Below are 55588 nucleotides of genomic sequence, written 5' to 3'. Positions count from 1 at the left end.
CGAACCGGACAAGAAGGGCAAAGGCCCCAAGGCGGTCAACCTGGTGATTTCAGCGTGAGCTGACGCTTACGCTCGGAAGCAGACGAGTTCTTGCCGGCGAAAATTCGGCCGGGCGCGGCGGCGTCTCCGGGATCGTGGAGGCGTGCACCGCAGGCACCACAAGGCGGTGGCCGCCGGCCAAAAAAATCCCGGCGGCTTGCGGCCGCCGGGAGGTTGTCACGAATGGTTTTCTTGTTCTCAGAAGTGATAGTTCACGCCGGCTCGTATCAATCCGAACCGGTAGCCGTTTGACGCACCTGTAACGACGAAATTGCTGTTGTTCAGATCGACATAAAGATATTCGACCTTGGCGCTCCAGTTCGGCGCAAAGCCCATTTCTGCGCCGACGCCGAGCGTCCAGCCCGCATTGGTATTGGATTCCGACAGCCCGAAGGTGGTAGCGCGCAGTTCGCCGAACGCCAGACCGCCGGTACCGTAGAACAACACGTTGTTGAGGGCATAGCCGGCCCGGCCGCGCAGCGTGCCGAACCAGGGATTGGAGAATTTCCACGGCGCAAAGGTCTGCTCGGCGCCGCTCGCCTGGATGTCGCCTTCGACGCCGAACACCCAGGGACCGTTCTGCCAGTTGTAGCCGGCCTGAACGCCGCCCGCAAAACCCGACGGCTTGGTCGGATTGTTGTCGACCGAGCCCCAGGCATAGCCGAGGTTGCCGCCGAGATAGGGACCGGCCCAGCTATAGGCATTGAGCGGCTGATTGACGGTATAGGGCGCGCGTCCGTAGTTGAGATCGGCCGCCTGCGCCGACATGGTCCAGCCGGCTGCGATCAACACCAGCGCCCGCAAAACAGACTTGTTCATCACGCAACTCCACGCAACTGCCGCGACCGCCGGTTCAACACGCCGGCTTGGTTACGGAATTCCAATTTTTTCCCGTAAGATTTATCGAGAGTTTTAAGTTAAAGGGTTGTTAAGCTGGGTTACCGCCCGCTCATCATTCTTAAGAATGCGTTACCAGCGCCGTTTCCCTTGGCCCCGCCGCGCGCCCAGGCCCGCTTGCCATCTGCTTGTTCGGGCGTGATCTTTCGGCAAGTTCGGCTTCCGCTTTTCCGGATGCTGGCGCTGGCGATGCGGCCTTCCAGCGCTTAATTTAGGCCCATGGATCACGATTCTGCCGACCATCCGAAGGTCCCGCGCAAGCCGCGCCGGGGCTCGCAAGCCGATTTGCCGCCCGAGGGCCTTGTCTCTGCCGACGTCGATCCCGCGACGTCAGCCGCCGAGGAAGACGACGAAGCGCGCCTGCCGGAAGCCGCGGAGGAAACCTTAGATCCTGTGGCCGAAGGCACGCTGGCGGTCGGCCATGCCGCGATCGAAAACGCGGTGCGGCTGGCGCCGACCTCGCCCGGCGTCTACCGCATGCTCAATGCCGGAAACGACGTGCTGTACGTCGGCAAGGCCAAGAACGTCCGCAAGCGGCTGTCGTCCTACGCCCGCGTCAATGCACCGCTGCCGGCGCGCATCCTGCGCATGATCGCAGCGACCGTCACGGTCGAGATCATCTCCACCACGACCGAGACCGAAGCGCTGCTGCTGGAAGCCAACCTGATCAAGCAGTTGCGGCCGCGCTTCAACGTGCAACTGCGCGACGACAAGTCGTTTCCCTATATCCTGATCACTGGCGACCATTGGGCGCCGCAGATCCTCAAGCATCGCGGCGCGCAATCGCGTCCCGGCCGCTATTTCGGGCCGTTCGCCAACGCCGGCGCCGTCAACCGCACCATCACGGCGCTGCAGCGCGCGTTCCTGATCCGCTCCTGCACCGACGGCTTCTTCGAAAGCCGCACCCGGCCCTGCCTGCTCTATCAAATCCGCCGCTGCTCCGGCCCCTGTACCGGCGAGATCGATTTTCCCGGCTATACCGAACTGGTGCGCGAGGCCGGCGACTTCCTGTCGGGCCGCAGCCATGACGTCAAGAAGCAGCTCGCCGGCGAGATGGAGAAGGCCTCGGGCGAACTCGAATTCGAGACCGCCGCGCTCTACCGCGACCGCCTCGCAGCCCTTTCGGCGATCACGTCGCAGCAGGGCATCAATCCGCGCACCGTGGAAGAGGCCGACGTGTTCGCCATCCATCAGGAGGGCGGCTATTCCTGCGTCGAGGTGTTCTTCTTCCGCACCGGCCAGAACTGGGGCAACCGCGCCTATTTTCCGCGCGCGGAAAAATCATTCACCCCGGAGGAAGTGCTGGCCTCGTTCCTGGCGCAATTCTACGACGACAAGCCGCCGCCGAAACTGATCCTGCTGTCGCACGAGATCGAGGAGAGCGAATTGCTGGCCGACGCGCTCGCGGTCAAGGCCGGCAACAAGGTCGAAGTCTCGACGCCGAAGCGCGGCGAAAAGAAAGAGCTGATCGCGCATGCCTTGACCAATGCGCGTGAGGCCCTCGGCCGCAAGCTCAGCGATACCGCCACCCAAGGCCGGCTGTTGCAGGGCATGGCCACCACGCTGCAGTTGCCGGTGCCGCCGAAGCGCATCGAGGTCTACGACAACAGCCACATCCAGGGCACCAACGCGGTCGGCGCGATGATCGTGGCGGGACCGGACGGTTTTATCAAAAACCAGTACCGCAAGTTCAACATCAAGTCCGAAGGCCTGACGCCGGGCGACGACTACGCAATGATGCGCGAGGTGCTGGAACGGCGTTTCAAGCGGCTGTTGAAGCCGCCGGAGGGCGATGCCGCCCAAGGAAAATCTGGTGCCAAGGCCGACGACGATTCGTTTCCGCAATGGCCCGACCTCGTCATCATCGACGGCGGCCGCGGCCAGCTCAATGCGGTCAGGGAAATCTTCGAGGGGCTCGGGCTGACCCAGGTCTCGCTGATGGCGGTGGCCAAGGGCCCCGACCGCGATGCCGGCCGCGAGACCCTGTTCATGCCCGGCCGGGAGGCGATCAAGCTCGAGCCCCGCGACCCCGTGCTGTATTTCATCCAGCGGCTGCGCGACGAGGCCCATCGTTTCGTGATCGGATCGCACCGCAAACTGCGCAAAAAGGACATCAGGGAGGCCGGCCTGCAGGAAATCCCGGGCATCGGCCCGTCACGCAAACGTGCCTTGCTGCATCACTTTGGAACGCTGAAGGAAATCGAGCGGGCCTCGATCGCGGACCTTGGCAAGGTTCCAGGCGTTAGCGCCGAAAGCGCCCGCAAGATTTTCGAGTTTTTCCATGCCCAACCGGGTTAAACCGGGGGCGATTCACATGAACGTCGCCTGTGGCATCTTATGTCCGCATGGTTGACCTTCAGGCTCGAGCGGTATTGGTAAGACGGATGAACATCGCGACCACCACCAAAGGGCAGGCCAAACAGCCAAAAAGCCTGTCCCTGCCGAATATCCTGACCTACGCCCGCATCGCCGCGATCCCGGTGGTGGTCGGCTGCGTCTATGGCCAATCCATCATGGACGGCCCGCTGTGGCTGCGCTGGGTTGCGCTGGCGGTGTTCATCGCCGCCGGGGTGACCGACTATCTGGATGGCTACTATGCGCGAATCTGGGACCAGCAGTCCGCCTTCGGCCGGATGCTGGATCCGATCGCCGACAAGCTCTTGGTGGCTTCCTGCCTGCTGATCCTGGCGGCCGACAACTCAATCCACGGCTGGACGCTGTGGGCAGGCATCGTGATCCTGTGCCGAGAGATCCTGGTCTCCGGCCTGCGCGAATATCTCGCCGCCTTGCGGGTCAGCGTACCCGTGACCAAGCTGGCGAAATGGAAGACCACGGTACAGCTGGTCGCGATCGGCTTTTTGATCGCCGGCGAAGCCGGCGAGCAGATCCTGCCCGCGACCACCCTGATCGGCATCGTGCTGCTGTGGATGTCGGCGATCTTCACGATCTACACCGGCTGGGATTATTTCCGCGCCGGCATTCATCACCTCATCAAGGAGGATGAGGAATGAAGGTCAAATATTTCGCCTGGGTACGCGAGCGAATCGGCGTCGCCGAGGAAATCGTCGAGCCGCCCGCCAGCGTGCGCACGGTTGATGATCTGATCGGCTGGCTGTCTGCGCGCGGCGACACTTACGCCTACGCCTTCGAGACGCCGAGGGTGATCCGCGCCGCGATCGACCAGGCCCATGTCAGGCCGGACGCGGCTATCGCCGGCGCCCGGGAGATTGCGTTCTTCCCGCCGATGACCGGCGGCTAACAAAGCGTTTTCAAGCGACGTGGACCCCGGTTCGCGTCAAGAAAACGCGTCAAATCAAAGATGTTCCCATGAGCGCCGTCACCATCCGTATCCAGGAAGCCGATTTCGACATCGGCCACGAGATCGCGGCGCTGACCAAAAGCCGGACCGATGTCGGTGCGGTCGTCACCTTCAGCGGCATCTGCCGCGGCAGCGAGAACGGCGAGCCGATCGCGGCGTTGACGCTGGAGCATTACCCCGGCATGGCCGAGGCCGAGATCCAACGGCATGCCGACGAGGCGATGGCGCGCTGGCCGCTGACGGGATTGACCGTCATTCATCGCGTCGGCCGCATCACCCCCGGCGAGAATATCGTCGTGGTGCTGACGGCGTCCCAGCACCGCCAGGCGGCATTTCAGGCGGCGGAGTTTTTGATGGATTATCTGAAAGCCAACGCGCCGTTCTGGAAACGCGAGGAAAGCCAGAAAGGCACCAGCTGGATCGAGGCACGCGGCCACGATGAAACCGCCGCGGCGCGCTGGACCAAATCGTGATGGCGAAGCGCACAAAGCCGGCGGCCAAACGTAGCCCAGCCGCAGCGAAATTTCCCAAAGTCGGCCCGGGCGAATTGCTGACACTGCTCGATTTCGTCCGCTTTGCCGTCAGCCGCTTCATCGAGGCCAAACTGGTATTCGCGCACGGCACCACCGATCCGCTCGCCGAGGCCGCCTTCCTGATCTGCGAGGCGCTGCATCTTCACCCCGACCAGCTCGAGACGTTCGCGACCGCGCGCGTTACCGTGACCGAAGGCAAAAAGATCCTCGACCTGATCGAGCGCCGCGTCACCACCCGAAAGCCTGCCGCCTATCTCGTCAACAAGATCTACATGCGCGGCCTGCCGTTCTATGTCGACGAACGCACCATCGTGCCGCGTTCCTTCATCGGCGAGTTGCTGGAGTCCCATTTCGGCGGTGACGGCAACGAGGAAGGCGGCTCGCTGATTTCGGATCCCCCTTCGGTCGAAAGCGTGCTCGACCTCTGCACCGGCTCCGGCTGCCTGGCCATTCTGGCGGCGCAGCATTTTCCCAACGCCGAAATCGACGCGGTGGATATTTCAAAGGATGCGCTCGAGGTTGCCGCGCGCAATGTCGGGGATTACCGGCTCGAAGGCCGCCTCACGCTTCACCGCGGCGACCTGTTCAAGCCGCTTCGCGACAAGCGCTACGACCTCATCATCTCCAATCCGCCCTATGTCGACGCCGAAGGCATGGCCGACCTGCCGCGCGAATGCCGCGCCGAGCCGAAACTCGCCTTTGACGGCGGCGCCGACGGGCTCGACATCGTCAGGCGCATCCTCGACGAGGCGCACGCGCATCTGACGCCGCGGGGCGGGCTGCTGTGCGAGATCGGCCGCTGCCGCCCGCAACTGGAAGACGCCTACCCGGAACTGCCGCTGCTTTGGCTCGATACCGAGGATTCCGAGGGCGAGGTGTTCTGGATCGCCGCGGCCGATCTCTAGCGCTGCCGAACGTTACGGCATAACCGCCCCTTCTTCTCATCGGCCTGCCCCTCGCCCCGCAGCGCGAGAAAGCAGGCGCAGTTCCGACCGTGTCAAAAGAACACTAGCCCCGCGAATCAACATTGATGCTAAGGTTGCAGCGCTTGGGGGAGCGCAGACATGGACCATGCCTGAAGACTTCCGTGTTTTCCCGGGTGGGCGCAGTTCGGACTTGAGGGCGTAGCGCGCGACATGATTCGCATTTCGACGATTTTCATCGCCATCTGCATGGTGCTGGTCGCAGCCTCGCTTGGCCTGGTGCTGCATTCGATGGCCGGCATCAGCGGATCGGAATCCGCGATCGTGGCGCTCACCGCGCTGACGTTCCTGATCCTCTACAACGCCGTATCGATGCGGCTGCGCGACCGCTCGGATGTCGGCAGCCAGATCGCCGACCTGTCACGCGGCACCGCCGACCTCGCCCGCCAGGTCGCCGAATTCGGCCGGCGGCTCGCCGCCGTCGAGGGCCGGGTGGTGTCGGCGAATTCGGCCGGCGCCGACCGTATCCAGGCCGTGGTCGGCGAGATCAACGAACTCGGCGTGCTGGTCAAGCAACTCGCCGCCTCGGTTGCCGGTCATGACGATCTGCTGGCCGCCGGCGCCGTTGCTCCCCCAACCGCCGACAAGCCTGATTCCGAAGGGCAAGACGAACTGCCGTTGGTGGAAGCCAAAACACTGGAGACAGCCCCGGCGATCGCCCCATCGGCCCCGGTTGGCACCCCAGCGCCGGCCGCTGCCAAACCGGCAGCGGCAGCATCGGTCGTCGCAGCGCCTGCGCGCGGCCAGCCGCAGCTCCTCGCCGCCGTCAAGCACGCCATCGAGGAAAACCGGCTCGACATCTACCTGCAGCCGATGGTGACGCTGCCGCAGCGCAAGGTGCGCTTCTACGAGGCGGTGACGCGGCTGCGCGACGACAAGGACGAGGTGCTGGCCGCCGACGATTTCATCGCCATCGCCGAAGCCGGCGGACTGATCGGGCGTATCGATCACATGGTGATGCTGCGCTGTGTGCAGGTGCTGCGCCGCCTGATGGTGCGCAACAAGGAAGTCGGCGTGTTCTGCAACGTCTCCGCGGCCACGCTCGGCAACCCGGCGAATTTCGCCCAGTGCCTCGATTTCCTCGAGGCCAACCGCGCGCTGGCGCCGTCCTTCGTGCTGGAATTCAAGCAGGCGACATTCCGCAATCTGGGGCCTACCGAGACCGAGCATCTCGCCGCTTTGTCGCAGCGCGGTTACCGGTTCTCGATCGACCATGTCAGCGATCTCCGGATCGAGCCCCGGGAACTCGCCGACCGCGGCGTCCGTTTCATCAAGGTGCCGGCCGCGCTGCTGCTCGATCCCCGGCAGAGCACGAACTCGGACATCCATCCCTCCGATCTGTCGGATCTGCTCGGCCGCTTTGGAATTGATTTGATCGCCGAAAAGATCGAGGGCGAGCGCGCCGTGGTGGACCTGCTCGATTACGACGTCCGCTTCGGACAAGGGTTCCTGTTTGCGCCACCCCGGCCGTTGCGGCCCGAGGGGGCATCTGCTACCGGCGGGGCCACCCCGAACAAGGCAGAATCCAACGGTTCCAATGGCTCCAATGCTCCCGAAGGCCCCGGCCACCCCGCTCCCATCGCCGGTCCGGCCACCGAGCCTCCGCCGCGGACGACCGGCAACGCCGCGCTGGCGCGCCGCGTCGGCGGACCGGGCTAACCGGCACCCGATATCATGACCTCATTGCGGTTCGTCGAACGGCTGCGCGACCTCGTCGATGGCGTCGAGGTGGTGCTGTCAGATATCTGGGGCGTGGTGCATAACGGGCTGGAAGCCTTTCCCGAGGCCTGCGAGGCGCTGCACACCTACCGTGAACGCGGCGGCACCGTCATTCTCATCACCAACGCGCCGCGGCCGGCCGATTCGGTGCAGCGGCAGTTGCGCAAGCTCGGCATCGCCGACGAAACCTATGACGCAATCGTCTCTTCCGGCGACCTGACCCGGCATTTCGTCGCCGACCACCCCGGCAAGAAGATGTTCTGGGTCGGTCCGGAACGCGACAATTCGATCTATCGCGGGCTCGATCCCGTCATCGGCCCGCTGGAGCAGGCCGACTACATCGTCTGCACCGGCCTGTTCGACGACGAAACCGAAACGCCGGAAGACTATCGTGCGATGATGCTGCAGGCGCTCGAACGCAAGCTGCCGTTCGTCTGCGCCAACCCCGACATCGTCGTCGAGCGCGGCGACCGCCTGATCTATTGCGCCGGCGCCATCGCCGAACTCTACCGCGAGCTCGGCGGCGAGGTGATCTTCTACGGCAAGCCGCACCGGCCGATCTATGAGCGCGCAATGCAACTCGCCGCCGAGCGCCGCGGCCATGCGCCGTCGCTCGACCGCGTGCTCGCGATCGGGGATTCCGTGCGCACCGATCTCACCGGCGCGCTCGGCTTCGGGATCGATTGCCTGTTCGTGACCCGCGGCATCCACTCCGAAGAATTCGAGGGCATCGACCAGCTCGACCCGGCTTCGGTAAAGGAGCTGTTCGGCCACCCGCCCCGCGCCCTGACGCGGGAATTGCGCTGGTAACGCAAAATGCCCGGCGCGAGGCCGGGCATCACTAACTCGATATCAGTCAGCCAGATTGCGGCTTACGCCGTCGCCATATCCGGGAAGACCGCTTCGATCTTGGTCTTCAGCGTCGCCGCGTTGAACGGCTTGACGATGTAATTGTTGACGCCGGCCTTCTTGGCCGCGATCACGTTCTCGGTCTTGGATTCCGCCGTGATCATGATGAAGGGCGTGGTGGCCAGGTTGGGATCGGCACGGACTTCCTTGAGCAGGTCGTAACCGGTCATCGGCTCCATGTTCCAGTCGGAAATCACGAGCCCGTATTTCTTGCCGCGCATCTTGTCCAGCGCCGCCGAACCGTCGCTGGCATCATCGATATTCTCAAAGCCGAGCTGCTTCAAAAGATTTCGGATGATACGGATCATGGTGTTGTAATCGTCGACCACCAGAACCGACATCGATAGATCAACCGCCATCTTTTCCCCCACTCGACGCTTACGCCACAAACCACCGGCAGGCCTGCGCGACCCGCAGTCCTCCCCCCACCTGTAGCATCAGGCGTTAAACAGCCCGTTAACCCGAAACAGCCGGATTGCATTGGTTTTGAGACAGCCGTTTTCAGGACTGCCCTGCCCGCTTGACTTCGAAGCGGCCGCCGCGTCACGGTCCGGCCGCGAAAGACCCAATTCCCAGAGCATCCCCGCCAAGAAACCTGCCAAGAAACCTGCCAAGAACCCCTGCCAAGAAATCCTGCAATGACACCTGGTTTTACCGTTATCCGAGACTCTACCCCCGACGCGGCGATCCCGCGGGGGGCCGTCGTCGCCATGGGCAATTTCGATGGCGTCCATCTCGGCCACCGCGCGGTCATCACGGCTGCCCTGCAGATGGGCCGGGCCCACGGAAGTCAGGCTTTTGCCGTCACTTTCGAGCCGCATCCGCGTAGTTTCTTCAGCCCGAACAGCCCGCAATTCCGCCTCTCCGACGAGGCCAGCAAGCTGCGGCTTTTGGCCGGGACCGGGCTCGACGGCTGTGTGGTGATGACATTCGACAAGGGCCGCGCCGGAACTAGCGCGCAAGATTTCATTCACCATGACCTGATCCGGCGGCTCGGCATCTCAGGAATTGCGGTCGGCTACGACTTCCATTTCGGCAAGGGCCGCGTCGGCTCGCCCAGCCTGTTGGTCAGCGAGGCGCCGCGGCTCGGGATCGAGGTCGATGTCCAGGCCCATGTCGACATCGCAGAGCGGCCGGTTTCCTCCAGCGCAATCCGCATGGCGCTGGCGGAAGGCCAGATCGCCGACGCCACCGAGATGTTGGGCGGGCCATGGTTCGTCACCGGCGAGGTGATCCACGGCGAGAAACGCGGCCGCGACCTCGGCTATCCCACCGCCAATATCCGCCTCGACAAGACCTGCGGGCTCAAGCACGGCATCTATGCGGTCCGGGTCGGCCGCGGCGCCGAACGTTTCGACGCCGTGGCGAGCTACGGCCGCCGCCCGACTTTCGACAATGGCGCGCCGCTACTGGAAGTGTTCCTGTTCGACTTCAGGGGCGACCTCTATGGCTGCAAACTCGACGTCGCCTTCATCGGTTTCATCCGCGACGAGCTGAAATTCGACAACATCGACGTCCTGATCCGGCAGATGGACGACGACAGCACCCGGGCCCGCGCGGCCCTGGCCGCCGCGCCCGATGCGTTTCCGAAGCTCGGAGAAGTCGGCTGAGCAAGACCGAAAAACAGAAGATGCTGGCGGGCGAACTGTACCATCCGGACGCCGAACTCGGCGCCGATCAGGCCGCGACCAAAGCCTGGCTGGTTCGCTACAATGCGGCGCTGGCGCTGCCGGTATCGCAGCGTCACGCGCTTTTGCGCGAACGTCTCGCTCACGTCGGCAAGGATGCCGTGATCCGGCCGCCGTTCTTCTGCGACTATGGCTATAACATCCGTCTCGGCGACAATGTGTTCCTGAACTTCAACTGCGTCATCCTCGACGTCGTCGAAGTGACGATCGGCGACCGCACCCAGATCGGGCCGGCGGTGCAGATCTATGCCGCCGATCATCCGCGCGACGCGGAAACGCGGCGCTCCGGCGTCGAATTCGGCCGCCCGGTACGGATCGGCAGCGATGTATGGATCGGCGGCGGCGCCATACTCCTGCCCGGCGTCACCGTCGGCGACGGCGCGGTGATCGGGGCCGGCAGCGTGGTCGCAAGGGACGTCGGCGCGGGCCAGACCGTGACCGGCAATCCAGCCCGGCCTCGCCAGCGATAGGCCGGCCCTGCATGCCCGCTGGGCTTTGCGATTTCCCCGGCCGGCTGCTATGGAGTGGCCCCATGTTCGCGCGGCGCACCATACGCATTAGCGGCCCGGCTTCCGCCTGAGCTTCGGCTCGGCGCAAGACCGGGATGCCCCTGCTTCATCCGCGTTTTCGCGCCGTCTACGAGCCAAATCAGAGCATTCATGTCCGAAAATCCGCAAAAGTCCGACGTTGCCGACTATTCCAAAACCCTGTTCCTGCCGCAGACGGAATTCCCGATGCGCGCCGGCCTGCCCAGGCTCGAGCCGGAAATCCTGAAATACTGGAACGAGATCGACCTCTACGGCAAGCTGCGCGAGGGGGCACGCGGCCGCGCCAAATTCGTGCTGCATGACGGTCCACCCTACGCCAACGGCAACATCCATATCGGCCACTCCCTGAACAAGATCCTCAAGGACGTGGTGACCAAGAGCCAGCAGATGCTCGGCTTCGATTCCAACTACGTGCCGGGCTGGGACTGCCACGGCCTGCCGATCGAATGGAAGATCGAGGAAGAGAACTATCGTTCCAAGGGCAAGCAGAAGCCCGACTTCCGCGACTCGGCGGCAATGGTGGCGTTCCGCAAGGAATGCCGCGCGTACGCGACGCACTGGCTCAACGTGCAGCGCGACGAGTTCAAGCGGCTCGGCATCATCGGCGACTGGGACCATCCCTACGCCACCATGAGCTATCCGGCCGAAGCCCAGATCGCGCGCGAGCTGATGAAGTTCGCCGCCAACGGCACGCTCTATCGCGGCTCCAAGCCGGTGATGTGGAGCGTGGTGGAAAAGACCGCGCTGGCCGAGGCGGAGGTCGAATATGAGGATTACACCTCCGATACGGTGTGGGTGAAATTTCCGGTCACCTCGCCGGCGCATGGCGCACTCGCCAACGCCTCCGTCGTGATCTGGACCACCACGCCGTGGACGTTGCCCGGCAACCGCGCCATCTCGTTCTCGCCGAAGATCGCCTACGGCCTCTATGAGGTCACCGACGCGCCATCAGACAATTGGGCCAGGAACGGCGACCTGCTGATCCTCGCCGATGCGCTGGCCGAAGGCGTGTTCAAGCAGGCGCGCGTCACGGCCTACAAGAAGGTGCGCGACCTGCCGGCCGACACGCTCGACGCCGTGGAATGCGCCCACCCGCTGAAGGGCGTCGGCGGCGGCTACGAGTTCACCGTGCCATTGCTGCCCGGCGACCACGTCACCGACGATACCGGCACCGGCTTCGTGCACACCGCGCCCGGCCACGGCCGCGAGGACTTCGACGTCTGGATGGCGAACGCGCGCGAGCTGGAAGCGCGCGGCATCAACACCACGATCCCCTACACCGTCGACGAGAACGGCGCCTTCACCGACCATGCGCCGGGCTTCACCGGCAAGCGGGTGATCAACGACAAGGGCGAAAAGGGCGACGCCAACGAGGCCGTGATCAAGGCCTTGATCGAGGCCGGCAAGTTGCTCGCGCGCGGCCGGCTCAAGCATCAATACCCGCACTCCTGGCGTTCGAAGAAGCCGGTGATCTTCCGCAACACGCCGCAATGGTTCATCGCGATGGATAAACCTATTGTGGACGCCCCGGGCAAGCCCGCGGCTATGGACATCGCCGATAGCGGCACGGCCAAGCCTGGCGATACGCTGCGGGCCCGCGCGCTGCACGCGATCTCGGTGACGCAATGGGTGCCGCAGTCAGGCCAGAACCGCATCAACGGCATGATCAACAGCAAGCCCGACTGGGTGATCTCGCGCCAGCGCGCCTGGGGCGTGCCGATCGCGGTGTTCGTGCGCGAGAAGGGCGACGGCTCGGCCGAAATCCTGCAGGACGAAGCCGTCAACAAGCGCATCGCGGATGCCTTCGAGCAGGAAGGCGCCGACGCCTGGTACATGGACGGCGCCCGCGAACGCTTCCTCGGGACCCTCTCCAATGAAGAATGGAAGAAGGTCGACGATATCTGCGACGTCTGGTTCGATTCCGGCTCGACGCACGCCTTCGTGCTGGAAGACCCCGTGCACTTCCCCGGGTTGGCCGGCGTCAAGCGCAAGGTCGACGGCGGCCGGGATACCGTGATGTATCTGGAAGGCTCCGATCAGCATCGCGGCTGGTTCCAGTCGTCGCTGCTGGAAAGCTGCGGCACCCGCGGCCGCGCGCCGTTTGATGTCGTCCTCACCCACGGCTTCACGCTCGACGAGAACGGCCGCAAGATGTCGAAGTCGGTCGGCAACACCGTCGAGCCGCAGAAGGTGATGAAGGACTCCGGCGCCGATATCCTCCGGCTCTGGGTCTGCGCCACCGATTATGCCGACGACCAGCGCATCGGGCCGGAAATCCTCAAGAACACCATCGAGACCTATCGCAAGCTGCGCAACTCGATCCGCTGGATGCTCGGCTCGCTGCATCACTTCAAGAAGAGCGATGCGGTGGCCTTTGCCGACATGCCCGAGCTGGAGCGGCTGATGCTGCACGAGCTCGCCGGCCGCGCCGCGATCGTGCGCCAAGCCTATGCCGAGTTCGACTACAAGACGGTGGTGGCGAGCCTGTCGGCGTTCATGAACACCGAATTGTCGGCGTTCTATTTCGACATCCGCAAGGACGCGCTGTATTGCGACGCGCCGTCGTCGCTGGCGCGCAAGGCCGCACTGACCACGATCGACATCATCTGCGACGCGATCCTGCGCTGGCTGGCGCCGGTGTTGAGCTTCACCTGCGACGAGGCCTGGCGGATGTACCGGCCGGACGCCGAGCCGTCGGTGCACCTGACGCTGTTCCCGGAAGGGTTCGAGAAATTCAGCGACGAGGCGCTCGCCGCCAAGTGGGAAACCATCCGCGATGTCAGACGCGTCGTCACCGGCGCGCTCGAACTCGAACGCGCCGCCAAGAACATCGGTTCCTCGCTGGAGGCCTCGCCGCTGGTTTATGTCTCCGACAAGAACATCTTCAACACGCTGTTCAACGTCGATCTCGCCGAAGTCTGCATCACCTCGAACGCGATGGTGACCAATGACACAGCACCAGCCGGCGCCTTTACGCTCGGCGACGTGCAGGGCGTCGCGGTGGTGGTCGAAAAGGCGGTCGGCATCAAATGCGCGCGGTCGTGGAAGATCCTGCCGACCGTGGGCGAAGACGCCGAATACCCCGATGTCTCGCCGCGCGATGCGCAGGCATTGCGGGAGTGGAAGGCGCTGGGAGTGGCGGTGTGACCCCTCACCTCCGCGCCGGCGTCATCGCCGCGATTGCAGCCCTGGTCGCCGACCAGGCCTCGAAACTCTGGCTGCTCAACGTGCTCGACATCGCCCATCGCGGTGCGATCAAGGTCGCTCCGTTTTTCGATCTGGAGCTGGCCTGGAATGTCGGAATCAGCTTCGGCTGGCTGCAGTCCGACAGCCCTATCGCCCAGGTGGGCCTGATGGCGGTCAAGGTGGTGGCCGTGATCGTGCTGGCAGTCTGGATGGCCCGGTCCCGCACCTATCTGGCGACCGTCGCGCTCGGCCTGATCATCGGCGGTGCTGTCGGTAACGGCATCGACCGGTTCCTGCACGGCGCGGTGGTCGATTTCGCCCATTTCCATCTCGAAATCAGTGGAATCAGGTACAGCTGGTACGTGTTTAACCTTGCGGATGTGGCCATTGTTGCCGGGGTAGCGGCCCTATTGTATGACTCCTTCCTGGGGATACCCGCCGCAAAAGCGCCCTGATCCCGGCCGATACGGACCTTGGGGATTGCTCCCTAAGCCGGCCCCCACCGTTTGCGGAAACTTGAATGGGAACAGCGCGATGCGCCAAACCGAAGCCAGCTTCCGGATGTTGCAGACTGGATTTCCTTTGACGCGTTTTCTTGACGCGAACCGGGTCCACTTCGCTGGAAAACGCTCTCGATCGCTGACGCGGGCGCTGCGGCTCGCCGCCATTACCCTTGGCATCGGCCTCGTGATGGCTGCCGGCCCTGTTCGCGCCGGTGACGACGACGAAGACGACAAGACCTTCGAGGAAAAGGTCATCGAAGGCATCATGGCCGGCATCGGCGGCACCAACATGGAAAACAAGGGCATCGATTACCGCGAGCGTTCTCCGCTGGTGGTTCCGCCCAAGATCGACCTGCCGCCGCCGGCAGGTACCTCGGCCGAAGTAAAGGCGCCGAACTGGCCAAAGGATCCCGACGAGCAGCGCCGCAAGGCAGCAGCGGCGGCTCGCAAGAAGGAGAACAAGGATCCGGTCGCCGCGGCCCGCATTCTGACGCCGGCCGAACTCGCGGTCGGCAAGACCGCGGCGTCGAAGCCATCCAGCAGCGATCCGGTGACGCCGGGCAACTCCTTCAACAACCCGATCCTGAGCCCGTCGCAGCTCGGCTATAACGGCGGCTTCAGCGGCCTGTTCGGCGGCAACAAGACCGAGACGGCTCCCTTCAAGGAGGAGCCGACGCGCGAAACCCTGACCATGCCGCCGCCCGGCTATCAGACGCCGTCGCCGAATTTTGCCTACGGCACCGGACCGAAGGAATCGCTCAACAAGGAATACAATCCGGCCGCCGGCAAGTATGGCGAATAGTTAAGCCGATCTCTCGGCTTCGTGACGATTCGCGGGTAGCGGCGCGGTGTACGATGCCGCGGCCTCATCCCGAACGATTGGTTCGGGTTCGCTTCCAACAATTGCGCGAATTCTCATCGCAGAACCGGTAACCGCTTTTGCGGGATACGCGCCAGACAGGTCATGATGACATCGCACCGCCTTGCCGTTTCGCTCGTTGCCGCAGCCCTTGTCTCGACATTTTCCAACGGCCTCGCCTTCGCCCAGACCACGGTAACGTCGGAACGTCCCGCCAGCTTCACCCTCGGCAACGGCCTGCAGGTGGTCGTGATCCCCGATCACCGCACCCCGGTCGTGACGCAGATGATCTGGTACAAGGTCGGCTCCGCCGACGAGACGCCGGGCAAATCGGGGCTGGCGCATTTCCTCGAGCACCTGATGTTCAAGGGCACCAGCAAGCATCCGGCCGGCGAGTTTTCCCAGACCGTGCTGCGGATCGGCGGCAACGAGAACGCCTTCACTTCGGTCGACTACACCGGCTATTTCCAGCGCGTGCCGCGCGAGCAACTCGCGAGCATGATGGACTTCGAGGCCGACCGCATGACCGGTCTCATTCTCAAGGACGAGAACGTACTGCCCGAGCGCGATGTCGTGCTCGAGGAATTCAACATGCGGGTCGCCAACAATCCGGATGCGCGGCTGACCGAACAGATCATGGCGGCGTTGTATCTCAACCATCCCTACGGCCGGCCGGTGATCGGCTGGCATCAGGAAATCGAGAAGCTCAACCGCGAGGATGCGCTGGCGTTCTACAAGCGCTTCTACGCGCCGAACAATGCGATCCTGGTGATCGCGGGCGACGTCGACGCCAAGGACATTCGCCCGATGGTGGAACATGCCTATGGCGCCATTCCCGCCCAGCCGGCGATCCCCGCGCAGCGCATCCGCCCGCAGGAGCCGGAGCCCGCGGCGCCGCGTACCGTGACGCTGTCCGATCCCCGCGTCGAACAGACCGGTCTGCGGCGCTACTACCTCGTCCCCTCGTCCACGACCGCTGCCGCCGACGAGAGCCCGGCGCTCGACGTGCTGGCGCAATTGATGGGCGGCGGCACCAACTCCTACCTCTACCGAGCGCTGGTGATCGACAATCCGCTCGCGATCAGTGCCGGCGCCGGCTATCAGGGCACTTCGCTCGATCCGTCGCAGTTCTCGATCTTGGTGTCGCCGAAATCCGGCGTCGAATTCGCGCAGATCGAACAGGTGATCGACCGCGTGATCGCCGACGTGATCCAGAACCCCGCCCGCGCCGAAGATCTCGAGCGGGTCAAGACGCAACTGATTGCGGAAGCGATCTACGCCCAGGACAGCCAGGCGACGCTGGCGCGCTGGTACGGCGGCGCACTCACCACCGGGCTTTCGATCGACGATATCAGAAGCTGGCCCGACCGGATTCGCGCCGTCACCGCCGAGCAGGTCCGTAACGCCGCTCAAAAATGGCTCGACAAGAAGCGTTCGGTGACCGGCTATTTGATCAAGGATACCACCGCGCCGAAGCGCGAGGAGAAACGCTCGTGATCCGTTTTCAGACTGGCGCGCAGCGCTTCGCATCCATCGTCATTGCCTGCGCCGCGCTGACCGCGCTCGCGTCGACCCCGTCGCATGCCGCCGCCAAAATCCAGCGGCTGGTTTCGCCCGGCGGCATTGAGGCCTGGTTCGTCCAGGACGCCACCGTGCCCCTGATCGCGATGGAATATGCCTTCGGCGGCGGCGCTGTCCAGGATCCGGCCGGCAAATCCGGCGTCGGCAACATGGTCGCCAGCCTGCTCGATGAGGGCTCCGGCGATCTCGATTCCGCAGCCTACCACGAGCGCCTCGACCGCCGCGCCATCGAATTGAGCTTCTCGTCGACACGGGATTATTTCCGCGGATCGTTGCGGATGCTCAAGGACAACAAGGACGAGGCCTACGACCTGTTGCGGATGTCGCTGACCTCGCCGCATTTCGACACCGCCGATGTCGAGCGGATCCGCGCGCAGGTGATCTCCGGACTGCGACGCGACACCAGCAACCCGTCCGCGCTGGCAAGCCGCAAGTTCCTCGAAATAGCCTTCGGCGACCATCCCTACAGCCGGCAGGCCAACGGCACGCTCGACAGCGTGCCGAAGATCGATGTCGCCGACCTCAAGGACTACGTCGGCCGCGTGATCGCCAAGGATACGCTGCGCATCGCCGTGGTCGGCGACGTCGATGCCGACACGCTCGGCAGGCTCTTGGACAAGACGTTCGGCGGATTGCCGGCGAAAGCCAACCTGACGCCGATACCGGACGTCCAGGCCGCCAAGCCGCCGCAGCGCGCCTTCATCCCGCTCGACGTGCCGCAGACGGTGGTGACGTTCGGCGGCCCCGGCATCGGCCGCCACGATCCGAATTTCATGGCGGCTTACGTCGTCAACCACATCCTCGGCGGCGGCGGGCTGTCGTCGCGGCTCTACAAGGAAGTTCGCGAGAAGCGCGGCCTCGCTTATTCGGTCTACGAGTCGCTGCTCTGGATGGATCATTCCGCATTGTTCGTCGGCAATACCGGCACCCGCGCCGATCGCGCCGGCGAGACCGTCGATGCGGTCGAGAAGGAAATCCGCCGCATCGCCGAGGACGGCCCGACCCAGAAGGAGCTCGACGAGGCCAAGTCGTACCTCAAGGGCTCGCAGATGCTGGCGCTCGATACCTCCTCGAAGCTGGCGCAGGGGATGCTGCAATACCAGCTCGACAGGCTGCCGATCGACTACATCGAGAAGCGCAATGCCATTGTCGACGCCGTGACGCTCGACGACACCAAGAAGGCCGCCAAGTTTTTGTGGGGCCAGGGCCTGCTGACCGTCATCGTCGGCCGCGCCCCGCAGGCCGCCGCCCAGCCGGCCGCAGCGACGCCGAAGGCGAATTAGGCAGCCACACCGCACCCTGCGCCCTCTCCCCCGCTTGCGGGGGAGAGTTGGAGAGGGGGCAGCCACGTGCACCGCCGTTGCGGCTCCCCCTCCTTAACCCTCCCCCGCAAGCGGGAGCCGCGAAGCAACCTCCACACAAAACCGCTATGGTGCGCTCGCCGATTCTCATTTGCCCGGTGAACCATGCTGCGGATCTCCCGCGACCTCACAATCGACGAGAACGACATCGTGATCGATTTCGTCCGCGCCTCCGGTCCGGGCGGGCAGAACGTCAACAAGCTCTCCACGGCAGCCCAGTTGCGCTTCGACACGCGTAAGGTCACGCTGCCGGAGGACGCCTCGCTGCGGCTCAACCGTCTGGCCGGCCAGCGCATGACCAAGGACGGCGTCATCGTGATCCACGCCCAGCGCTTCCGCACCCAAGAGCGCAACCGGGCCGATGCCATCGACCGCCTGCTCGAACTGCTGCGCGAGGCCATGGTGCGGCCGATCCCGCGGCGGGCCACCAAGCCGACCTTCGGATCGAAGCAGCGCCGGCTGGAAGGCAAGAAGCGCCGCAGCGACGTCAAGGCCGGGCGCGGAGCAAAACGCTACGACGATTGAGTCTTCAATCCCGTACCAGATACTCCCGGACCATCAGCGTATCCTGCACGGCGTCATCGACATCCGACACCCGGCAATTGCGCGCGGCATAGCGGCGGACATCGGGCTGGGCCGCTGCGATCAGCGACACCAGCGCTTTCTCGTCCCCGCCGCGGGCGGCCTCGATCAGCGAGGGATCGCAGCGGCTGGCGCGGGCCACCGTGGTCAGGGCAGCCGTCATGACGACGGCAGCCTCCGGCCGACCATGGCGCACATCGGGCAAAATCCGAAAAAGCCGGTCGCGATCACAAACACTCCGGCGCCAGCCATCAGATAGCCGGCCATCGTCAGTCCGTACACGATCATTGCCCCGCCCCCGATCACCCGCACAGCCCGCTCCCAGCCCGGCAAATTCTTGCGATAAAACATGATAGCTCCTTTGATTTGACGAGAGAACTCATGCGCTCTCGTGTCATAGAGCCGACCGGCCGGGCTTTCGGTTCGCCCGCCGCCAACTATATTTGGACCCGGGATTCACCGGGAAAACCGGCCGGTTTGAGTCCCGCCCTGACCCCAAATCGGCTACCAACAGGCCATGCCCGTCCGCCAGCTCCCCGAACAGGTCGTCAACCGCATCGCCGCCGGCGAGGTGGTCGAACGCCCCGCAAGTGTGGTCAAGGAACTGGTCGAGAACGCCATCGACGCCGGCGCCAGCCGGGTCGACATTTTCACCGATGGCGGCGGCCGGCGGCGGATCGGCATTACCGACGACGGCAGCGGCATGACCTTTTGCGACCTCGCGCTCGCCGTCGATCGCCACGCCACTTCCAAGCTCGACGACGAGGACCTGCTGCAAATCCGCACGCTGGGGTTTCGCGGCGAGGCGCTGCCCTCGATCGGCGCGGTCGCCAAACTCGGCATCACCACGCGCCATGCCGGCGAGCCGCATGCGTGGTCGCTTGTCGTCGAAGGCGGCGAGAAATCGGCGATCATGCCGGCCGCGCTCTCGCAAGGCACCCGCGTCGAGGTCAGCGATCTCTTTTATGCGACACCGGCGCGGCTGAAATTCCTCAAGACCGACCGCACCGAGGCCGAAGCGATCCGCGAAGTGGTGCGCCGCCTCGCGATGGCGCGGCCCGATATTGCCTTCACCTTGGCCGGCGAGGAACGCGCGCCGGTGACCTGGGCCGCGGCGTTGCCGGGCGCGGCGGGCCGGTTGACGCGGCTCGGCGATATCCTAGGAAGCGATTTCCGCTCCAGCGCCATTGAAGTGCGTTCCGAGCGTGAGGGCGTGACGGTGGAAGGCTTTGCCGCAGCACCCTCGCTGACCCGCGCCAACGCGCTCGGGCAATATCTGTTCGTCAACGGCCGCCCGGTGCGCGACAAGCTTATTCTCGGCGCGGTGCGCGCGGCCTATTCAGACTATCTGCCGCGCGACCGCCATCCGGTGGTGGCGCTGTTCGTGACAACCGATCCGCAGGAGGTCGATGCCAACGTGCATCCGGCCAAGACCGAGGTGCGCTTTCGCAACGCCGGGCTTGTTCGCGCGCTGATCGTGCATGCGCTCAAAGACGGCCTCGCCCGCGAGGGCAAGCGCACCGCCGCCAATACCGACGGCTCGGCGCTGTCGGCGTTTCGTCCCGCTTTTGCGCCGTCGTTCGCGCCACGCCCGGGCAACTGGGACTGGCGCGCCTCGCCGGCCTATCCGGCGCGGCCGATGCCGTCGTTCGATGGCGCCGCCGCGCAGGCCTTCGCCGAGCCCGGACAGGCCGCCTTCGATGTCGGCACGCCGACCGCCGACGTCCGCTTCGAGGCGCAGCCTTCCGCCGACCTGCTCGACCGTCCGCTCGGCGCCGCGCGCACGCAGATCCACGAGACCTATATCGTGTCGCAGACCCGCGACGGCTTGATCGTGGTCGATCAGCACGCCGCCCATGAGCGCATCGTCTATGAAAGGCTGAAGGCCTCATTGGCGAAAAACGGCGTGCAGCGGCAGATCCTGCTGATTCCCGAGATCGTCGAATTCGACGAAGCCACCGTCGAACGACTGCTCGATCGCGCCGAGGAACTGGCGACGTTCGGGCTTGCGATCGATACTTTCGGCCCCGGCGCGGTCGCGGTGCGCGAGACGCCATCGCTGCTCGGCAAGGCCAATGCCGCGGGCCTGTTGCGCGATCTCGCCGAACACATGGCGGAATGGGACGAAGCCTTGCCGCTGGAACGGCGGCTGATGCATGTCGCCGCCACCATGGCCTGCCACGGCTCGGTCCGCGCCGGCCGCCGCCTCAAGCCGGAAGAGATGAACGCGCTGCTCCGCGAAATGGAAGACACGCCGAATTCCGGCCAGTGCAACCACGGCCGGCCGACCTATGTCGAATTGAAGCTGAGCGATATCGAGAAGCTGTTCGGGAGACGGTGAAGCTTCGTCGCTTGTAGGGTGGATTAGCCCAACGGGTCCGCGCAAAGCGCGGCCCGATGACAGGCTCCGGCGTAATCCACCGATTGCGCGAAGAGAACGGCGGATTACGCTTCGCTAATCCGCCCTACAATTTTGGCCCTCAGAAACACAAACTCGGTATCGTCATAGGCCCGCCGTTCCAGCTCCTCGAAGCCGTCAGGCGCCGTAAACGCGGCAGCCTTCGCCTCCTCGACCACCAGCAGCGCGCCCGGGATCAGCCAGCCGCCGTCGCGCAGCGAGACAAGCGCTTTCTCCGCCAGCCCACGACCGTAGGGCGGATCGAGAAACACCAGCGCGAACGGTTCGACCGGATGCGCCGGGCCGAGATCGGTGGCGTCGCGGCGATAGACCTTTGTCACCCCGCCGAGGCCGAGCGCCTCGACATTGTTGCGCAACAGCGCGCGGGCCTCGGCGCCGTTGTCGACGAACAGCGTGAACAGCGCGCCGCGTGAGGTCGCCTCGATGCCGAGCGCGCCGGTGCCGGCAAACAGGTCGAGCACGCGCGCGCCTTCGATCGGGTTGTCGTAGGCATGGATCAGAATATTGAACACCGACTCGCGCAACCGATCCGCCGTCGGGCGGATATCGTTCGATGAGGGCGAGGCGAGGTTACGCCCCTTCAACCGTCCGCCGACGACACGCATAGCCCAGCTACTCGTCCTTCGGCTTCAAATCGCGCTTGCCGTGATAGCCTCGTTGCGGGCGGCGCGGCGGGCCGTAGCCGCTGGCCTCTTCCTCATTGCGGGCACGGGCCTCGTCGCTGCCGGTGCGCTGCACCAGCACGCGGCGGCCCTTGCGGTCGGCGATCAACCCGCTCTTGCCGGCCCGCTTGAACGGTTTTTTGCCGCGCGGCGCGTCGGCGTCATCCGGCTTCTCGGACTCGGTTTTGTCGCCCGGCATCGGCCGGTTGAAATCGGCGCCGGCGAGCGCCGCGATCTTTTCGCCGAGCTGCTCGCGCAACACCCGGGTCTTGACCTCCTCGACCTTGCCTTCTTCGAGTTCACCGAGCTGGAACGGTCCGTAGGACACGCGGATCAGCCGGTTCACCTCGAGGCCGAGATGCGCCATCACGTTGCGGACTTCACGGTTCTTGCCTTCGCGGATCGCAAACACCAGCCAGACGTTGGCGCCCTGGTCGCGCTCCAGCGTCGCGTCGATCGAGCCGTATTTGACGCCGTCGACTTCGACGCCCTTCTTCAGTTCATCAAGCTGGCCCTGCGTAACCTCGCCATGGGCGCGAACGCGATAGCGCCGCAGCCAGCCGGTGTCGGGCAATTCCAGCGCACGCGCCAGCCCGCCGTCGTTGGTCAGCAGCAATAGGCCCTCGGTGTTGAAATCGAGCCGGCCGATCGAGATCAGCCGCGGCAAGCCTTCCGGCAGATTGTCGAACACGGTCGGCCGACCCTCAGGGTCCGCATGCGTCGTCATCAGGCCACGCGGCTTGTGGAACATGAACAGCCGGGTGCGTTCGCGCGGCGGCAACGGCTTGCCGTCGATCGCGATGACATCGTTGCCGGTAACATCGAGCGCCGGCGAGTTGATGACGCGGCCGTTGACGGTGACGCGGCCCTGCGTGATCCATTCCTCGGCATCGCGGCGCGAGGCGAGGCCAGCCCGCGCCATCACCTTGGCAATGCGCTCGCTGGTTTTCTTCTTCGGCTCGGGGCGCGGCGCCCGCTTGTCGAAGTCGGGCGCTCGTTCGCGGTAGGCGCCGCGGCCGCCGAACGCCGGACGCTTGGCGAAGATACGGCTGTCGTCCTCGTTCTCGCGGCGCGGCCGGTCTTCACCGGCCTCATTGCGCGGATGTTCCTGCCAATCGGTGCGGCCCTCCGGTCGCTGGCGCGGACGGTCGAATTTCGGGCGGTCGCCGCGGTCTTCGCGGGGCCGGTCGAATTTCGGCCGTTCCCGGAACGGGCGATCCCCGGCAGGACGATCTCCTTGGGGACGATCCTCGCGCTTCTGCCACGGCTTTGAATCACCACGATCGGAACCGAAATCCTTGCGCGGACCCCTATCCGGACGGCTGCCAAAATCCTTGCGCGGACCACGGTCCGGCGCACCGCGTGACGAGAACTTCTTGTCGCCACCGAATTTTCGCTCCGGCCGATCTCCACGAGGCCGATCTCCGTCGCGCGGAGGCCGCGCGCTGAACGGGCGATCGCCACGGGGCCGGTCGCCGTCTTTGCGGAAACCTTCGCCGCGCGGGGTGTAAGGCCGCTTCTCGCCGCCACCTTCCCGCGGGGTATAGGGACGCTTCTCGCCATCACGGTCGCGCGGCGTATAGGGTTTCTTGTCGCCGAACTTCTTATCCTGGAAACGCCCGGCCGGTCGCGCATCGTCACGGCGCGGCGGCCGGTCGTCGCGATTGAAATTGGGACGGTCGCCGCGGGGCGTGTACGGCCGCTTTTCGCCGCCACGATCATCGCGGCTGAAATTCGGGCGGTCGCCACGCGGCTTGAAGGTGCGTTTTTCGCCGTCACGGTCCGGACGCGAACCAAAATCCTTGCGCGGGCCACGGTCCGGACGATCACCGGCGGGACGGTCTTCGCGGTTAAACCGGGGCCGCGGTGAATCACCAAAGTCCCGGCGCGGCGGACGATCATCGCCATCGCGCTTGCCGGCGTAGGGTTTGCCTCCGCCTGCATAGGGCTTCTTGCCGAATGATTTGGCGCCGTCAGACTTCCCGGCATAGGGGCGCCGCTCGCCGTCGCCCTCGCTCTTGCCGGCAAAGCCGCGCTTGGCGAATTTCTTGTCCGGTCCCCGCGCTGCCCCGGAACGGCCCTTGCCTCCGCCGGCGCGGCCCTTGCCTTCGCCTTGGCGGTCACGCCGGCCGCGGGAATCGTTGTTTTTGTCGTTATCGCGGGGCATGAAGGGTCTCTCGGGTACGTATGAAATGGCTATCAGGCGGATGGGCTGTCATAGCGATAACGCGCGCGCACTTTGATCAAGGCGCATTCTCACGCAAAACCGGCATCCACGTTTGCTGAAGGCGCTCCTAGTAGCAGGTTTCTTTCGATGATACGAGGCATGACTGCCCCTTCTTTCATGGATTTGGCCCTCAAAACGGCCAAAAACGCCGGAAAAGCCGGCGAAGTCCCGATCGGATGCGTGATCGTCCGGGGTTACGAGGTCATTGCCACCGCCGGTAACCGGACCCTGACCGACCGCGATCCGACCGCGCATGCCGAAATCCTGGCGATCCGGCAGGCCGCCGAGGCCATCGGCACGGAACGGCTGGTCGATTGCGACCTCTACGTGACGCTGGAGCCCTGCACCATGTGCGCCGGCGCGATCTCGTTGGCCCGGATCCGCCGGCTCTATTACGGCGCCGCCGACCCCAAAGGGGGTGCTGTCGATTCCGGCGTAAGATTTTTCGCGCAACCGACCTGCCACCATGTGCCGGAGGTCTATTCGGCAGTCGGCGAGACCGAAGCCGCGACGCTGCTGCGGGATTTTTTCAAGGTGAGACGGTGATGTCTCCCGTCCCGTCATTGCGAGCGAAGCGAAGCAATCCATCTTGCTACGCAAAGAAAGAATGGATTGCTTCGTCGCGGAGCCTGTCATCGGGCGCGCATACGCGCGACCCGTTGGCTCCTCGCAATGACGGTGGAGGCGCTTGTGCATAATTACGCCAGAAAAAACTCCCGCAACAACCGCGCCGTCTCGTCCGGATTTTCTTCCGTCAGAAAATGTCCCGATACTACCGGCGCGCCCGATACATTCGTCGCCCATTTCTTCCAAGTATCGAGCGGCGTCGCCGCCGCCTTGGCGATGCCGACATCGCCCCACAGCGCCAGCATCGGGATCGTGATCTTTTTCCCCGCATCGAAGTCGGCCTTGTCGATGTCGTAGTCGGCATAGGCGCCGGCACGGTAGTCCTCGCACATCGCGTGAATCCGCGCAGGGTCGAGGAACGGCGCGATGTAATGCTGCAGCGCGCGCGGGTCCATCGCATCCAGCGTCTTCAACCTGGTCTGGCTTGCCATCTTCTGCCGCAGGAAGAATTCCCCGTTGTTGGAAATCAGCGTTTCCGGCAGCGGATATGGCTGCGCCAGGAACGTCCAGTGATAGATGTTCAGCGCATAGAGCCGGTTCATCTTCTCCCAGTAATCATAGGTCGGCAGGATATCGAGCACCGCGAGCTTGGATAGCCGCCCGGGATGATCGAGCGCCAGCCGGTAGGAGACGCGCCCGCCGCGATCGTGACCGGCCAGCGCAAAATGCACATGGCCGAGCTGCTCCATCGCTTCCACCATCGTCTTCGCCATCGCGCGCTTGGTGTAGGGCGTATGGTCCTTGTCGCTGTCGGGCATATCCGACCAGCCGTAGCCCGGCAGGTCGGCGATGATCAGGGTGAATTTGTCGGCGAGCTTCGGCGCGACGGTGTGCCACATCACATGCGTCGACGAGAACCCGTGCAACAACAACAGCGGCGGCCCCTTGCCGCCGACGCGCGCAAAGATCCGGCCGGCGCTGGTATTGATCCATTCGGAGGCATAACCGGGAAACAGATCGGCAAGATCGGGCATCGTCACACTCCCTCGCCGCGGCTGCTTTAAACATTGTTTGGCGTTGCCGCTGGCACGTGGCAGCGTTATGCCATCCGCCAAGCCCGGCCAACAAGAACCAAAAGCGAGGAAGTGCCATGTCGATCGATTTCGAAATTCCGGCGGAAGCCAAGGCGATCCGCGAAAAAGTCCGCCAATGGGTGCATGATCACTGCATCCCCGCGGAGAAGGAACTCGACACCAAGCCGCTCGCCGAGGTGCTTGGGCCGCTGCGGGCCAAGGCCCGCGCGCAGGGCCTGTGGTGCCCGTTCGTGCCGAAGCAATATGGCGGCATGGGCCTCGGCCCGCTGGCGAACGCGCTGGTGCAAATGGAGCTCGGCGAGAGCATGCTCGGCGCGCTGTCGATGAATACGCAGGGGCCCGACGACGCCTCGATGATGACTATTCTCGAGCACGGCACCGAATATCAGAAGGAAAAGTTCCTTAAACCGCTGCTCAATGGCGAGAAGCGCATCTGCTTCTCGATGACCGAAAAGGCCGCCGGCGCCGACGCCACCGGCATGCAGACCACCGCGGTGAAGGACGGCAACGAGAACTACGTTCTCAACGGCGAAAAATGGTTCTCGTCTTCCGCCAGCGTCGCCGACATGGCGCTTGTCATGGCCAAGACCGATCCGAACGCGCCGCGTCACCAGCAATATTCCACCTTCATCGTCGAGCTACCGAACCCCGGCTACAAGATCAAGCGCAATGTCGCGAACATGGCGATCGAAGGTCCGCATGACGACGTGCTGCACGGCGGTCATTCCGAGATCGAGATCAAGGATCTGAAAGTATCCGCCGACAATCTGCTGGGCGGCGAAGGCAACGGCTTCAACATGGGCCAGCATCGCCTCGCCTACGGCCGCTTGCGCCACGGCATGCACAACGTCGCCAAGGCGCAACGCGCGCTCGACATGGCGGTCGCCCACATCACCAAGCGTTCGACCTTCGGCGTGCTGCTGGCCGATCGCCAAGGCGTCCAGTTCATGCTCGCCGATTGCGCCGAACAGCTCTATATCGGCCGGCTGATGCTGCTGCACATCGCCTACAAGGCGGAAAAGGGCATGGACATCCGGCAGGAGAACTCGATCGCCAAAATCTTCCATGCCCACATGGTGCACAAGGTGATCGACACCGCGATCCAGCTCCATGGCGCGCTCGGCTTTTCCCAGGATACGCCGCTCGCCAAATGGTACACCCAGGTGCGCGCGCAGCGGCTGGTCGACGGCCCGGACGAGGTGCACCGGTGGAAGATCGGCAAGAACGTCATCAAGGCGTTCCGCGAGCACGGCACCACGGCCAGCGCCGTGGGCGGGGATTTGCTGTAAGGGCTTTCAAAGGGTGTCATTGCCGGGCTTGACCCGGCAATCCATCCTCTTTGGAGAAGTTTCTTACGAAGCGTGATGGATGCCCGGGTCAAGCCCGGGCATGACAGCGGAACTACCCCTCCTGCTCCACCGCCTGCCAGGCAATGTCGCGGCGACAAAATCCATCCGGCCATTTGATGCGATCGACCGCCTCATAGGCACGGCGCTGGGCTTCCTTGACCGTCTTGCCCATCGCGCAAACATTCAGCACGCGGCCGCCATTGGCGAGAACGGCGCCGTCCTTTGCCACCGTGCCGGCGTGGAAGATTTCGACACCTTCGATTTTGGCGGCGTCCTCCAGCCCGTCGATGCGGGTGCCCTTGGCATAGTCGCCGGGATAGCCCTTGGCCGCCATCACCACCGTCAGCGCGGGATCGGGAAACCAGCGCAGGTCGAAATGCCTGAGCTCGCCGTCGCAGGACGCCAGAAATGCCGGCACGATGTCGGACATCATCCGCAGCATCAAGACCTGGCATTCGGGATCGCCGAAGCGGACATTGTATTCGAACAGCTTTGGGCCCTGCGCCGTCACCATGACGCCGGCGTACAGGATGCCGCGAAATGGCATGCCGCGCTGCTTCATGCCGGCGACCGTCGGCAGAATGATGCGCGACATGATCTGGTCATGGACCTCGGGCGTCACGAACGGCGTCGGCGAATAGGCGCCCATGCCGCCGGTATTCGGGCCCTCATCGTGATCGAACACGCGCTTGTGGTCCTGGGCGGTGGCGAGCGGGATCGCGGTCTCGCCATCGCACAGCGCAAAGAAGCTGATCTCGCGGCCGGAGAGAAATTCCTCGATCACGACTTCGGCGCCGGCGGCACCGAAGCCGCCCTCGAACATGACAGCGATGGCGTCTTCGGCTTCGCGCAAGGTCATTGCCACGACGACGCCCTTACCGGCGGCGAGCCCGTCGGCCTTGACCACGATCGGCGCGCCTTGCGCGCGCACGTAGGCCAGTGCGTCGTTGGCATTGCCAAAGCGGCGATAGGCGCCGGTCGGAATATCGAATTCGCTGCAGAGGTCCTTTGTGAATCCCTTGGAGCCTTCGAGCTGGGCGGCGAGCTTGCTCGGGCCGAACGCCTTGATGCCGACGGCACTGAGATCATCGACGATCCCGGCCGCCAGCGGCGTCTCGGGCCCGACCACGACAAGATCAACCGCGTTGCGTCGGCAGAACTCGATCACGGCGGCATGGTCGGCGACGTCGAGCGCGACGCATTCGGCCTCTTTGGCGATGCCGGCATTGCCGGGCGCGCACCACAACTTGGTCAGTAGCGGGGAAGCGGCGATCTTCCACGCCAAAGCGTGTTCGCGGCCGCCGGAACCGAGCAGAAGGATGTTCATGAGGTGGACCGGGTGCAGGGTTTCGAAGCGCAGTCGGTCGCACGAGTCTCCCTTGTTCTGCAAGGGGTTCCTGCCGAATTGGGGTCCGATATCTTCCCTATCCGCCGCGGCCGAAAATCCCTATTTTATGTTGATAATTTACATTGCCGAATCGATGTCCATGCCCGCAGCGGAAAAACTGACCAACACGCCCGAATTGACCGTCTCGGAGCTGTCTTCGGCCCTGAAACGGACGGTGGAGGACACCTACGGGCATGTCCGGGTGCGCGGCGAAATCTCCGGCTTTCGCGGGCCGCACTCCTCCGGCCACTGCTATTTCGCGCTCAAGGACGAGAGCGCCAAGATCGAGGCCGTGATCTGGAAGGGCGTGCATGCGCGCATGCGCTTCAAGCCGCAGGAAGGCCTCGAGGTCATCGCGACCGGCAAGCTCACGACCTATCCGGGCTCGTCGAAATACCAGATCGTGATCGAGGCGATCGAGCCCGCCGGCGTCGGCGCGCTGATGGCGCTGATGGAGGAACGCAAGCGCAAGCTCGGCGCCGAAGGGTTGTTCGACGAGTCGCGCAAACAGTTATTGCCGTGGCTGCCGGAGGTGATCGGCGTCGTGACCTCGCCGACCGGCGCCGTCATTCGCGACATCCTGCACCGGCTGCAGGACCGTTTTCCGCGCCGGGTGCTGGTGTGGCCCGTGAAAGTTCAGGGCGAAGGCTCCGCCGAGCAGGTCGCCGCCGCCATCCGGGGTTTCAACGCGCTGCCCGAGGGCGGCAGAATCCCGCGGCCGGATCTGTTGATCGTCGCGCGCGGCGGCGGCTCGCTGGAGGACCTTTGGTCCTTCAACGAGGAGATCGTGGTTCGCGCCGCCGCCGACAGCATGATCCCGCTGATCTCGGCGGTCGGCCACGAGACCGATATCACGCTGATCGATTTTGCCGCCGACAAGCGCGCGCCGACACCGACCGCCGCCGCCGAAATGGCCGTCCCCGTGCGCAGCGAATTGTTCGTCGAGGTAACCGCGCTGGCGCGGCGCACCATGATCTGCTGGCAGCGCAGCCAGGAAGGCCGCCGCAACGAATTGCGCGCCGCCGCCCGCGCGCTGCCTGCAGCCGCCGAACTGCTGGCGATACCCAGGCAGCGGCTCGACAGCGCCGCCGGCGCCCTGCCCCGCGGGTTGAAAGCCAATACGCACGCGCATCATCGCCGCTTCTCGCAGGCCAGTGCCGGGTTGACGTTGAAGGTGCTGCGCGGACAGGTCGCGCACGCAAGGCAGCGCCTGACGGTGTCCGGCGAGCGCATCACGCTTTCCACCCGCGCGCTGCTGCGCCAGCGCCGCGATCGCTTTGCCGGGCTGGAGGTCAGGCTCAAGGCCTCGAAGCTCGCCAACGCCCAGGCCCAGCGCAACGCCATCGCGCGCGACCGCGAACGCGCGCAGCGCCTTGCCGAACGCGCCCGCCGCGCGCTGCTCACGGCAATGCAGCGGCTGGAAGCGCGGGTCGCGCATAGCGGCCAGTTGTTGTCGGCGCTGTCCTATCGCGGCGTGCTGGCGCGCGGCTTTGCTTTGGTGCGCGATGCGCACGGCCATGCCCTGCATGCCGCGGCCGCGGTCGGACCCAACGCGCATCTGACCATCGAATTCGCCGACGGCCGCGTCGGCGCCACCGCGGATTCCGATCGTCCGCCGGCGACACCCGAGCCCGACAGCGCGCCCAAGCCCGCGCCGCGCGAGACCAAGACGATGGCGGCCAAGCGTGTGGTCAAACCGGTCGATCAGGGAAGCCTGTTCTAGAGTCTTTTTGTTTGACGCGTTTTCTAGCGCAGATAAGTCTACGCAATCTGCGCAAGCTTGATTGCTATGCGAACCGGTGCCCACTTCGCTCGAAAACGCTATCGCGCCAGCCACTCGGCAACGCGCGCCTGCGAATCCGATCGCGCCTCGGTATCGGTGCCGATATGGCCATGTTCCGGCAGTGCCGCATCACCGCCACCACCGCCGATCGCATGCAGCGGCAGATCGGGACGATCGAAATCATGGGACGCGCCGGGATAGATTTCGATCCGGGTCAGCGCGCTACGGCCACGCGCGCCGTCGATCATCGCGCGGCAGGCGGTCGGCGAACTGATGTCGTCCTTGGCACCGATCAGCAGCAGCGTCGGCACCCGGGCGCTCCAGCCGAGGCCGGACGAGACGCGGCAGTCCGGATAGAACGCAATCGCCGACCGGAAATCCGGCGCGGCATTGCGCGACGACAGTTGCGGCCGTACCGCCCACAATAGCGCGCTGGCGCCGCCCGCCCATCCGATCAGGCTGACGCGGTCATGCGCCACCCAGGACTGTTGCGAGAGCCACTGCCGCGCCGCGGTGATATCGGCCACCCGCTCGCGGCGGGCGAGCACGTGACGCTCCTTGACGCGGCATTGCGGCCCTAATTCGCGCGAGCCGTAACTGTCCGGCAACAGCACGGCCTGGCCGGCCTTCAGGAGTTGTTCGGCCCAGTCGCGGTAGCGCGGCAGCACCGGCTCGGAATGTCCGCCCAGTCCGCCGCAGCCATGCAGCGCGATCACAGTGGGGAACGGTCCGTCGCCCTCCGGCTTGTAGAGCTGCGCGTGCAGGGTCACGCTACCGTCAGGGATATCGATCTGATGCGGGGCCGGCAAAGGCGCCGCGGCCGCGGCAAAGCCTACGGCGAACAGCGTCAGGAACAGTATTACTGATAGAGGGCGCATCGGTCCCGGTCAGATCATGTTGGCGGCGCAGATTGAGCGAGCCGCGATCGCAAGATTATCACGCAGATCGGCCCCAAATTCATCACAAGTAGGTGGGTTTCGGGAGCGGACAGTACGACCTATTTATGATAGACCGCGTTCGGAAAATACACTTGGCCGGGCAAGTTGCGATCGTTTGCGTGACAGACCGGCCCATTGGAGAGTTTGACGGTGCTGAATAAATTCGGTCCTTCGGGGAATGGCGAAGCGCAGGTGCAATATCTGGATGGCGATTTCCGCGTGGTCTCGCCCGGAACCTATGTGCGCTGCGCCATTACCGATGTGCGGATCCCGCTCGACGAATTGAAATACTGGAGCGTCGATCTGCAGGAGGCCTATTCGGTTCCGACCGCCGTGCTGCAACGGCACTTTCCCGGCGCCGTGAAGGGCCAGGGCTAGTCGCCCTCGCTCAACTTTCGCTCACGCGCCTTGAACAGACGCGCCGTCACGAAGCTACGCAAGTGCGCCGCGTCATCGAATGCAAGCGTCACCGCGAACGGCATGATGCCGTGTGCCCAATCCGGCACGCCGCCGGCCTGCCGCAGCCGCGCCAGATCCTTTTCCGTCGTGACCAGCGTCAGCGCATCGCGCGCGGCTTCCGCGACCAGGGCTTCAATCTCGCTTTGCGCGAACGGATGGTGATCGGCGAAAGCGCGCCGCCGCGCCACCTCGATGCCGCTGGCTTCTAACGTTGCGAAGAATCGCGCGGGATCGCCGATTCCGGCGAAGGCCAGCACGCGATGGCCGCGCAGCGACGCCACGGACGCCGCATCCGGCTGCAGATGCGCGCGCAGCACCGGTTTGCCCTGCGCGGCGACCTCCGCCGCCACCGCCTCGGCGGCGGTGCCGTTACCGACAATGAGCAGCGCGTCGGTGCGCGCTATTTGTGGTTTCAACGGCGCGCGCAACGGACCGGCGGGAAACACCTGCCCGTTGCCGAGACCGCGGGTGCCGTCGATCACGATCAGCGACACATCCTTGGCCACGGACGGATTCTGAAAACCGTCGTCCATCAGGATCACGGTGGCGCCTTGCGACCGCGCCAGCGGCACACCGTCCGCACGCTGGCGCGCGACCACCACCGGCAACTGGCTTGCCATCATCAGCGGCTCGTCGCCGACATCGGACGCCGCATGCCTTAAGGGATCGACCCGGACCGGTCCGCGCAGTTTGCCGCCATAGCCGCGGCTCAGCACCACCGGCGTCTCGCCGAGTTCGCGCAACAGTTTCGCCAGCGCCAGCACCGTCGGCGTCTTGCCGGCGCCGCCGACATGATAGTTGCCGACGCAGAGCACAGGCACGCCGGCATCCAGACCTCTTCGCCGCAGCCGGTTGGCCGCGACAGCACCATAGAGCGCGCCGAGCGGCCTCAACACATGCGATTTCCACGAAGACGGGCCGTGCCAGAAGCCCGGCTCACGCATTCGCGGCTCCCATCTCGATCCGCAACTGCAGCAGATACGGCTCGAGCGCCGCAAGCGTCCGTTCCAGCGCGCCGCCGAGTTGCTCGACCACGCGCTCTGATGCCGCAAGCTGGGCGTCGCGCACCCTGGGATCGGCGAGCAACTGACCGAGCTGTTTCACCAGCGCGTCCGGCGTATCGGCGCGACGCGCGCCGCCGGCGGCATCGAGCGCCTCGTAGACATCGGTGAAATTGAAGACGTGCGGACCGTGGACCACGGAGGCGCTGAGCTTGACCGCCTCGATCGGATTCTGTCCGCCATGCTCGACCAGCGATCCGCCCATGAACACGATCGGCGCCAGCCGGTAGAACAGGCCCATCTCGCCCATGGTATCGCCGACATAGATATCGGTCGCCGCGGTCGGCAATTCCTCGCGCGAGCGCAAGCTCGCCTGCAGCCCGGAAGCGGTGATCATGCCTGCGATCGCCGTGCCGCGGTCGGCATGGCGCGGCACGATCACGGTCAACAGCCCGGGAAAGAATCCGGCCAGCGTCTTGTGGGTCTCGACCAGAATCTCCTCTTCGCCGGGATGGGTCGAGGCCGCGACCACGATCGGCCGGCCCCGCGTCATCGACATCAGCCGTTCGAGCTTGCTGCTATCTGCCGGCGGTGCGGGAACGTCGAGCTTGAGATTTCCGGTGACCGTGACGTTGCGGCTGCCGAGCGCCGCGAAACGCTCGCCGTCGAGCTCGGATTGGGCCAGGCAGACGTCGAACCGGCCGAGCAGCGCCGAGATCGTGCCGGAGACCCGGCGCCAGCGCGGAAACGAGCGATGCGACATCCGTCCGTTGATCAGTACCATCGGCAGCCGCCGCGCCGCGCTCGACAGGATCAGGTTCGGCCACAGATCGGACTCGATGAACAGCGCCAGCGAGGGCCGCCAGTGATCGAGGAACCGCGCGACGTAACGCGGCGAGTCGTACGGCACATATTGATGGATCACGTCGGCGGGAAACCGCTTGGCGACGATCGCGGCCGACGTCACCGTGCCCGAGGTCAGCAGGATGCGCAGGTTGAGCGCCCGCAGCTTCTCGATCAGGGCCGCGGCGGCCAGCACCTCGCCGACGCTGGCGCCGTGAATCCACACCAGCGGTCCGACCGGGCGGACATCGGCGCTGACGCCGCGGCGCTCGCCGACGCGCTCCGGATCTTCCTTGCCGAGCTTGAGCCGCCGGTTGATCAACGCAGGCGACAGCGGCACCATCGCGGACGATAGTCTCCGGTAGACGCGCAACGTCATCGGCAGCGGATCAACCAAGGGCGGCCTCCGGGCGCCCGACCGCCGCATAGGCGAGCCGGGTCGCTTCGTTCAGATAAGTCTCTACCTGCAGCCGCAATTTTTCCATGGTCTCGGCATCGGCGTCCGGCGGCACGTACACCGGTTCAATGCCTACCACGACGCCGCGCCCGAATGGCAAATTGATGGTGGTGGAGTCCCAGTTCTTCAACCGGATAAACCGGCTGGTGACCATCGCAAACGGCATGATCGGCCGGCCGGACTCCCGCGCCAGCATGATGACGCCGAGGCCCACCACCCGTGCCCGCTTCGGCACGTCGGCGGTGGTCGCGACGTTCCAGTTCTCCGCAAGCGCCTGCACCATCTCCCGGAACGCGCCGACGCCGCCCTTGCGGTGAAACGCGCCGCCGTGATCGCCCGAGCCTCGGATCGTGCCGATGCCGAGCCGCTCTGCCGCAATTGCGTTAAATTCACCGTCGCGATGCCGCGAGATCAGCACCTTGGCGCGGTAGCTCGCCTTGTTCTTGATGAACGGCGTCATGAAATGCTGGCCATGCCAGAACGCGAAGATCGCCGGCATCTGCGGCTCGACGATCCCGTACACGTCGGTCGGCACGTAGCTGAACTGGTTGGTCAGCCAGACCAGCCGCAGGTATTCGGCCGCAAGCACTCCCAGCGCGCGCTGAACCCAGCTGCTGCGCAGCAAATCGCGAAAGAAACGTTTCAATGGGAGTGCTTCGTATCGTCGCTCGGGTCAAGCAGCCGATGGAGGTGAACCACGAAGTAGCGCATGTGGGCATTGTCCACGGTCTGCTGCGCCTTCGCCTTCCAGGCCGCGTGAGCGGTGGCGTAATTGGGGAACACGCCGACGATCTCGACCTTGTCGAGATCCTTGAACGTGTTGTGTTCGAGGTCGATCAACTCGCCGCCGATGACGAGATGAAGCAGTTGCGGCTGGGCATTGTCTGACATGAATGATCTTTCCTAACGAGATGCCCGGCAAGCAAGGTGGATCTATATAGCGCAAGACGCGTGACGTGTAGCGAAGGATTTGCGGCGCGTAGCTCTACGGGTTCAGGGCAGCGGACGGTTGCGAAAATGCTCGACAATGCGTGCATGACGATCGCGTCCCGCTGCCACCAGCACCCCATGCGTCACCTCCCGGCGATTGTACTCAATCGCATCCCCCGAGAGTGCGGTCATTCTACCATTCGCTTCCTGCACGATCAAATTGGCCGCGGCAAGGTCCCAGTCGCGGCTTTGGCCGCCCGCAAAAGCGGCATCGAGGCTGCCGTCGGCGACCCGGCACAGCCGCAGCGCCAACGATCCGATTCGCGGAAACAGCGTGATTTCCTCCGAGGACGGACTGAGCCGCTGCACCAGCGGCTTCGGACCGGCCATCCGGGAAAAATCGAGATCGGTGCCGGTCGAGGCCGAGACCTGCCGCCGGTTCAGCGTCGCGCCCTGCCCGTGCACTGCGAAGAAGAATTCGTCCGTCACCGGCGCGAACACCGCCGCCAGCACCGGCTTGCTGCCTGCGACCAGCGCCACGCTGACGCACCAGTCCTCGCGGCCGGCCAGGTAAGCCCGGGTGCCGTCGATCGGATCGACGATCCAGACCAGCGGCTTGCCGAGCCGCGTGTCGTCGTCGGCGCTTTCTTCCGACAGCCAGCCGTAATCCGGCGTCGCCGCACGCAGTCTTTGCTCGACCAGATCGTTGACGGCGATATCGGCTTCCGAGACCGGCGACGAGGCGCCCTTGGTCCAGTTCTTCAGTTCGGTACGAAACATCGCCTTTGCCAGCGCGCCCGCATCCCGGACCGTTTCCGTCAACAGCGCGACATCGCGCGCTGAAATCTTTTCGGCTGTGTCAGCGTCCGCCAAGCGTCAAGCCCTCGATGCGCAAGGTCGGCGCATTGACGCCGTAGCGGAATTCCAGGTCGTCGGCGGCGACCAGCGATTTGAACATCGGCAGCAGGTGGCCCGCGATCGTCACCTCGCTGACGGCATAGGTGATCTCGCCGTTCTCGATCCAGAAGCCGGAGGCGCCGCGGCTGTAATCGCCGGTCACGCCATTGACGCCGGAACCGATCAGATCGGTGACGTAAAAGCCCTGCTTGATATCCGAGATCAGTTGCTTCGGAGTCACGCGGCCGGCCTCGAGGTGCAGATTATACGATCCCGGCGACGGCGAGGACGAGACGCCGCGATGGGCATGCCCGGTCGTGACCATGCCGAGCTCGCGCGCGGTCGCGGAATCCAAAAGCCATGTCGTCAGCACGCCCTCGTCGATCAGCGCGTGCCGCTTCACCTTGACACCCTCGGCGTCGAAGGTCTGCGAACGCAGTCCGCGAACTCTTAAGGGGTCATCGATGATGCGGATGTCCTTTGAAAACAGCTGCTCGCCGAGCCGGTCCTTCAGGAAGCTGGTCTTGCGCGCGATCGAGGCGCCGTTGATGGCGCCGACGAGATGGCCGACCAGCGAGCCCGACGCGCGCGGATCGAACACCACCGGCACCTTGCAGGTCTCGACCTTGCGCGGATTGGCGCGCGCCACGGTACGCTCGCCGGCCTTGCGGCCGACGCTGGCCGGCGAGGCGAGATCGGACGCATGCGGCGCCGAGGTGAAATCGTAGTCGCGCTCCATGCCGGTGCCCTCACCGGAGATCGCGGTCATCGAGATGCCGTGGCTCGAACGCAGATATGAGCCGTGGAAACCGGTCGAGGTCACCAGCACCATGCCGCCGATGCCGCTCGACGCCGAGGCGCCGCCGGACTTCGACACGCCCTTGACCGCCAGCGCCGCCGCTTCGGCTTCGCAGGCCCGGCGCTCCAGTTCGGCTGTGGTCGGGACTTTTCGATCGAGCAGATCGAGATCGGCAAACTCATGCGCCAGCAGCGACGGGTCGGCGAGGCCGACAAACTTATCGTCAGGCGCGACCCGCGCCATCGCGACCGCACGCTCGGCCAACTTCGCGATGCCGTCGCCGGAGACGTCGTTGGTCGAGACCACCGCCTGGCGCTGCCCGACCAGCACGCGCAATCCGACATCGTCGCCTTCCGAACGCTCGGATTCCTCGACGCGCCCGTCACGCACCTCGACGCCCTGCGAGACGCCGCGCACCGCGACCGCGTCCGCGGCATCCGCGCCGGCGCGCTTGGCCGCCTCGACCAGGCGTTGCGCCAGTGTCGAAAGTGCGGACTGATCGAACAGGTCGGAATTCGCAGGCGATCGGGAAAGCGGCTGATCCGTGGATGGTGAAGAGTTCACAAACAAAATCCCTGACATTGAAGAGAGTTGGAACGCTAACCGGCAGACCCACCAGATGTGCCTGATTCACAGGGATTTCAAGCATCTTGCGGTGTCAAATGCCAGACAATTTCGGCATTGAAGCAAGGTCTCGTCAATCATGTGAGCCAAGGTCTTGTCAATCATGCGGGCAGAAGCGCGGCAGGTGACCATGGATTAACCAGCCTTTTTAAGCCGAAACGGAAACGCGTCGGCTAAGGTCTCACGTATCGACCGGGAACATAATCCCGGCGGGGAGATAAAGCCGTGAGGCGTCAAACAGCAACAAGCGGGATCAATCCCGCCGGGTCGAGCCGTGCATTGCGGCTCGACCCTCTTTCCCTTCCGCTCTCGTTCGATGCGCATGATACCCGCGCAGACGGCAGCGTACGGAACATCGAACTTCACCGCGAACGCGTCGTGCTGCGCCGTGCCGTCCAGGGCATGCGCATGGCGGTCAACATCAGCGTCCGCGATTTTCTCGGCGTCGGTTTGCGGGGCCTCGACGACGCGCAAGCGTTGATCCTGGTGCATCGCGACCCCTCGCTTTCGATTCCGCTTCTCGTCAGCTCCGACGCCGACGAGATCGCATCCGCCTGGCAGACCTGGAGCGAGATCTTCGCGCTTCCTCAATTGCCGGAAGACGAGGTCAGCGAACCCGCCGCCCGGCGCCGCCGCCACAACGCCATCCGCGCCCGCCGCCCGAAGTTCCTGGTCCGCCGCCGCGCCGGCGACCTGCTCAACCCTGCGAATACTCACGCCGGCGAGCGCGAGATCATCGCGCGGGATTAGTGCCGTTTCCTCAAGACCGCGCAGGCTGCCATGCCGCTCTATCTCTGGCTGATCGTCTTTCATCCGGTCCTGCTCACCCTGCTCGCTTTGGTCGCGCTTGTTGTTCTGCTCAGATGGACCGGTTGGTGGGCGCGATACAAATACCGAATCCTGCTGGTGCTGCTCGCCGGCTATGCGATCGACATGGCATTCGCGCTGCCGCGGATCCTGTTCGCGCATGGCCTGTCCCAGGAACCGGTGATAGCGCGGCGAATTCCATTGCCGTCTCGCTTCGTGCTGGTCGATATTCCCTGCGACGCGAGGTGCCATGACCTGCTGATCTCGGGCGAGGTCGAAGAGATCGTCTCCGTCAGTCTTCCCGGGTACGGCGGCGTGAGCGCGGTCAGCGCGCGTCGCTATCGCGCGGACTGGACTATTCCGGGCACTTGTCCATCGGAACGCCAGAGGGAGAACCGGGAGCCAAGCCAGGCCCAGGGATCGAGCGGGTACTGTCCGTGCGTCGAGTCCGTCGAAGTCCCGACCTCGGGAGTCTTTCTGGTCAATGAGGGCACGATCGTCAGCGCCAGCCAACGGGCGCGGCCCTATGCGCCGGCCTATCTGGTCAAGGCCCCGCCCGGCCGCGTGATTCGCTTTGCCGGCATCGAGGTGCAAAATCGAAGTTCGGCCGGCACCGACGTGCTGGCATCGATCTATTACGACGAGGCCCCCGGGCTTTTGGGCCTGCCTCCTCTGATCGGCTGCTGGGATCGCCCCGACAACGTGATCTGGATCATGCCGGCCGGCGATACCGGTTGCGGGCTGTGGCGCTGGTTCACGGAGGGCGGCAACGAAAAATTCGTCAACGACACCACTTGGCTGTTCGAGCGGGTGTTCGGACCTCCCGATCGTCCTGTTGTCCCGCCGCGAAGAGCCGAGTTGCTGGCTCCGGCGCAGCCGCAGAAATGAACGTCGCCTTCTCCACGTCATTGCAGAACCGTAGGATGGGTGGAGCGAAGCGATACCCATCATCTTCGCGGTCGGTATTGATGGGTATCGCTGCGCTCCACCCATCCTACGAAATTGAATACGGCTTCGCGTTCTCGCGGCATGATCTGCCCGGAGTTTTGCAAGAAAACCTTGCCCCCGAAAATCAGAGGGCGCAGGGAAGACCGGGTGCGCGCCGCACCCGCGGTCTCGTACGCGGTGGATGCAACAAAGATTTGCGCACGAGCATACAGGTTTGGCGGAGGCATCCGGCCTTCCCTGCGCAATGGCTTTACGGCTTATACGATTTCGTCCTGGTGACCGGCTTTCTTGCCACCATCATCCGCTTCGGCTTTCGCTTCCGCCGACTTGACGCCAGCACCGGGGCGTCGGACCCAAACGATTTCGCCGTACGCAACAGCCCGTTCGTCTCGCGTGCTGCCGCGTCCACCGCTCCCTGTCCCTCGTTTGCGACGATGGCCGACGCCCCTTGTGTCCAAAAAATTTGGCAGAATGAGCGAACGGGCGGTTGCGGACCAACCGCCCGTTGCTGGAACTGAGCCCGTACGCCCCAAAGGCGACAGAGCCTGTACCAGAGCGAGGGACAGCTCCGGCGTCTTCCTCAACCCGAACAGTTGCAAGGGCTTCGAGCCCGTACCGAGCAAGGAAGGGAGTGGATGATGGCACAAGATGATCGCATTGTCGTGGGCATCGATGTGGCAAAGGACAAGGTGGATGCGTGCATTCGCTCGCTGTCATTGCGTCAGGTCTGTCCGAACACGGGACAAGGCCACCGCAAGCTGGTGGCCTGGCTTCGCAAGTACAAGGCAACCAGGGCTGTGATGGAGGCGAGCGGCGGTTACGAGCGTGACTGGGCCAAGCTACTGCGCCAGGCCGGTGTCGAGGTGCGGATCGTCGACCCCAAACGCGTCCGCAGCTTCGCGCTATCGGCCGGCCGGCTGGCAAAGAACGATGTGATCGACGCGGAGATGATCGCCTGGTTCGCCGAGATATTTACCGAGGCGCCGAGCCAGACCCACGATGCCGCACGCGAGGAGTTGCTCGCGCTGGTGAAAGCGCGCATCGGTCTGGGTGATCTCAAGACGCGCTTGCAAAGCCAAAACGAGCATGCTGCACCAGGACTGGTTCAGAAAACGCATGCCCGCGTCTTGAAGAATCTGGTCAGTGAAATTGCCAAGCTCGAGGCGGCAATTGCGGCCAAGATCAAGGCCTCGCCACACCTTGCCGAGCGTGCCGAGATCATCGAGAGCGTGCCGGGCCTCGCCGAAACGACCTCCGCCAACCTCATTGCGGGGATGCCGGAGCTTGGGCAGGTGAGCAACAAGATCGCCGGTGCGTTATTAGGCGCCGCCCCGTACGACGACGATAGCGGCCATCGGCGCGGTGAGCGTCATATCAAGGGTGGCCGCCGCTGGGTCCGCAACGCCATCTACATGCCCTGCCTCGGCGCAGCCACGCAGAACAACCCGGTGCTCAAGGCCTTCTACGACCGCCTGATTGCCAAGGGAAAGAAGCCGAAAGTGGTGCTTGTCGCCTGCATGCGCAAGCTCATCGTCATCCTCAACATCATGATCGCACGACGGCAGAAATGGGATCCCAGCCGTTACGCACTGAACTGAGCGAGCGCACCTCACCGCGCTCGGTCATCGACCGAGCGCATGCCAAGCCAACAGACCGGAGAGCGGACGGGGTCAAGGCCGTAAGCCGCCGAAGGCGGGGCGCGCCCCGCGCCAGCCTTGAGGCCCGGCCGATCGCCGGTTTACTTCAGCACAGTTGCTCTGGTGGGACAGGATGGCGGGAGTCCTAAATCTGATTTGCCCGACGGGGCCAGCGGAATATTTTTATCCGAAGGGCTGGACAGACTTTTGGTGATTTGCCCGTCGGGTTGATTTGTCGCAGGCAATCAAACCACCACACGAGGTTGACGAGCTCTACGCAGTTTTTGGACGCAATAACCTTGATGTCCCTCCTGCACGAGAATAGCCTCCGCTAAATGTGCCGATATCTTCACCGCAATCTAAAAGAGGAATTTGCTATGGAAACCAATAAGCAGATAGCCTTACGCGCGTTGATCGGCGCGTTCATCGACAGGGACCCAAATGTCGTGGAACATTTCACGGCCGATTATATTCAGCACAATCCAACAATTCCGAACGGTCCGGCTGCGATAAAGGATCTGATCCCCAAATTGCCCAAGGACTTTTCTTATCAACCAGGTATGGCGGTGGCCGAAGGCGATCTGGTGATGGTTCATGGACGTTATGTTGGATGGGGACCAAAGCCGATGATAGCCGTCGACATATTCAGACTAGAGGGCGGCAAGGTGGCCGAGCATTGGGATGTTATGCAAGAGGAAGTCCCTGCTTCGGCCTCCGCTAATGGCAATCCGATGTTTTCAGCACCGGAGAGAAAATAAGCAACGCCCGTGGGCGACCATGCGGGCTATGTCGGTTTCGTGCAAAGACGGACCTCGTGCATCGCAGCCTTGGCCCGGCAATTTATCAGTCATGAGTTATGCTGTGCCTTGGCGGCCGTCGCTCCGCCCCAGAGTGAACCGGGATTGGCCCGGTCTCCATGAAGCTCCATCATCCGGTCGAAGAGTTCGCGCACGGTCGTGGTTTCCTCGTTGAGGCGCATGAAGTCCCGGAAATAACTGCGCGTTTCCTCGATGATCCGAGGGTGGTCGTCGTTCTCGGGCCGTTTGTGGCCGGCGATCACGGTGCGGGGTTTCAGCGATTCGAGCTTGTCGAGAGCGGCGATCCATTTGAGCCAGGTTTGCGGGTTGCCCTCCGCCATATAGGGATGCACGCCGTTGTAGGCGGCGTCCCCGGCCACCACCAGATCGATGGAAGGGACGTGCAGACTCGTGGACAAGGCCGTGTCGGTATAGCCGGTGTCGATCAAGACCAACTGGTGCCCTTCCAGTTCGATGATATTCCCTTCGAGTGCCTCGGCCACCGCGAGCTGTTGCGGGAGCTGGCCGGGAAAGCGCGAATTCCAGAAGCTGTTGAAATAGGGCGGATCGAGCTCGTGACGCATGACCTCCACGATGTCCGGTCTTGCCACTGCCCGTGCATGGGGGAAGCGCTGCCTGAGCAGTCCGATGCCAAAAAAATGATCGCCGTGGCCGTGGGTCGCGTAAATCGTGGTCAGGTTCTTGCCGCTCGCCGCGACCCAGTCCGCCAGGGCCTGCGAGGCTTCGGCGGTAAGGAAAGTGTCGACCAGCACGGCATCCCGCTCGCCATAGATCAGTGTGGACGAATTAGGTACCCAGGCTAGGGACTCGTAGCCTGACGGCAGCTCGCGGTTGAGGCCAGGCCGCTTGGTGATGAACACCGACCACTGCAAGGGAGCGCTTTCATGATTCGAGCCGGCCATGAGATTCCTCCGTGCGTTTTTGCGTTACCTTCGGCTCTGTCGCCGATGGCCGCAAGCCACAACCACGATGTCGAATCGGAGCGGCACTTACGACCGCGTTGCCGGGCCAGGACGAAACGTTCGCAAGACATATAGAGGGGATGCGGCTCTACTATCGTTCCGCAATAACCGACAGGGACACTGTGGTCACCGTAGTCTCCGCGCCGCCAACGGCCCGGGCACACTAACTTAGCTAAATTTACCAGACTTATCTCCGCACCCCAAGCAAAACGCTTGCCCGGACCCATCCTCTGCTCGACTTCCGGGTCATTCGCTACACGGGCGCCCGGCAGCAAATGCGGCCATGTCCGCCATCAGCGGAAGCAGATTCAGAACATTGGCGGATTGCGCGCTAATGAGTCCACGCCCGGCGAGGCACCGGCGGCGCATACGCGCACCCGATGACAGACTTCGCGAGGCAACCCATCGCGCGGGGAGACATGGATTGCTTCGTCGCTATCGCTCCTCGCAATGACGGGGCCATCACGCCCGCATCACCGCATCCACCAGCAAGCCTGCGAACAGCAACAGCCCGGCATCGCGGTTGGATTTGAAAACGCGCAGGCACAGCGCGGGATCGCTGATATCGAGCCTTCGAATCTGCCAGGCCAGATGGGCCGCGAACGCGACTAACCCGAGCCATGCCGGCCATCGCGCGCCGGCCAGCCCCAGCGCCACACCGATCAGCACCACCGCGAGTGCGTAGAACACGACCAGCGCACGGTGGGTGCGGGCGCCGAACAGGCGCGCGGTGGACTTGATGCCGATCAGCGCGTCGTCCTCGGCATCCTGATGCGCATAGATGGTGTCGTAGCCGATCACCCAGGCGATCGAGCCGGCGTAGAGCGTGAGTGCGGTGAGATCGATCCGCCCGAGCATGACCGCAAAGCCCATCAGCGCGCCCCAGGAGAACGCCAGGCCGAGCACGACCTGCGGCCACCAGGTGATGCGCTTCATGAACGGATAGACCGCGACGATCACCAGCGACGCGATGCCGGTCATGATCGCAAAGCGGTTGAACTGCAGCAGCACGGCGAGCCCGATCAGGGCCTGCAGCACCAGAAAGACAAGGGCCTGCGACACGCTCACCTGGCCTGCCGGTATCGGCCGCGACCGCGTCCGCTCGACCCTGGCGTCGAGGTCGCGATCGGTGATGTCGTTCCAGGTGCACCCGGCCCCGCGCATCACGAAGGCGCCGATGAAGAACAGCACGACCACGAACGCCAACGGTCTGACATCGCGCGCGACGCCGGCGGCCAGCGCCGCCGACCACCAGCACGGCATCAACAACAGCCAGGATCCGATCGGACGGTCGAAACGGGCGAGCCGCAGATAAGGCCGCGACCAGGACGGCGCGCGCGTATCGACCCAGTTGCCGGTCGCATCGGCAACGCGGGCGGTGGCGTCGCTCATGAGGTCGAGGTTAGCGGGTTCGAGATTATCGGGGCGCGCGTCATCGCGTCAGAACGTTGCCGTTCAAGGTATCAAAGGTACTGCCGCCCTTCTTCGCGGTCTGCGCCTCGGGCAATGCCGTCGACGTGCCCAGCACGTCGCTGAGGCTGGGGGTGGCCGACCGCTGCTGGTTTGCCGCCTGCTGCGCGACATTGCAGACCTGGTTCTGCATCTTCTCGGTGTTCACGTGGCCGGATTTGAGCTGGTCGCCGATCTGCTGCGGAATTCCGCACTTCGCCGCATTGGTTTCGATATACTTGATCATCTTGATTTCGGACGCGCCGAAATTGCGGATCAGCTTGCAGGCCTCATCCGGGGGCGCATGGCGTTCACTCGCGGCCTTGATCAGCTTGCCGCGCTTTTCCGCCTCTTCGCGCAAGGGAACAAAGCCCTTCATGCAGGCGTCGGAAGACCCGGAAGCTCCACCGGGGGATGGCTGCGGCCCGGCACCACCGAACCCCGGGCCGGAAACCGGTGCGGCGCCTCTGGTAAAAGCCGAGTCATTCGCCGGCGACGAAGCGGCAGGCGGCGCCATTTGACCATTGGGCAGCGGGGCCGGAAAGGCGCCCTGCGCGAAAGCGTGACCGGCGTGAAAGGTCGCGACGGCAACTGTCAACGGCACAATAAGGCGGCGGATCATCAAGGGTGTTTCTCCGGCAAAGCCCAGCGGGGCCCTACGTCTTCCGATCGAAGCACGATCTCCGTTGGGGCTTTTTACGATTGCTGGATGCCCTTAACAACCCGTCGAATAGGGCAACAGCGCGGCGTAGAGCCACATCAGCAGCCAATATTGCCCCTGATTCGGGTCGTTTCGGTTAAAGGCGACGCCATTGGAACATCAAATCTGCCTGAACGCGGACTTCATGCCCGAGACGGGCAGCTAACGGACTTTGTCGAAGTCGCCGACCGGTCCGCGCGGCCGAGCCGGTTCGGTCCGCAGGCTGATGTTGCTGATGCCATGGAAGTCGCCGACGGGTCCCCGCTTCTGCAGTCCTGTCGCGCAGAGTTTCATCCGCAGGGCCTCGGTGCGCTGGTGGCCGGCCTTGAGTTGGTCGGCGGTCCGCTGCGGCACGCCGCATTCGGCCGAATTGGCTTCCAGATATTTGATCATCCGGACTTCGGACTGGGCGAATTCTCCGATCAGCCTGCAAGCCTCTTGCGGCGGCGCATGGCGCTCGCTCGCAGCCTTGATCAGCCTGCCGCGGCTCTCCGCCTCTTCGCGCAGCGGCGCGAAGGCCTGCACGCAGGCCCGGTTGTTGGAAGCGCTTTGCGCCAAGGCCCAACCGGCGTTCAAGGCGGTGGCAACCAATGTCAGCAACAGGGTCAAGCAACGGATCATGGGCGAGACAATCTCTGGAATAGGGCGTTTGCCCGGCGCCGGGCCGCGCCAACCGCCAAAAACAGACTCCTGACTTCAGCGCTTTGGGCTAAAAGGCGGCCCGGACTGGACCCTGACCGATGCCTGAATTCGATTTTAGCGCCCCGCGCCTGTTTGTCGATGCTCCCCTCAAGGCGGGGCAGACGGTGGCGCTGGAGCGCAACCAAAGCAACTATCTCGGCAATGTGCTGCGGCTGGCCGCCGGCGATACGATCCTGGTCTTCAACGGTCGCGACGGCGAATGGCAGGCGCAGATCGCCGGCCGCAAGCGGCCCGACGCGCTCATCATCGTGACGCCGACGCGGCCGCAGGATCGCCTGCCCGACATCGCCTACGTGTTCGCGCCGCTCAAGCACGCAAGGCTCGACTACATGGTGCAGAAGGCGGTCGAAATGGGCGCGTCGCGCCTGCAGCCGGTGCTGACCCGCCACACCCAGGTCTCGCGGGTCAACAGCGAGCGGATGCGCGCCAATGTGATCGAGGCGGCCGAGCAATGCGGCATCCTGAGCCTCGCCGAGGTGGCCGAGCCGGTGGCGCTCGACCGCTATCTCGGCCAGCGCCAACCTTCACGCCTGCTGGTGTTCTGCGACGAGGCGGCTGAGGCCGCCAATCCGGTGCAGGCGCTGCAACAGGCAGCCGCCGCCGACGGCATCGACATTCCGGATGGCATCGACATCCTGATCGGGCCCGAGGGCGGATTTGCCGAGGAAGAGCGCGCGGTGCTGCTGCGTCAGCCCAAGATCCTGCGGCTCTCGCTGGGACCCCGAATCCTGCGCGCCGATACGGCGGGTGTCGCAGCGCTGGCGCTGGTGCAGACCGCGCTGGGCGATTGGGCAGGCAAAGCCGTTAGGTGATTGCCATCTGCCGGTTGCGAGGCGGCATCAGGTCCACGATGACGCAAGGAAACGGGAACAGCGGGAACAGCAGCGCGCCCCAGAAGAACCAGGCGAGCTCGGAGCGGCCCTTCGCGATCGCATGCCTGGCCGTATAACGGCCGGCCAGGAACGCGACGGGAAGAATGAAGAGCGCGATGAAAGCGATCCAGGCAAGCATGGGCGGCTCCTGTCGATGCCCGATCATACAGGATTGGGCCGGCGGACGCGACCGGGCCTGAAATGGCGGCCTGCCCGGCCCAAACCTCCTGACCTCAAGCCTTCCGACCTCAAGGCCTTCGTTAAGCGACTTGCCCAATCCCTGTCGAAACCCCGCCCGGGCCATGCTAAGGCCTGCGCCGAGAGCCCTAGAATCTGCCCGTTCACCCCCTGAAACCCGGTTTTCCGGGTATTTGGACGTCAAAATGACCGTAACCGCCGCTGCCCGAGGGGTTGCCGGGTCCGCCGCCTGGGCGGACGCGCTGCTGTTGTCGTTTGCGCAAGCCGGCTACGTCCAGGCCGAGCCCGCGATCCTGCAGCCGGCCGAGCCGTTCCTCGACCTTTCCGGCGAAGACATCCGCAAGAGCCTTTACCTGACCACCGATGCCAGCGGCGAGGAACTCTGCCTGCGGCCCGACCTCACCATTCCGGTCGCGCGCGACTATCTCGCCTCCGGCCGCGCCGGCCAGCCCATCGGCTTCAGTTATCTCGGCCCGGTGTTCCGTTATCGCGGCGGCCAGCCGAGCGAGTTCCTGCAGGCCGGCATCGAATCCTTCGGACGGCAGGACCGCGCCGCGGCGGATGCCGAAATGCTGGGGCTGGCGCTGGCAGCCACCGCCGCGTTCGGATTGAAGGATGTCGAAATCCGCACCGGCGACGTCGCTTTGTTCATCGCGCTGATCGACGCGCTCAACCTCTATCCCGTCTGGCGACGGCGGCTGATCAAGGATTTCAACCGCAAGCTCAGCCTGACCGACGACATCGAGCGGCTGACGCTCGCGGCCGCACCGGGCCGCAACGAATATGAGGGCGTGCTGGCAGCACTGGCCGGTTCCGACCGCAAGGCGGCGCTGGCGCTGGTGACCGACCTGATGTCGATCGCCGGCACCACCAATGTCGGCGGCCGCTCGGTTTCCGAAATCGCCGACCGCTTCCTCGAACAGTCGACCTTGAAGGGCGGCGCGCTGCCGCGCGATGCGCTCGGCATCATCAAGCGCTTCCTTGCGATCTCAGGCGATCCGGACGAAGCGGTGGCGCAACTGCGCGCGCTGGCCGCCGACGCCAAACTCGATCTGACGGCGGCGATCGACCAGCTCGAAAGCCGGGTCGGCTTCATGGCCGCGCGCGGCATCGACACCTCGATGACCCGCTTCTCGACCTCGTTCGGTCGCGGCCTCGACTACTACACCGGTTTTGAATTCGAACTGCACGCCAAAGGCAGCGGCGTCGAGCCGCTGGTGGCCGGCGGGCGCTATGACGGGCTGATGACCCAGCTTGGTGCTGCGACGCCGATCCCCGCGGTCGGATTTTCGGTGTGGATCGAGGCGCTGACGCAGCTCGGCAAACCCGGTGCGCCAGCACCAGCTCAAGGGAGCGCCGCATGACCGCGCCGTTCGTTCTCGCGGTCCCTTCGAAAGGCCGCCTGCAGGAAAACGCCGAAGCCTTTTTCGCCCGCGCCGGATTGACGCTGGCCAAGCCCGGCGGCGCGCGCGACTATCGCGGCACGATACCAGGCCTCGCCAATGTCGAGATCGCGTATCTCTCGGCCAGCGAGATCGCCTCGCAACTGGCGCGCGGCATGGTGCACCTCGGCGTCACCGGCGAAGACCTGTTGCGCGAGAGCATTGCCGACGCCGACAAGCGCGTGCTGCTGATCGACAGCCTCGGTTTCGGCAGCGCCAACGTCGTGGTCGCGGTACCGCAGGCCTGGATCGACGTCCGCACCATGGCCGATCTTGACGACGTCACCACGGGCTTTCGCGCCCAGCATAACCGGCGGATGCGGGTCGCGACCAAGTACATCAACCTGACGCGCAACTTCTTCGCCGCCCACGGCGTGGTCGACTACCGCATCATCGAGAGTGCCGGCGCCACCGAAGGCGCACCCGCCGTCGGCACCGCAGAAATGATCGTCGATATCACCACGACAGGCGCGACGCTTTCCGCCAACGGGCTCAAGGTACTCGACGACGGCGTGATCCTGCGCAGCCAGGCCAATCTCGTCGCCTCCAAAGACGCCGACTGGTCGGACGCGGCCCGCGAGACTGCGCGGGTGATCCTGGATCACATCGCCGCCCGCGCCCGCGCCAGCAAGTATCGCGAAGTGCGTACCCGTTTTGCCGGCTGCAACGATACGCTGCTGGCGGAAGCCCATAACCGCTTCGGCGTGGTGGCCCCGTTCGGCGGTCCGACCTCGTCGGGCATGCTGACATTGCACTGCCCGCCGATGCAGATTTACGCGCTCGGCAGTTTCCTGCGCGAGCACGGCGCCGACACGGTGTCGGTGGCCTCGCTCGATTACGTGCTCGACCGCGAAAACCCGCTGTTCGCCCGGCTCGAGGCGTTCCTGCGGCGATAGGGCGTACCGCCGGTTCCCACGGCTGTGGCGACAAGGCGCGGCGATTGCCATATGTTTGATATGAGCAAGCTTGGAACTGACACGATGATGCTGGGTACCGATGTTTCCGGACTGTCCACCACCGCGGCCAATGCTGCGGCGCAGGGACTGTCGATCGTCGTGCCCGTCTACAACGAGGCCGCCGGCCTTGCTGCGCTGCACGAGCGGCTGATCGGTCTGGCCAAGACGCTGCACGCGCGCTACCGGCTCGGCTGCGAAGTCGTCTATGTCGACGACGGCAGCGCCGATGCGACGCTGTCGATCGCGCGCGGACTCAAGGCCGAGGCGCTCGACGTCCAGGTGGTGTCGCTGTCGCGCAATTTTGGCAAGGAAGCCGCCTTGATGGCCGGACTGGACCATGTCCGCCGCGGCGCGGTGCTGTTCATGGACGGCGACGGCCAGCATTCGCCGGATCTGGTCGAGAAACTCGTCGGTCACTGGATCGATGACGGCTACGACGTGGTCTATACCGCGAAGGCGCATCGCGACAATGAATCGTTCCTGCGCCGGCAAGCCGTGCGCGGCTTCTACGCGCTGATCAACTGGGGCGCACGGCAGAAGATCCCCGAGGACGCCGGCGACTTCCGTCTGCTGTCGCCGCGCGCCGCAGCGGCGCTGAAGCAACTTCCCGAGCGCAACCGTTTCTTCAAGGGTCTCGCCACCTGGATCGGCTTCCGCCAGATCCGCGTCGACTACGAACCGGCGCCGCGCGCCCATGGCGTCACCACTTTCAGCCCGGGCCGGCTGATCGGCCTGTCGATCGAAGGCTTGACCTCGTTCTCGGTGGCCCCGTTGCGCTTCGCCAGCCTCGCCGGCGTGGTGCTCGCCGGCGGCGCATTCCTGTTCGGGCTTTCCATTCTGTGGGAGGTCTGGACCACCGGCAAGCAAGTGCCCGGCTATCCCTCGCTGGTGATCGGCCTGATGACGATCGGCGGCGTGCAGCTCATCATGATCGGCATCGTCGGCGAATATATCGGCAAGATCCTGTCGGAACTGAAAGCGCGGCCGATCTACTTCGTCGCCGAACATTCCGAGAAGCGCGCCGACGGCGAGACGGCCACCAGTACGGCTGAGCGGACCGCCGCCGAATGAACGACGCCGCGTCGCCGCGCCGGATCTGGCTGTGCGCCGACGATTACGGCCTCGCCGAGGGCGTCAACCGCGCCATCCGCGACCTGATCGACCGCGGCCGTCTCAATGCGACCTCGGTGATGGTGGTTGGCGCCGCCATCGGCCGCGACGAGGTCAAGGCCCTGCGGGAGGTCGCCGCCAAAAGCCCGCGCTGCGCCATCGGCCTGCACGCGACGCTGACCGCGCCGTTCCGCCCGCTGACGATGCATTTCCGCCCGACCGATGGCGGGATGTTCTTGCCGTTTCCGAAACTGTTGCGCGCGGGCCTGTTGCGGCGGCTCGATGTCGAGATGATTTACGGCGAGCTGATGGTGCAGCTCGCCGCCTTCCGGGATCTGTTCGGCCGCGCGCCTGACTTCGTCGACGGCCATCAGCATGCACAACTGTTTCCGCAGGCGCGCGACGGGTTTCTGCGCGCGGTCAAGGAAGCGGCCCCCGGCGCCTGGGTGCGCCAGGGCGGACGGATTCAACCGCTGGCGCAACGGCTGGCGGCGCCGAAGGCGCTGGTGCTCGACGTGCTGAGCGCGCAATTCCGCAAACGGGCCGCGCGCGCCGGGCTGCCGTTCAACCCGGCCTTTGCCGGCGCCTATGATTTTTCGACGGCGCCTGACTTCGGCGCTCTGATGCGGCAGTTCCTTGACGGGCTGCCGGAAGGCGGCCTCGTGATGTGTCATCCGGGATTCGTCGACGAGACGCTTCTAAGCCTCGATCCGCTGACCACCCAGCGCGAGGCCGAACACGCGTATCTCGCCGGCGAGCATTTCCCGCCGCTGCTGACGGCGAACAATATAACACTCGCCTGATCAGCACTGGCCTGAAAAGGTTCACCAAAACCGGCCGCGCCGATTGTCGCATACCAAAATTTAATTCGCACCAGCACTACTTGGGACGCAAAGGCGGCCTACATCTGCCCCGCGCTTCGATCCCCATTCGGCGCGAGGAGAAGGCCATGACACCGCAAGAACGCCAACTGATTGACGATCTTTTCGACCGGCTCGCCAAACTCGAAACCGCGCCGCGCGATTCCGAGGCCATGTCCGCGATCATGCAGGGACTGCGTACCGCGCCCAATGCGGTCTATGCGCTGGTGCAGACCACCCTGGTGCAGGACGAGGCGCTGAAGCGTGCCCATGACCGCATCCAGGAACTGGAAGCCACGCAAACCGGCCAGCCCAACCCATCCGGCGGCTTCCTCGATTCGATGCGCGACGCCATCTTCGGACAGGGCCAGCCGCAAGGTTCCGGCCAAGGTTCGGGCTCCGTGCCGCACGTCCGCGCGCCCGACATCAGCGGCGGCCGCCCGGTATGGAACAGCGGTCAGGTGATGCAGCAGGCCCAGGCGCCCGGACAACAATACGGACAGCCATACGGTCAGCCGCAAGGCTACCCCCAGCAGTATGGCGGACAGCAGCCGGCGTTCGGCGGCGGAGGCGGCTCGTTTCTCGGAACCGCGGCGGCGGCCGCGGCCGGCGTGGTCGGCGGCTCGCTGCTGCTCGGCAGCATCCGCTCGATGATGGGCGGCAGCGGCAACCACCAGGCCTTTGGCGACCAGTCCGCCTTCGGCGGTTCGAGCGGCAACCAGAAGCCGTGGAGCGATCAGTCGAGCAGCGATCTGGCGCGTGACGCCGGGATCAACGACATCAACTCATCCGGCGCGTCCGGCCAGCGCGCCGCCGACGACGGCGGTTCGCGCGCCGGTCTGTTCGACCAGGCCTCGAACGACGACATGGATCACGACTCCGACGGCTTCGATGACGACGACGGCGGCGACGACGGGGACAGCGATTTCGCCTGAGCCACGTCAGTCCTGAAACGACAAACGGCCGCCCGATCGGGCGGCCGTTTTGATTTCAGGTGAAGGGATTCTTTTTTGACGCGTTTTCTTGACGCGAACCGGAATCCACTTCGCTTGAAAACGCTATGTTAGATGACGACGACCTTGGCGCCGACGCCGACGCGGCCGTAGAGATCGATCACGTCCTCGTTGCGCATCCGGATGCAGCCGGAGGAGACGTTGGTGCCGATGGTCCAGGGCTCGTTGGAGCCGTGGATGCGATAGAGCGTCGATCCCAGATACATCGCACGCGCGCCGAGCGGATTTGCCGGGCCGCCTTCCATGTGGCGCGGCAGGTCGGGGCGGCGCGCCAGCATTTCCGAAGGCGGCGTCCAGGCCGGCCATTCCTTTTTCGCCGAGATGGTCTTGACGCCCGACCAGGTGAAGCCGGGACGGCCGACGCCGATGCCGTAACGCAGCGCCTTGCCGTCGCCCTGCACCAGGAACAGGAACTTGTTCGGGGTGTCGACGACGATGGTGCCGGCGCCTTCCTTGCCGTGATATTCGACCATCTGCTTTTCGTATTTCGGATCGAACGAACGCTGCCTTTCGTCGACCGCCTCTTCCTGCTGCTGCGGACGCATCGACTGCTGCGGGTCCATCGGCGGCAGCAGCGAACGGCGGCCGTAACCGTTGTCCGGCTGCTGCTGATACATCGGCTGCTGTTGCTGGTAACGCCCGCCCTGCGGCGCATCGCCGAACAGGAACTGGATGAAGCCTCCGCCCATATTCGCGTTTTCGGCAGAGGCCATTCGAACCGGCGCTGATGGCGCGGGCTCACGCGCATAGATCACCGTGGGTTCTGCTGATGGCGCCGCGTCGATCGCTTGAGCCTGATCGGCGAAGCAAAGGAGGGAGGCGCTCGCAAGGAGCGCGAGAGAGATTTTTCCAGACATCGACGTACTCGTTACTGTTTCGTCACTGTGGTTCACTTCGGCGCCTGCACGACGCCGTTGCACGCAATCAATACAAACGAAAACCTAATCGGTTTGGTAAACGGAAACGGCGTTTCGATTCACCACGTCGCCAACCGCGCGCTGATTTGTCCGGTAGCGTTTATTTTGGGTGAACGCGGACCCTTCATGGTTAATCGTTGGTGTGCGGCCCTGGCAAAGCGCACCGCGAACGTGTTCCCCGCGTGAACCTGACGTTAAATCGCGTCGGTCTACAAACAACACCGGAAGTGAAGGGGTGGGAAAAAACTCATGTCGATTGGTCGCAAACGTTTTCGTATCGAAGAAGCCATTATGGGCGACGCGCCCATGTCCGTAGCAGAAGGCGGCGACATCGGCCCGATGCATCGCGAGATCATGTCCGAGCTGCGCTCGATCCGCGCCCAGATGGCCGCCGGCGGCGGTCGCTCGGCAGTGACCGAAACCGCGGAAGCCAGCGTTGCGCGCGAAGTGGCCGAAGCCCATACGCTTCTGGAAACCTATCGCGCCCAGATCGAACAGTGCGAAAAGCTCAAGGTCGAGCTCGACCTCATTCACGACGCCATCAACCGCACCAAGCGCGAAATCGCCACGCTGCACGGCCGCAGCTTCGATGGCGAGGAAATGGCCAAGGTCAATGGCGAACTCGGCGCCGTCGTCGGCGGCACCGAACAAGCCACCCAGCAGATTCTCGAAGCCACCGAAGCGATCGATCAGGCCGCCAGCGCGCTGTCGAAGAACATCTCGGCGGACCAGCAGAAGCTGCTCGCCGAGGAAATCCAGGAACGCGTGATCTCGATCTTCGAGGCCTGCAATTTCCAGGATCTCACCGGCCAGCGCATCAGCAAGGTGATGACGACGATGAAGTTCATCGAAAATCACATCAACGCGATGATGGAGATCTGGGGCGGCGTCGACGCGATCAAGGCTCACGCCACGCCGGTCGTCGATACCCGCGAAGGCGACGCCAAGCTGCTCAACGGCCCGAAAATGGACGGCGACGTCGGCCACGCCTCGCAGGACGACATCGACGCCCTGTTCGACTAAAGATTTTGCGCCCGCCGGGTGGCGACACAAGGCGACGGCATCGGAGACGAAAAAACGCCGGCAGCGATGCCGGCGTTTTTTTGTTTTAGGATTGGTGGTGCCTCAAATCGTCATTGCGAGCCAACGGGTCGGCGCAAAGCGCCGCCCGATGACAGGCTCCGCGAAGCAATCCAGAAAGCCGCAAACGAGGTAAACGAAGTCTGGATTGCTTCGCTTCGCTCGCAATGACGGGAAACCGGGCTCACGCCCGCGGGGCGCAGCGCACATAGACCATGTTGCCGTAACGGACCGCAGCGTCCTTGTCGACGAAGCGGGTGACCAGCACGCGGCCGTCGAACGACACGATCTCGCGGTCCTGCTCGCCGGGGGTCGGTCCGGGCGGGCCGATATAGTTCTTGCCGCTCGGGCTGCCCTTGAGGCGCAGTTCCTGCGGCGTCGCCTGGTCGGCCAGATGCATGACCACGCCGCCGGACTGCCCGGCGCCGATCACGTAAGGCTGCTTGCACTGTCCCCTCGCCGCGGCCTCGGTCCGGGCACGGTCGGCGGGGTTCTGGAACGAGGCAAGGCCCCAGCGGCCGACGATCTCGTCGGCGCGGATCGAAGCCGGCATTTCGGGGGCGACCCCGGGCTCGACCGGCTCGGGTGATGAATTCGAGGACAGCGATGGCAGGCTCATGCTGCCGCAGCCCCCGAGGAAAACCGTCAGCGCCGAGGCGATCGCCAGATTGGCAACCGTACGCGCATTAACTGACCTGATCATCGCAATCCCCCGACCAATTCCTAGCCGCCCATCCCGCAGCCAACCGTAAAACGCCTGCCGGAGCAATGACGTCCCTTTAACTACGCCATCATTCCGATTTGGTTTCTCACCGAGCATCCTATATTGGCCTCACCAAGGCCTTAACCGTTTTCGGATCCTGCCCCGGTCTACTTCCACTTGGCTTGCCTTTGGCTCCCTTGCTTGACAGGAACCGCGCCAAGCCATATTCCCCGGGGCCACAATTAGCACTCAAATACAGCGATTGCTAAGGGGACCTGCCGTCCCGCCCGGGATGGGTTCGAACAGCCGGCATTGCCGGCCAATTTCGATGGCAACCAGACCTGAAACCGCGCCTCCCAGAGGAATGAAGAGGAAACCTCATGTCCAAATCCAAATTCCGCCCGCTGCATGACCGCGTCGTGGTCAAGCGTATCGATGCCGAAGAAAAGACCAAGGGCGGCATCATCATTCCCGACAGCGCCAAGGAAAAGCCCTCGCAGGGCGAAATCACCGCGGTCGGTCCCGGCGGCCGCGACGAGGCCGGCAAGCTGATCCCGATCGACCTCAAGGTCGGCGACCGCGTGCTGTTCGGCAAATGGTCGGGCACCGAGGTCAAGCTCGATGGCGAAGAACTCCTGATCATGAAGGAGTCGGACATCATGGGCGTGCTGAGCTAAGACGAAATCTGAACGGCCGCGGCATCCACCGCCGTCATGCCCGGGCTTGACCCGGGCATCCATCCTTCTTCCGAAGATGATGGATTGCCGGGTCAAGCCCGGCAATGACGAGTGATAGAGCGCGGCGACCAATTTCCCGATTACCAAGGAGTCTAAAATGGCTGCCAAAGACGTCAAATTTTCCGGAGACGCCCGCGATCGCATGCTGCGCGGCGTCGATATCCTCGCCAACGCGGTCAAGGTGACGCTCGGCCCGAAGGGCCGCAATGTCGTGATCGAAAAGAGCTTCGGTGCTCCGCGCATCACCAAGGACGGCGTCACCGTCGCCAAGGAAATCGAGCTCGAGGACAAGTTCGAGAACATGGGCGCGCAGATGCTGCGCGAAGTCGCCTCCAAGACCAACGACACCGCCGGCGACGGCACCACGACGGCCACCGTGCTGGCGCAGGCGATCGTGCGCGAGGGCGCCAAGTCGGTCGCGGCCGGCATGAACCCGATGGACCTCAAGCGCGGCATCGACATCGCGGTCGCCGCCGTGACCAAGGACATCGAGAAGCGCGCCAAGCCGGTTGCCGCCTCCTCCGAGGTCGCCCA

Annotated in this window: 58 protein-coding genes (2 of these 58 running past the window's edge); 36 read left to right on the top strand and 22 right to left on the bottom strand. The window is 64.5% G+C overall.

Annotated elements, in window-relative coordinates:
• Nucleotides 1-58, top strand: partial view of a cold-shock protein gene (locus BLS26_RS25175; protein ID WP_074823868.1) — the 3' portion only. The gene continues 158 nt to the left of window position 1, outside the view; the window shows 58 of its 216 coding nt (coding positions 159-216); its start codon lies off the left edge, out of view; the stop codon is at nt 56-58.
• A gap of 179 nt (nt 59-237) precedes the next feature.
• On the opposite strand, the gene BLS26_RS25170 is transcribed toward BLS26_RS25175, so the two are convergent.
• The gene (locus tag BLS26_RS25170) at nt 238-858 is read right to left on the bottom strand and encodes an outer membrane protein (RefSeq protein WP_172804685.1); all 621 of its coding nucleotides are present in this window, start codon (nt 856-858) and stop codon (nt 238-240) included.
• 297 nt (nt 859-1155) lie between these two features.
• Between BLS26_RS25170 and uvrC the strand changes: the two genes are divergently transcribed.
• The 7 genes from uvrC to BLS26_RS25135 all read left to right on the top strand — a co-directional run bounded on the left by uvrC (nt 1156) and on the right by BLS26_RS25135 (nt 8300).
• Nucleotides 1156-3234 (top strand): excinuclease ABC subunit UvrC, encoded by a 2079-nt coding sequence (gene uvrC, locus BLS26_RS25165; RefSeq protein ID WP_092515277.1) that lies wholly within the window; start codon nt 1156-1158, stop codon nt 3232-3234.
• An 86-nt stretch (nt 3235-3320) separates the two neighbouring features.
• Entirely contained in the window at nt 3321-3947 is a 627-nt protein-coding gene (gene pgsA / locus BLS26_RS25160) for a CDP-diacylglycerol--glycerol-3-phosphate 3-phosphatidyltransferase (protein ID WP_092515276.1), read from the top strand.
• The gene (gene moaD, locus BLS26_RS25155; protein ID WP_092515275.1) at nt 3944-4195 is read left to right on the top strand and encodes a molybdopterin converting factor subunit 1; all 252 of its coding nucleotides are present in this window, start codon (nt 3944-3946) and stop codon (nt 4193-4195) included. The genes pgsA and moaD overlap by 4 nt, the downstream gene beginning before the upstream one ends.
• A 68-nt stretch (nt 4196-4263) precedes the next feature.
• Complete coding sequence (locus tag BLS26_RS25150) at nt 4264-4728, top strand: molybdenum cofactor biosynthesis protein MoaE (protein ID WP_092515274.1); 465 nt, start codon at nt 4264-4266, stop codon at nt 4726-4728.
• Nucleotides 4728-5693, top strand: coding sequence for a 50S ribosomal protein L3 N(5)-glutamine methyltransferase (gene prmB, locus BLS26_RS25145; protein ID WP_092515273.1), 966 nt, complete (start codon nt 4728-4730; stop codon nt 5691-5693). The genes BLS26_RS25150 and prmB overlap by 1 nt, the downstream gene beginning before the upstream one ends.
• Nucleotides 5694-5924: 231 nt before the next feature.
• Nucleotides 5925-7430, top strand: coding sequence for an EAL domain-containing protein (locus tag BLS26_RS25140; RefSeq protein WP_092515272.1), 1506 nt, complete (start codon nt 5925-5927; stop codon nt 7428-7430).
• Between the two features lie 15 nt (nt 7431-7445).
• Nucleotides 7446-8300 (top strand): TIGR01459 family HAD-type hydrolase, encoded by an 855-nt coding sequence (locus BLS26_RS25135; RefSeq protein WP_092515271.1) that lies wholly within the window; start codon nt 7446-7448, stop codon nt 8298-8300.
• 62 nt (nt 8301-8362) lie between these two features.
• Here BLS26_RS25135 and BLS26_RS25130 read toward each other — a convergent pair whose 3' ends face one another.
• The gene (locus BLS26_RS25130; protein ID WP_027536997.1) at nt 8363-8758 is read right to left on the bottom strand and encodes a response regulator; all 396 of its coding nucleotides are present in this window, start codon (nt 8756-8758) and stop codon (nt 8363-8365) included.
• 279 nt (nt 8759-9037) lie between these two features.
• On the opposite strand from BLS26_RS25130, the gene BLS26_RS25125 reads away from it, so the two are divergent.
• The 8 genes from BLS26_RS25125 to arfB all read left to right on the top strand — a co-directional run bounded on the left by BLS26_RS25125 (nt 9038) and on the right by arfB (nt 18650).
• Nucleotides 9038-10009, top strand: coding sequence for a bifunctional riboflavin kinase/FAD synthetase (locus tag BLS26_RS25125; protein ID WP_092515270.1), 972 nt, complete (start codon nt 9038-9040; stop codon nt 10007-10009).
• Nucleotides 10006-10557 (top strand): sugar O-acetyltransferase, encoded by a 552-nt coding sequence (locus BLS26_RS25120; RefSeq protein ID WP_092518544.1) that lies wholly within the window; start codon nt 10006-10008, stop codon nt 10555-10557. Before BLS26_RS25125 ends, BLS26_RS25120 begins: the two co-directional genes overlap by 4 nt.
• 189 nt (nt 10558-10746) lie before the next feature.
• The gene (ileS, locus tag BLS26_RS25115; RefSeq protein ID WP_092515269.1) at nt 10747-13782 is read left to right on the top strand and encodes an isoleucine--tRNA ligase; all 3036 of its coding nucleotides are present in this window, start codon (nt 10747-10749) and stop codon (nt 13780-13782) included.
• Nucleotides 13779-14276: a signal peptidase II gene (gene lspA, locus BLS26_RS25110; protein WP_092515268.1), complete on the top strand. Its 498-nt coding sequence runs from the start codon at nt 13779-13781 to the stop codon at nt 14274-14276. Before ileS ends, lspA begins: the two co-directional genes overlap by 4 nt.
• Before the next feature lie 79 nt (nt 14277-14355).
• A complete protein-coding gene (locus BLS26_RS25105) occupies nt 14356-15126 on the top strand; it encodes a hypothetical protein (protein WP_371360666.1) in 771 nt (256 codons plus the stop codon).
• Between the two features lie 165 nt (nt 15127-15291).
• On the top strand, nt 15292-16680 hold the full coding sequence (locus BLS26_RS25100; RefSeq protein WP_092518542.1) for a pitrilysin family protein: 1389 nt from the start codon (nt 15292-15294) through the stop codon (nt 16678-16680).
• Nucleotides 16677-18047: a M16 family metallopeptidase gene (locus tag BLS26_RS25095; protein WP_371360665.1), complete on the top strand. Its 1371-nt coding sequence runs from the start codon at nt 16677-16679 to the stop codon at nt 18045-18047. The genes BLS26_RS25100 and BLS26_RS25095 overlap by 4 nt, the downstream gene beginning before the upstream one ends.
• A gap of 183 nt (nt 18048-18230) precedes the next feature.
• On the top strand, nt 18231-18650 hold the full coding sequence (gene arfB / locus BLS26_RS25090) for an alternative ribosome rescue aminoacyl-tRNA hydrolase ArfB (protein WP_092515266.1): 420 nt from the start codon (nt 18231-18233) through the stop codon (nt 18648-18650).
• Nucleotides 18651-18654: 4 nt separating this feature from the next.
• Here the strand turns inward: arfB and BLS26_RS25085 are convergent, their stop codons facing one another.
• Both BLS26_RS25085 and BLS26_RS25080 read right to left on the bottom strand, forming a co-directional pair.
• Nucleotides 18655-18870 carry an RNA polymerase sigma factor gene (locus tag BLS26_RS25085; RefSeq protein WP_092515265.1) on the bottom strand — a complete coding sequence of 72 codons (216 nt, stop codon included), beginning with the start codon at nt 18868-18870 and terminating at the stop codon, nt 18655-18657.
• The gene (locus BLS26_RS25080; protein ID WP_092515264.1) at nt 18867-19058 is read right to left on the bottom strand and encodes a DUF2892 domain-containing protein; all 192 of its coding nucleotides are present in this window, start codon (nt 19056-19058) and stop codon (nt 18867-18869) included. Before BLS26_RS25080 ends, BLS26_RS25085 begins: the two co-directional genes overlap by 4 nt.
• Nucleotides 19059-19224: 166 nt before the next feature.
• Here BLS26_RS25080 and mutL point away from each other — a divergent pair, with 166 nt between their 5' ends.
• A complete protein-coding gene (gene mutL, locus BLS26_RS25075) occupies nt 19225-21048 on the top strand; it encodes a DNA mismatch repair endonuclease MutL (RefSeq protein WP_092515263.1) in 1824 nt (607 codons plus the stop codon).
• Nucleotides 21049-21152: 104 nt separating this feature from the next.
• On the opposite strand, the gene rsmD is transcribed toward mutL, so the two are convergent.
• Both rsmD and BLS26_RS25065 read right to left on the bottom strand, forming a co-directional pair.
• Nucleotides 21153-21731, bottom strand: a complete 579-nt coding sequence (gene rsmD, locus BLS26_RS25070) for a 16S rRNA (guanine(966)-N(2))-methyltransferase RsmD (RefSeq protein WP_092515262.1) — start codon at nt 21729-21731, stop codon at nt 21153-21155.
• Between the two features lie 7 nt (nt 21732-21738).
• Nucleotides 21739-23955, bottom strand: a complete 2217-nt coding sequence (locus tag BLS26_RS25065; protein WP_092515261.1) for a pseudouridine synthase — start codon at nt 23953-23955, stop codon at nt 21739-21741.
• A gap of 159 nt (nt 23956-24114) precedes the next feature.
• Here BLS26_RS25065 and BLS26_RS25060 point away from each other — a divergent pair, with 159 nt between their 5' ends.
• Nucleotides 24115-24561 carry a nucleoside deaminase gene (locus BLS26_RS25060; RefSeq protein ID WP_244541681.1) on the top strand — a complete coding sequence of 149 codons (447 nt, stop codon included), beginning with the start codon at nt 24115-24117 and terminating at the stop codon, nt 24559-24561.
• A gap of 152 nt (nt 24562-24713) precedes the next feature.
• On the opposite strand, the gene BLS26_RS25055 is transcribed toward BLS26_RS25060, so the two are convergent.
• Nucleotides 24714-25616 carry an alpha/beta fold hydrolase gene (locus BLS26_RS25055; protein ID WP_092515259.1) on the bottom strand — a complete coding sequence of 301 codons (903 nt, stop codon included), beginning with the start codon at nt 25614-25616 and terminating at the stop codon, nt 24714-24716.
• A gap of 116 nt (nt 25617-25732) precedes the next feature.
• On the opposite strand from BLS26_RS25055, the gene BLS26_RS25050 reads away from it, so the two are divergent.
• A complete protein-coding gene (locus BLS26_RS25050; protein ID WP_074823818.1) occupies nt 25733-26965 on the top strand; it encodes an acyl-CoA dehydrogenase family protein in 1233 nt (410 codons plus the stop codon).
• 112 nt (nt 26966-27077) lie between these two features.
• On the opposite strand, the gene purD is transcribed toward BLS26_RS25050, so the two are convergent.
• The gene (purD, locus tag BLS26_RS25045) at nt 27078-28352 is read right to left on the bottom strand and encodes a phosphoribosylamine--glycine ligase (protein WP_092518541.1); all 1275 of its coding nucleotides are present in this window, start codon (nt 28350-28352) and stop codon (nt 27078-27080) included.
• A gap of 160 nt (nt 28353-28512) precedes the next feature.
• Between purD and xseA the strand changes: the two genes are divergently transcribed.
• Nucleotides 28513-30135: an exodeoxyribonuclease VII large subunit gene (xseA, locus tag BLS26_RS25040; RefSeq protein ID WP_172804683.1), complete on the top strand. Its 1623-nt coding sequence runs from the start codon at nt 28513-28515 to the stop codon at nt 30133-30135.
• 98 nt (nt 30136-30233) lie between these two features.
• Here xseA and BLS26_RS25035 read toward each other — a convergent pair whose 3' ends face one another.
• Nucleotides 30234-31073, bottom strand: coding sequence for a dienelactone hydrolase family protein (locus tag BLS26_RS25035; protein WP_092515258.1), 840 nt, complete (start codon nt 31071-31073; stop codon nt 30234-30236).
• Nucleotides 31074-31283: 210 nt separating this feature from the next.
• On the opposite strand from BLS26_RS25035, the gene BLS26_RS25030 reads away from it, so the two are divergent.
• Nucleotides 31284-31511 carry a DUF2093 domain-containing protein gene (locus BLS26_RS25030; RefSeq protein WP_092518539.1) on the top strand — a complete coding sequence of 76 codons (228 nt, stop codon included), beginning with the start codon at nt 31284-31286 and terminating at the stop codon, nt 31509-31511.
• Here the strand turns inward: BLS26_RS25030 and lpxK are convergent.
• The 6 genes from lpxK to BLS26_RS25000 form a co-directional block, all read right to left on the bottom strand.
• Entirely contained in the window at nt 31508-32536 is a 1029-nt protein-coding gene (lpxK, locus tag BLS26_RS25025; RefSeq protein WP_092515257.1) for a tetraacyldisaccharide 4'-kinase, read from the bottom strand. The two genes, BLS26_RS25030 and lpxK, sit on opposite strands and share 4 nt — an antisense overlap.
• Nucleotides 32529-33863: a 3-deoxy-D-manno-octulosonic acid transferase gene (locus BLS26_RS25020; protein WP_092515256.1), complete on the bottom strand. Its 1335-nt coding sequence runs from the start codon at nt 33861-33863 to the stop codon at nt 32529-32531. The genes lpxK and BLS26_RS25020 overlap by 8 nt, the downstream gene beginning before the upstream one ends.
• A complete protein-coding gene (locus tag BLS26_RS25015) occupies nt 33826-34539 on the bottom strand; it encodes a lysophospholipid acyltransferase family protein (protein ID WP_092515255.1) in 714 nt (237 codons plus the stop codon). Before BLS26_RS25015 ends, BLS26_RS25020 begins: the two co-directional genes overlap by 38 nt.
• Nucleotides 34536-34784, bottom strand: coding sequence for a DUF4170 domain-containing protein (locus BLS26_RS25010; protein ID WP_092515254.1), 249 nt, complete (start codon nt 34782-34784; stop codon nt 34536-34538). The genes BLS26_RS25015 and BLS26_RS25010 overlap by 4 nt, the downstream gene beginning before the upstream one ends.
• A gap of 102 nt (nt 34785-34886) precedes the next feature.
• Nucleotides 34887-35696, bottom strand: a complete 810-nt coding sequence (locus tag BLS26_RS25005; RefSeq protein WP_092515253.1) for a 3'(2'),5'-bisphosphate nucleotidase CysQ — start codon at nt 35694-35696, stop codon at nt 34887-34889.
• The gene (locus tag BLS26_RS25000; RefSeq protein ID WP_172804682.1) at nt 35683-37083 is read right to left on the bottom strand and encodes a TldD/PmbA family protein; all 1401 of its coding nucleotides are present in this window, start codon (nt 37081-37083) and stop codon (nt 35683-35685) included. Before BLS26_RS25000 ends, BLS26_RS25005 begins: the two co-directional genes overlap by 14 nt.
• Before the next feature lie 285 nt (nt 37084-37368).
• On the opposite strand from BLS26_RS25000, the gene BLS26_RS24995 reads away from it, so the two are divergent.
• The 5 genes from BLS26_RS24995 to BLS26_RS24980 all read left to right on the top strand — a co-directional run bounded on the left by BLS26_RS24995 (nt 37369) and on the right by BLS26_RS24980 (nt 41293).
• Nucleotides 37369-37893, top strand: a complete 525-nt coding sequence (locus BLS26_RS24995) for a DUF6101 family protein (protein ID WP_092515251.1) — start codon at nt 37369-37371, stop codon at nt 37891-37893.
• 30 nt (nt 37894-37923) lie between these two features.
• Nucleotides 37924-38838, top strand: coding sequence for a hypothetical protein (locus BLS26_RS24990; RefSeq protein ID WP_092515250.1), 915 nt, complete (start codon nt 37924-37926; stop codon nt 38836-38838).
• An 80-nt stretch (nt 38839-38918) separates the two neighbouring features.
• Entirely contained in the window at nt 38919-39416 is a 498-nt protein-coding gene (locus BLS26_RS35975; RefSeq protein ID WP_157676586.1) for a hypothetical protein, read from the top strand.
• Between the two features lie 117 nt (nt 39417-39533).
• Nucleotides 39534-40496: an IS110 family transposase gene (locus tag BLS26_RS24985; RefSeq protein WP_092509475.1), complete on the top strand. Its 963-nt coding sequence runs from the start codon at nt 39534-39536 to the stop codon at nt 40494-40496.
• 416 nt (nt 40497-40912) lie between these two features.
• Complete coding sequence (locus tag BLS26_RS24980) at nt 40913-41293, top strand: nuclear transport factor 2 family protein (RefSeq protein ID WP_092515249.1); 381 nt, start codon at nt 40913-40915, stop codon at nt 41291-41293.
• A gap of 89 nt (nt 41294-41382) precedes the next feature.
• Here BLS26_RS24980 and BLS26_RS24975 read toward each other — a convergent pair whose 3' ends face one another.
• The 4 genes from BLS26_RS24975 to BLS26_RS24960 all read right to left on the bottom strand — a co-directional run bounded on the left by BLS26_RS24975 (nt 41383) and on the right by BLS26_RS24960 (nt 45085).
• Entirely contained in the window at nt 41383-42255 is an 873-nt protein-coding gene (locus BLS26_RS24975) for an MBL fold metallo-hydrolase (protein WP_092515248.1), read from the bottom strand.
• Nucleotides 42256-42777: 522 nt separating this feature from the next.
• Nucleotides 42778-43707, bottom strand: a complete 930-nt coding sequence (gene ubiA, locus BLS26_RS24970) for a 4-hydroxybenzoate octaprenyltransferase (RefSeq protein WP_092515247.1) — start codon at nt 43705-43707, stop codon at nt 42778-42780.
• 40 nt (nt 43708-43747) lie between these two features.
• Nucleotides 43748-44386 carry a hypothetical protein gene (locus BLS26_RS24965; RefSeq protein WP_092515246.1) on the bottom strand — a complete coding sequence of 213 codons (639 nt, stop codon included), beginning with the start codon at nt 44384-44386 and terminating at the stop codon, nt 43748-43750.
• Between the two features lie 240 nt (nt 44387-44626).
• Nucleotides 44627-45085 (bottom strand): hypothetical protein, encoded by a 459-nt coding sequence (locus BLS26_RS24960; protein WP_092515245.1) that lies wholly within the window; start codon nt 45083-45085, stop codon nt 44627-44629.
• Nucleotides 45086-45204: 119 nt separating this feature from the next.
• Between BLS26_RS24960 and BLS26_RS24955 the strand changes: the two genes are divergently transcribed.
• The gene (locus BLS26_RS24955) at nt 45205-45978 is read left to right on the top strand and encodes a 16S rRNA (uracil(1498)-N(3))-methyltransferase (protein ID WP_092515244.1); all 774 of its coding nucleotides are present in this window, start codon (nt 45205-45207) and stop codon (nt 45976-45978) included.
• Here the strand turns inward: BLS26_RS24955 and BLS26_RS24950 are convergent.
• Complete coding sequence (locus tag BLS26_RS24950; RefSeq protein WP_157676585.1) at nt 45971-46177, bottom strand: hypothetical protein; 207 nt, start codon at nt 46175-46177, stop codon at nt 45971-45973. The genes BLS26_RS24955 and BLS26_RS24950 overlap by 8 nt on opposite strands.
• Before the next feature lie 244 nt (nt 46178-46421).
• On the opposite strand from BLS26_RS24950, the gene BLS26_RS24945 reads away from it, so the two are divergent.
• From BLS26_RS24945 to BLS26_RS24925, 5 genes are all read left to right on the top strand, one after another.
• Entirely contained in the window at nt 46422-47600 is a 1179-nt protein-coding gene (locus BLS26_RS24945; protein ID WP_092518538.1) for an ATP phosphoribosyltransferase regulatory subunit, read from the top strand.
• Complete coding sequence (hisG, locus tag BLS26_RS24940; RefSeq protein WP_092515242.1) at nt 47597-48574, top strand: ATP phosphoribosyltransferase; 978 nt, start codon at nt 47597-47599, stop codon at nt 48572-48574. Before BLS26_RS24945 ends, hisG begins: the two co-directional genes overlap by 4 nt.
• A gap of 84 nt (nt 48575-48658) precedes the next feature.
• Nucleotides 48659-49705 (top strand): glycosyltransferase family 2 protein, encoded by a 1047-nt coding sequence (locus tag BLS26_RS24935; protein WP_092518536.1) that lies wholly within the window; start codon nt 48659-48661, stop codon nt 49703-49705.
• Nucleotides 49702-50547 carry a ChbG/HpnK family deacetylase gene (locus BLS26_RS24930; RefSeq protein WP_092515241.1) on the top strand — a complete coding sequence of 282 codons (846 nt, stop codon included), beginning with the start codon at nt 49702-49704 and terminating at the stop codon, nt 50545-50547. Before BLS26_RS24935 ends, BLS26_RS24930 begins: the two co-directional genes overlap by 4 nt.
• 146 nt (nt 50548-50693) lie before the next feature.
• Nucleotides 50694-51539 (top strand): DUF2076 domain-containing protein, encoded by an 846-nt coding sequence (locus BLS26_RS24925; RefSeq protein ID WP_092518534.1) that lies wholly within the window; start codon nt 50694-50696, stop codon nt 51537-51539.
• A 128-nt stretch (nt 51540-51667) separates the two neighbouring features.
• Here BLS26_RS24925 and BLS26_RS24920 read toward each other — a convergent pair whose 3' ends face one another.
• Nucleotides 51668-52474 (bottom strand): L,D-transpeptidase, encoded by an 807-nt coding sequence (locus BLS26_RS24920; RefSeq protein ID WP_092515240.1) that lies wholly within the window; start codon nt 52472-52474, stop codon nt 51668-51670.
• Between BLS26_RS24920 and BLS26_RS36360 the strand changes: the two genes are divergently transcribed.
• Both BLS26_RS36360 and BLS26_RS24915 read left to right on the top strand, forming a co-directional pair.
• Nucleotides 52406-52720 carry a hypothetical protein gene (locus BLS26_RS36360; protein ID WP_172804510.1) on the top strand — a complete coding sequence of 105 codons (315 nt, stop codon included), beginning with the start codon at nt 52406-52408 and terminating at the stop codon, nt 52718-52720. The genes BLS26_RS24920 and BLS26_RS36360 overlap by 69 nt on opposite strands.
• 63 nt (nt 52721-52783) lie before the next feature.
• Nucleotides 52784-53557: a protein phosphatase CheZ gene (locus tag BLS26_RS24915; protein WP_092515239.1), complete on the top strand. Its 774-nt coding sequence runs from the start codon at nt 52784-52786 to the stop codon at nt 53555-53557.
• Nucleotides 53558-53798: 241 nt separating this feature from the next.
• Here BLS26_RS24915 and BLS26_RS24910 read toward each other — a convergent pair whose 3' ends face one another.
• On the bottom strand, nt 53799-54317 hold the full coding sequence (locus BLS26_RS24910; RefSeq protein WP_172804681.1) for a hypothetical protein: 519 nt from the start codon (nt 54315-54317) through the stop codon (nt 53799-53801).
• A 380-nt stretch (nt 54318-54697) separates the two neighbouring features.
• Here BLS26_RS24910 and groES point away from each other — a divergent pair, with 380 nt between their 5' ends.
• Nucleotides 54698-54994, top strand: a complete 297-nt coding sequence (groES, locus tag BLS26_RS24905; RefSeq protein ID WP_092515237.1) for a co-chaperone GroES — start codon at nt 54698-54700, stop codon at nt 54992-54994.
• Nucleotides 54995-55151: 157 nt separating this feature from the next.
• Nucleotides 55152-55588, top strand: partial view of a chaperonin GroEL gene (groL, locus tag BLS26_RS24900; RefSeq protein ID WP_092515236.1) — the 5' end (the start) only. Its footprint extends 1213 nt past the window's final position; 437 of the gene's 1650 nt are visible here — the first part of the coding sequence; the start codon lies at nt 55152-55154; the stop codon falls past the right edge of the window.

Source organism: Afipia sp. GAS231, from assembly GCF_900103365.1.
GTDB lineage: Bacteria > Pseudomonadota > Alphaproteobacteria > Rhizobiales > Xanthobacteraceae > Bradyrhizobium.
This window is presented reverse-complemented; position numbering and strand designations above follow the sequence as displayed.

Excerpts from the sequence above, each read along its gene's own strand:
- BLS26_RS24920 (WP_092515240.1), bottom strand. The coding sequence starts at position 52,474 with ATGTCTGGAAAAATCTCTCTCGCGCTCCTTGCGAGCGCCTCCCTCCTT.
- BLS26_RS24915 (WP_092515239.1), top strand. The coding sequence starts at position 52,784 with ATGTCGATTGGTCGCAAACGTTTTCGTATCGAAGAAGCCATTATGGGC.
- BLS26_RS25055 (WP_092515259.1), bottom strand. The coding sequence starts at position 25,616 with ATGCCCGATCTTGCCGATCTGTTTCCCGGTTATGCCTCCGAATGGATC.
- uvrC (WP_092515277.1), top strand. The coding sequence starts at position 1,156 with ATGGATCACGATTCTGCCGACCATCCGAAGGTCCCGCGCAAGCCGCGC.
- BLS26_RS24955 (WP_092515244.1), top strand. The coding sequence starts at position 45,205 with ATGCCTGAATTCGATTTTAGCGCCCCGCGCCTGTTTGTCGATGCTCCC.
- BLS26_RS24945 (WP_092518538.1), top strand. The coding sequence starts at position 46,422 with ATGACCGTAACCGCCGCTGCCCGAGGGGTTGCCGGGTCCGCCGCCTGG.
- BLS26_RS25125 (WP_092515270.1), top strand. The coding sequence starts at position 9,038 with ATGACACCTGGTTTTACCGTTATCCGAGACTCTACCCCCGACGCGGCG.
- hisG (WP_092515242.1), top strand. The coding sequence starts at position 47,597 with ATGACCGCGCCGTTCGTTCTCGCGGTCCCTTCGAAAGGCCGCCTGCAG.
- BLS26_RS25050 (WP_074823818.1), top strand. The coding sequence starts at position 25,733 with ATGTCGATCGATTTCGAAATTCCGGCGGAAGCCAAGGCGATCCGCGAA.
- BLS26_RS24965 (WP_092515246.1), bottom strand. The coding sequence starts at position 44,386 with ATGATCCGCCGCCTTATTGTGCCGTTGACAGTTGCCGTCGCGACCTTT.
- BLS26_RS25105 (WP_371360666.1), top strand. The coding sequence starts at position 14,356 with ATGCGCCAAACCGAAGCCAGCTTCCGGATGTTGCAGACTGGATTTCCT.
- BLS26_RS24985 (WP_092509475.1), top strand. The coding sequence starts at position 39,534 with ATGATGGCACAAGATGATCGCATTGTCGTGGGCATCGATGTGGCAAAG.
- ubiA (WP_092515247.1), bottom strand. The coding sequence starts at position 43,707 with ATGAGCGACGCCACCGCCCGCGTTGCCGATGCGACCGGCAACTGGGTC.
- BLS26_RS24990 (WP_092515250.1), top strand. The coding sequence starts at position 37,924 with ATGCCGCTCTATCTCTGGCTGATCGTCTTTCATCCGGTCCTGCTCACC.
- BLS26_RS25140 (WP_092515272.1), top strand. The coding sequence starts at position 5,925 with ATGATTCGCATTTCGACGATTTTCATCGCCATCTGCATGGTGCTGGTC.
- BLS26_RS25130 (WP_027536997.1), bottom strand. The coding sequence starts at position 8,758 with ATGGCGGTTGATCTATCGATGTCGGTTCTGGTGGTCGACGATTACAAC.
- BLS26_RS25080 (WP_092515264.1), bottom strand. The coding sequence starts at position 19,058 with ATGTTTTATCGCAAGAATTTGCCGGGCTGGGAGCGGGCTGTGCGGGTG.
- BLS26_RS25010 (WP_092515254.1), bottom strand. The coding sequence starts at position 34,784 with ATGTCAGACAATGCCCAGCCGCAACTGCTTCATCTCGTCATCGGCGGC.
- BLS26_RS25065 (WP_092515261.1), bottom strand. The coding sequence starts at position 23,955 with ATGCCCCGCGATAACGACAAAAACAACGATTCCCGCGGCCGGCGTGAC.
- BLS26_RS35975 (WP_157676586.1), top strand. The coding sequence starts at position 38,919 with ATGGGTATCGCTGCGCTCCACCCATCCTACGAAATTGAATACGGCTTC.
- rsmD (WP_092515262.1), bottom strand. The coding sequence starts at position 21,731 with ATGCGTGTCGTCGGCGGACGGTTGAAGGGGCGTAACCTCGCCTCGCCC.
- BLS26_RS24935 (WP_092518536.1), top strand. The coding sequence starts at position 48,659 with ATGATGCTGGGTACCGATGTTTCCGGACTGTCCACCACCGCGGCCAAT.
- BLS26_RS24950 (WP_157676585.1), bottom strand. The coding sequence starts at position 46,177 with ATGCTTGCCTGGATCGCTTTCATCGCGCTCTTCATTCTTCCCGTCGCG.
- BLS26_RS25085 (WP_092515265.1), bottom strand. The coding sequence starts at position 18,870 with ATGACGGCTGCCCTGACCACGGTGGCCCGCGCCAGCCGCTGCGATCCC.
- prmB (WP_092515273.1), top strand. The coding sequence starts at position 4,728 with ATGGCGAAGCGCACAAAGCCGGCGGCCAAACGTAGCCCAGCCGCAGCG.
- pgsA (WP_092515276.1), top strand. The coding sequence starts at position 3,321 with ATGAACATCGCGACCACCACCAAAGGGCAGGCCAAACAGCCAAAAAGC.
- purD (WP_092518541.1), bottom strand. The coding sequence starts at position 28,352 with ATGAACATCCTTCTGCTCGGTTCCGGCGGCCGCGAACACGCTTTGGCG.
- ileS (WP_092515269.1), top strand. The coding sequence starts at position 10,747 with ATGTCCGAAAATCCGCAAAAGTCCGACGTTGCCGACTATTCCAAAACC.
- mutL (WP_092515263.1), top strand. The coding sequence starts at position 19,225 with ATGCCCGTCCGCCAGCTCCCCGAACAGGTCGTCAACCGCATCGCCGCC.
- BLS26_RS25170 (WP_172804685.1), bottom strand. The coding sequence starts at position 858 with ATGAACAAGTCTGTTTTGCGGGCGCTGGTGTTGATCGCAGCCGGCTGG.
- BLS26_RS24975 (WP_092515248.1), bottom strand. The coding sequence starts at position 42,255 with ATGGCCGGCTCGAATCATGAAAGCGCTCCCTTGCAGTGGTCGGTGTTC.
- BLS26_RS24925 (WP_092518534.1), top strand. The coding sequence starts at position 50,694 with ATGACACCGCAAGAACGCCAACTGATTGACGATCTTTTCGACCGGCTC.
- BLS26_RS24960 (WP_092515245.1), bottom strand. The coding sequence starts at position 45,085 with ATGATCCGTTGCTTGACCCTGTTGCTGACATTGGTTGCCACCGCCTTG.
- BLS26_RS24930 (WP_092515241.1), top strand. The coding sequence starts at position 49,702 with ATGAACGACGCCGCGTCGCCGCGCCGGATCTGGCTGTGCGCCGACGAT.
- groES (WP_092515237.1), top strand. The coding sequence starts at position 54,698 with ATGTCCAAATCCAAATTCCGCCCGCTGCATGACCGCGTCGTGGTCAAG.
- BLS26_RS24910 (WP_172804681.1), bottom strand. The coding sequence starts at position 54,317 with ATGATCAGGTCAGTTAATGCGCGTACGGTTGCCAATCTGGCGATCGCC.
- BLS26_RS25135 (WP_092515271.1), top strand. The coding sequence starts at position 7,446 with ATGACCTCATTGCGGTTCGTCGAACGGCTGCGCGACCTCGTCGATGGC.
- lpxK (WP_092515257.1), bottom strand. The coding sequence starts at position 32,536 with ATGCGTGAGCCGGGCTTCTGGCACGGCCCGTCTTCGTGGAAATCGCAT.
- moaD (WP_092515275.1), top strand. The coding sequence starts at position 3,944 with ATGAAGGTCAAATATTTCGCCTGGGTACGCGAGCGAATCGGCGTCGCC.
- BLS26_RS25060 (WP_244541681.1), top strand. The coding sequence starts at position 24,115 with ATGACTGCCCCTTCTTTCATGGATTTGGCCCTCAAAACGGCCAAAAAC.
- xseA (WP_172804683.1), top strand. The coding sequence starts at position 28,513 with ATGCCCGCAGCGGAAAAACTGACCAACACGCCCGAATTGACCGTCTCG.
- BLS26_RS24980 (WP_092515249.1), top strand. The coding sequence starts at position 40,913 with ATGGAAACCAATAAGCAGATAGCCTTACGCGCGTTGATCGGCGCGTTC.
- arfB (WP_092515266.1), top strand. The coding sequence starts at position 18,231 with ATGCTGCGGATCTCCCGCGACCTCACAATCGACGAGAACGACATCGTG.
- BLS26_RS25020 (WP_092515256.1), bottom strand. The coding sequence starts at position 33,863 with ATGCGGCGGTCGGGCGCCCGGAGGCCGCCCTTGGTTGATCCGCTGCCG.
- BLS26_RS25035 (WP_092515258.1), bottom strand. The coding sequence starts at position 31,073 with ATGCGCCCTCTATCAGTAATACTGTTCCTGACGCTGTTCGCCGTAGGC.
- BLS26_RS25100 (WP_092518542.1), top strand. The coding sequence starts at position 15,292 with ATGACATCGCACCGCCTTGCCGTTTCGCTCGTTGCCGCAGCCCTTGTC.
- BLS26_RS25150 (WP_092515274.1), top strand. The coding sequence starts at position 4,264 with ATGAGCGCCGTCACCATCCGTATCCAGGAAGCCGATTTCGACATCGGC.